At 67.7% G+C, this 57,671-nt stretch carries 48 protein-coding genes and 1 pseudogene (2 of these 49 cut by a window edge); 21 read left to right on the top strand and 28 right to left on the bottom strand.

The annotated features are described in order from the left end of the window. A protein-coding gene (locus AC5Y7D_RS06780) for a heme o synthase (protein WP_499922539.1) crosses the window boundary here: on the bottom strand, nt 1-32 show its start. 904 nt of this gene lie to the left of the window's left edge; the window shows 32 of its 936 coding nt (coding positions 1-32); its start codon is at nt 30-32; its stop codon lies beyond the left edge, outside the window. A 271-nt stretch (nt 33-303) separates the two neighbouring features. Between AC5Y7D_RS06780 and tkt the strand changes: the two genes are divergently transcribed. From tkt to AC5Y7D_RS06820, 8 genes are all read left to right on the top strand, one after another. Beyond that, nucleotides 304-2,397: a transketolase gene (gene tkt, locus AC5Y7D_RS06785; protein ID WP_499922540.1), complete on the top strand. Its 2,094-nt coding sequence runs from the start codon at nt 304-306 to the stop codon at nt 2,395-2,397. Nucleotides 2,398-2,411: 14 nt separating this feature from the next. Next, a complete protein-coding gene (tal, locus tag AC5Y7D_RS06790; RefSeq protein WP_499922541.1) occupies nt 2,412-3,530 on the top strand; it encodes a transaldolase in 1,119 nt (372 codons plus the stop codon). Beyond that, nucleotides 3,527-5,068: a glucose-6-phosphate dehydrogenase gene (zwf, locus tag AC5Y7D_RS06795; protein WP_499922542.1), complete on the top strand. Its 1,542-nt coding sequence runs from the start codon at nt 3,527-3,529 to the stop codon at nt 5,066-5,068. Before tal ends, zwf begins: the two co-directional genes overlap by 4 nt. A 42-nt stretch (nt 5,069-5,110) precedes the next feature. Next, nucleotides 5,111-6,022 (top strand): glucose-6-phosphate dehydrogenase assembly protein OpcA, encoded by a 912-nt coding sequence (gene opcA, locus AC5Y7D_RS06800; protein WP_499922543.1) that lies wholly within the window; start codon nt 5,111-5,113, stop codon nt 6,020-6,022. Continuing rightward, on the top strand, nt 6,019-6,756 hold the full coding sequence (pgl, locus tag AC5Y7D_RS06805) for a 6-phosphogluconolactonase (protein ID WP_499922544.1): 738 nt from the start codon (nt 6,019-6,021) through the stop codon (nt 6,754-6,756). Before opcA ends, pgl begins: the two co-directional genes overlap by 4 nt. A 51-nt stretch (nt 6,757-6,807) precedes the next feature. Further along, nucleotides 6,808-7,209 carry an ATPase gene (locus AC5Y7D_RS06810; protein WP_499922545.1) on the top strand — a complete coding sequence of 134 codons (402 nt, stop codon included), beginning with the start codon at nt 6,808-6,810 and terminating at the stop codon, nt 7,207-7,209. Nucleotides 7,210-7,213: 4 nt separating this feature from the next. Further along, nucleotides 7,214-8,509: a cytochrome P450 family protein gene (locus tag AC5Y7D_RS06815; RefSeq protein ID WP_499922546.1), complete on the top strand. Its 1,296-nt coding sequence runs from the start codon at nt 7,214-7,216 to the stop codon at nt 8,507-8,509. 138 nt (nt 8,510-8,647) lie between these two features. Beyond that, a complete protein-coding gene (locus tag AC5Y7D_RS06820) occupies nt 8,648-9,430 on the top strand; it encodes a PIG-L deacetylase family protein (protein ID WP_499922547.1) in 783 nt (260 codons plus the stop codon). Nucleotides 9,431-9,443: 13 nt separating this feature from the next. On the opposite strand, the gene AC5Y7D_RS06825 is transcribed toward AC5Y7D_RS06820, so the two are convergent. Further along, nucleotides 9,444-10,268 (bottom strand): DUF1206 domain-containing protein, encoded by an 825-nt coding sequence (locus AC5Y7D_RS06825; RefSeq protein ID WP_499922548.1) that lies wholly within the window; start codon nt 10,266-10,268, stop codon nt 9,444-9,446. Between the two features lie 30 nt (nt 10,269-10,298). Continuing rightward, complete coding sequence (ppc, locus tag AC5Y7D_RS06830; protein WP_499922549.1) at nt 10,299-13,106, bottom strand: phosphoenolpyruvate carboxylase; 2,808 nt, start codon at nt 13,104-13,106, stop codon at nt 10,299-10,301. A 65-nt stretch (nt 13,107-13,171) separates the two neighbouring features. Here ppc and secG point away from each other — a divergent pair, with 65 nt between their 5' ends. Continuing rightward, nucleotides 13,172-13,405 carry a preprotein translocase subunit SecG gene (gene secG, locus AC5Y7D_RS06835; RefSeq protein WP_459363485.1) on the top strand — a complete coding sequence of 78 codons (234 nt, stop codon included), beginning with the start codon at nt 13,172-13,174 and terminating at the stop codon, nt 13,403-13,405. A gap of 159 nt (nt 13,406-13,564) precedes the next feature. Here secG and AC5Y7D_RS06840 read toward each other — a convergent pair whose 3' ends face one another. Further along, nucleotides 13,565-15,931 carry a PE family protein gene (locus tag AC5Y7D_RS06840; RefSeq protein ID WP_499922550.1) on the bottom strand — a complete coding sequence of 789 codons (2,367 nt, stop codon included), beginning with the start codon at nt 15,929-15,931 and terminating at the stop codon, nt 13,565-13,567. Continuing rightward, entirely contained in the window at nt 15,916-16,338 is a 423-nt protein-coding gene (locus AC5Y7D_RS06845; RefSeq protein ID WP_499922551.1) for a PE domain-containing protein, read from the bottom strand. Before AC5Y7D_RS06845 ends, AC5Y7D_RS06840 begins: the two co-directional genes overlap by 16 nt. 425 nt (nt 16,339-16,763) lie before the next feature. Between AC5Y7D_RS06845 and AC5Y7D_RS06850 the strand changes: the two genes are divergently transcribed. Next, nucleotides 16,764-18,695 (top strand): PPE family protein, encoded by a 1,932-nt coding sequence (locus tag AC5Y7D_RS06850; RefSeq protein ID WP_499922552.1) that lies wholly within the window; start codon nt 16,764-16,766, stop codon nt 18,693-18,695. Nucleotides 18,696-18,896: 201 nt separating this feature from the next. Here the strand turns inward: AC5Y7D_RS06850 and tpiA are convergent, their stop codons facing one another. From tpiA to gap, 3 genes are read right to left on the bottom strand one after another with little or no spacing between them, the layout of a single operon-like run. Next, nucleotides 18,897-19,682 (bottom strand): triose-phosphate isomerase, encoded by a 786-nt coding sequence (gene tpiA, locus AC5Y7D_RS06855; RefSeq protein ID WP_499922553.1) that lies wholly within the window; start codon nt 19,680-19,682, stop codon nt 18,897-18,899. Next, a complete protein-coding gene (locus AC5Y7D_RS06860) occupies nt 19,679-20,917 on the bottom strand; it encodes a phosphoglycerate kinase (RefSeq protein ID WP_499922554.1) in 1,239 nt (412 codons plus the stop codon). The genes tpiA and AC5Y7D_RS06860 overlap by 4 nt, the downstream gene beginning before the upstream one ends. Before the next feature lie 2 nt (nt 20,918-20,919). After that, complete coding sequence (gene gap / locus AC5Y7D_RS06865) at nt 20,920-21,951, bottom strand: type I glyceraldehyde-3-phosphate dehydrogenase (RefSeq protein WP_499922555.1); 1,032 nt, start codon at nt 21,949-21,951, stop codon at nt 20,920-20,922. 290 nt (nt 21,952-22,241) lie between these two features. Here gap and AC5Y7D_RS06870 point away from each other — a divergent pair. Together AC5Y7D_RS06870 and AC5Y7D_RS06875 are read left to right on the top strand one after the other, a co-directional pair. After that, nucleotides 22,242-22,472 (top strand): annotated as a pseudogene (locus tag AC5Y7D_RS06870) (beta-xylosidase); the annotation flags it as partial. 99 nt (nt 22,473-22,571) lie between these two features. Further along, nucleotides 22,572-23,105, top strand: coding sequence for a hypothetical protein (locus AC5Y7D_RS06875; RefSeq protein WP_499922697.1), 534 nt, complete (start codon nt 22,572-22,574; stop codon nt 23,103-23,105). A gap of 75 nt (nt 23,106-23,180) precedes the next feature. On the opposite strand, the gene AC5Y7D_RS06880 is transcribed toward AC5Y7D_RS06875, so the two are convergent. From AC5Y7D_RS06880 to AC5Y7D_RS06895, 4 genes are all read right to left on the bottom strand, one after another. After that, complete coding sequence (locus AC5Y7D_RS06880) at nt 23,181-24,599, bottom strand: phytoene desaturase family protein (protein WP_499922699.1); 1,419 nt, start codon at nt 24,597-24,599, stop codon at nt 23,181-23,183. A gap of 8 nt (nt 24,600-24,607) precedes the next feature. Beyond that, entirely contained in the window at nt 24,608-26,365 is a 1,758-nt protein-coding gene (locus AC5Y7D_RS06885) for a DUF3556 domain-containing protein (RefSeq protein ID WP_499922556.1), read from the bottom strand. A gap of 114 nt (nt 26,366-26,479) precedes the next feature. After that, nucleotides 26,480-26,794 carry a hypothetical protein gene (locus tag AC5Y7D_RS06890; RefSeq protein ID WP_499922557.1) on the bottom strand — a complete coding sequence of 105 codons (315 nt, stop codon included), beginning with the start codon at nt 26,792-26,794 and terminating at the stop codon, nt 26,480-26,482. 90 nt (nt 26,795-26,884) lie between these two features. Beyond that, nucleotides 26,885-28,090 carry a PucR family transcriptional regulator gene (locus AC5Y7D_RS06895; protein ID WP_499922700.1) on the bottom strand — a complete coding sequence of 402 codons (1,206 nt, stop codon included), beginning with the start codon at nt 28,088-28,090 and terminating at the stop codon, nt 26,885-26,887. A gap of 305 nt (nt 28,091-28,395) precedes the next feature. Here AC5Y7D_RS06895 and AC5Y7D_RS06900 point away from each other — a divergent pair, with 305 nt between their 5' ends. The 4 genes from AC5Y7D_RS06900 to AC5Y7D_RS06915 all read left to right on the top strand — a co-directional run bounded on the left by AC5Y7D_RS06900 (nt 28,396) and on the right by AC5Y7D_RS06915 (nt 33,475). After that, nucleotides 28,396-29,604 carry an IS110 family RNA-guided transposase gene (locus tag AC5Y7D_RS06900; RefSeq protein ID WP_499922702.1) on the top strand — a complete coding sequence of 403 codons (1,209 nt, stop codon included), beginning with the start codon at nt 28,396-28,398 and terminating at the stop codon, nt 29,602-29,604. Between the two features lie 209 nt (nt 29,605-29,813). Beyond that, complete coding sequence (locus AC5Y7D_RS06905) at nt 29,814-30,569, top strand: 1-acyl-sn-glycerol-3-phosphate acyltransferase (RefSeq protein ID WP_499922704.1); 756 nt, start codon at nt 29,814-29,816, stop codon at nt 30,567-30,569. A 15-nt stretch (nt 30,570-30,584) separates the two neighbouring features. Next, nucleotides 30,585-32,195 (top strand): acyl-CoA ligase FadD12, encoded by a 1,611-nt coding sequence (fadD12, locus tag AC5Y7D_RS06910; protein ID WP_499922707.1) that lies wholly within the window; start codon nt 30,585-30,587, stop codon nt 32,193-32,195. Next, nucleotides 32,192-33,475 carry an alpha/beta hydrolase gene (locus AC5Y7D_RS06915; protein WP_499922558.1) on the top strand — a complete coding sequence of 428 codons (1,284 nt, stop codon included), beginning with the start codon at nt 32,192-32,194 and terminating at the stop codon, nt 33,473-33,475. Before fadD12 ends, AC5Y7D_RS06915 begins: the two co-directional genes overlap by 4 nt. A 4-nt stretch (nt 33,476-33,479) precedes the next feature. Here AC5Y7D_RS06915 and AC5Y7D_RS06920 read toward each other — a convergent pair whose 3' ends face one another. The 10 genes from AC5Y7D_RS06920 to AC5Y7D_RS06965 all read right to left on the bottom strand — a co-directional run bounded on the left by AC5Y7D_RS06920 (nt 33,480) and on the right by AC5Y7D_RS06965 (nt 43,410). Continuing rightward, a complete protein-coding gene (locus AC5Y7D_RS06920; protein WP_499922559.1) occupies nt 33,480-34,862 on the bottom strand; it encodes a WS/DGAT/MGAT family O-acyltransferase in 1,383 nt (460 codons plus the stop codon). An 86-nt stretch (nt 34,863-34,948) separates the two neighbouring features. Further along, the gene (whiA, locus tag AC5Y7D_RS06925) at nt 34,949-35,926 is read right to left on the bottom strand and encodes a DNA-binding protein WhiA (RefSeq protein ID WP_499922560.1); all 978 of its coding nucleotides are present in this window, start codon (nt 35,924-35,926) and stop codon (nt 34,949-34,951) included. Then, nucleotides 35,923-36,951 (bottom strand): uridine diphosphate-N-acetylglucosamine-binding protein YvcK, encoded by a 1,029-nt coding sequence (gene yvcK / locus AC5Y7D_RS06930; RefSeq protein ID WP_499922561.1) that lies wholly within the window; start codon nt 36,949-36,951, stop codon nt 35,923-35,925. The genes whiA and yvcK overlap by 4 nt, the downstream gene beginning before the upstream one ends. Then, nucleotides 36,948-37,832: an RNase adapter RapZ gene (gene rapZ, locus AC5Y7D_RS06935; protein WP_499922562.1), complete on the bottom strand. Its 885-nt coding sequence runs from the start codon at nt 37,830-37,832 to the stop codon at nt 36,948-36,950. The genes yvcK and rapZ overlap by 4 nt, the downstream gene beginning before the upstream one ends. Then, entirely contained in the window at nt 37,829-39,772 is a 1,944-nt protein-coding gene (uvrC, locus tag AC5Y7D_RS06940; protein ID WP_499922563.1) for an excinuclease ABC subunit UvrC, read from the bottom strand. Before uvrC ends, rapZ begins: the two co-directional genes overlap by 4 nt. 173 nt (nt 39,773-39,945) lie before the next feature. Beyond that, the gene (locus AC5Y7D_RS06945) at nt 39,946-40,437 is read right to left on the bottom strand and encodes an Rv1419 family lectin (protein ID WP_499922564.1); all 492 of its coding nucleotides are present in this window, start codon (nt 40,435-40,437) and stop codon (nt 39,946-39,948) included. 24 nt (nt 40,438-40,461) lie between these two features. Further along, nucleotides 40,462-40,944 carry a PH domain-containing protein gene (locus tag AC5Y7D_RS06950; protein WP_499922565.1) on the bottom strand — a complete coding sequence of 161 codons (483 nt, stop codon included), beginning with the start codon at nt 40,942-40,944 and terminating at the stop codon, nt 40,462-40,464. Then, nucleotides 40,941-41,423 (bottom strand): 6,7-dimethyl-8-ribityllumazine synthase, encoded by a 483-nt coding sequence (ribH, locus tag AC5Y7D_RS06955; RefSeq protein WP_499922566.1) that lies wholly within the window; start codon nt 41,421-41,423, stop codon nt 40,941-40,943. The genes AC5Y7D_RS06950 and ribH overlap by 4 nt, the downstream gene beginning before the upstream one ends. Before the next feature lie 13 nt (nt 41,424-41,436). Beyond that, nucleotides 41,437-42,714, bottom strand: a complete 1,278-nt coding sequence (locus AC5Y7D_RS06960) for a bifunctional 3,4-dihydroxy-2-butanone-4-phosphate synthase/GTP cyclohydrolase II (RefSeq protein ID WP_499922567.1) — start codon at nt 42,712-42,714, stop codon at nt 41,437-41,439. Nucleotides 42,715-42,804: 90 nt separating this feature from the next. Beyond that, the gene (locus tag AC5Y7D_RS06965) at nt 42,805-43,410 is read right to left on the bottom strand and encodes a riboflavin synthase (protein ID WP_499922568.1); all 606 of its coding nucleotides are present in this window, start codon (nt 43,408-43,410) and stop codon (nt 42,805-42,807) included. Between the two features lie 84 nt (nt 43,411-43,494). Between AC5Y7D_RS06965 and AC5Y7D_RS06970 the strand changes: the two genes are divergently transcribed. Then, nucleotides 43,495-44,196: an LppX_LprAFG lipoprotein gene (locus AC5Y7D_RS06970; protein ID WP_499922569.1), complete on the top strand. Its 702-nt coding sequence runs from the start codon at nt 43,495-43,497 to the stop codon at nt 44,194-44,196. A gap of 5 nt (nt 44,197-44,201) precedes the next feature. Further along, nucleotides 44,202-45,881: an MFS transporter gene (locus AC5Y7D_RS06975; RefSeq protein ID WP_499922570.1), complete on the top strand. Its 1,680-nt coding sequence runs from the start codon at nt 44,202-44,204 to the stop codon at nt 45,879-45,881. Here AC5Y7D_RS06975 and ribD read toward each other — a convergent pair. Genes ribD through fmt form a run of 4 tightly spaced genes read right to left on the bottom strand, consistent with a single transcriptional unit; the run spans nt 45,855 to nt 49,933 of the window. Next, nucleotides 45,855-46,886, bottom strand: coding sequence for a bifunctional diaminohydroxyphosphoribosylaminopyrimidine deaminase/5-amino-6-(5-phosphoribosylamino)uracil reductase RibD (gene ribD / locus AC5Y7D_RS06980; protein WP_499922571.1), 1,032 nt, complete (start codon nt 46,884-46,886; stop codon nt 45,855-45,857). The genes AC5Y7D_RS06975 and ribD overlap by 27 nt on opposite strands. Further along, nucleotides 46,883-47,590 (bottom strand): ribulose-phosphate 3-epimerase, encoded by a 708-nt coding sequence (rpe, locus tag AC5Y7D_RS06985; RefSeq protein ID WP_499922709.1) that lies wholly within the window; start codon nt 47,588-47,590, stop codon nt 46,883-46,885. Before rpe ends, ribD begins: the two co-directional genes overlap by 4 nt. Before the next feature lie 4 nt (nt 47,591-47,594). After that, the gene (locus AC5Y7D_RS06990) at nt 47,595-49,004 is read right to left on the bottom strand and encodes an RsmB/NOP family class I SAM-dependent RNA methyltransferase (protein WP_499922572.1); all 1,410 of its coding nucleotides are present in this window, start codon (nt 49,002-49,004) and stop codon (nt 47,595-47,597) included. Next, nucleotides 49,001-49,933, bottom strand: a complete 933-nt coding sequence (gene fmt / locus AC5Y7D_RS06995) for a methionyl-tRNA formyltransferase (protein ID WP_499922573.1) — start codon at nt 49,931-49,933, stop codon at nt 49,001-49,003. The genes AC5Y7D_RS06990 and fmt overlap by 4 nt, the downstream gene beginning before the upstream one ends. 144 nt (nt 49,934-50,077) lie before the next feature. Between fmt and AC5Y7D_RS07000 the strand changes: the two genes are divergently transcribed. Beyond that, on the top strand, nt 50,078-50,902 hold the full coding sequence (locus AC5Y7D_RS07000) for a class I SAM-dependent methyltransferase (protein WP_499922574.1): 825 nt from the start codon (nt 50,078-50,080) through the stop codon (nt 50,900-50,902). 20 nt (nt 50,903-50,922) lie between these two features. On the opposite strand, the gene AC5Y7D_RS07005 is transcribed toward AC5Y7D_RS07000, so the two are convergent. After that, a complete protein-coding gene (locus AC5Y7D_RS07005; protein WP_499922575.1) occupies nt 50,923-51,402 on the bottom strand; it encodes a MarR family transcriptional regulator in 480 nt (159 codons plus the stop codon). 145 nt (nt 51,403-51,547) lie between these two features. Between AC5Y7D_RS07005 and AC5Y7D_RS07010 the strand changes: the two genes are divergently transcribed. Both AC5Y7D_RS07010 and AC5Y7D_RS07015 read left to right on the top strand, forming a co-directional pair. Continuing rightward, nucleotides 51,548-52,360: a class I SAM-dependent methyltransferase gene (locus tag AC5Y7D_RS07010; protein ID WP_499922576.1), complete on the top strand. Its 813-nt coding sequence runs from the start codon at nt 51,548-51,550 to the stop codon at nt 52,358-52,360. A gap of 369 nt (nt 52,361-52,729) precedes the next feature. Then, the gene (locus AC5Y7D_RS07015; RefSeq protein ID WP_499922577.1) at nt 52,730-55,834 is read left to right on the top strand and encodes a PE family protein; all 3,105 of its coding nucleotides are present in this window, start codon (nt 52,730-52,732) and stop codon (nt 55,832-55,834) included. Nucleotides 55,835-55,906: 72 nt separating this feature from the next. On the opposite strand, the gene AC5Y7D_RS07020 is transcribed toward AC5Y7D_RS07015, so the two are convergent. Beyond that, nucleotides 55,907-57,671 carry the 3' portion of a primosomal protein N' gene (locus AC5Y7D_RS07020; protein ID WP_499922711.1) on the bottom strand. 179 nt of this gene lie beyond the right edge of the window, so 1,765 of the gene's 1,944 nt are visible here — the last part of the coding sequence; its start codon lies off the right edge, out of view — the gene reads right to left on this strand; the stop codon is at nt 55,907-55,909.

A 57,671-nucleotide genomic window follows, 5' to 3' on the forward strand; every position in this document is an offset into this window, starting at 1 on the left:
GCCTCAATTTCTGGGCGGCCGCGAACGCTCACGCAGATAACTCCTCGGGAAAATCGCAGCCGCGCACAGCTTCTACTACGCATGATGGTAGACCGCGTACTCACGGCCAACGGCTCGGAGGGTCGATTTGCCCGAATTTCTCGACCACATCCGCCCACCGCGGCGCTGATGCGAACCACCAACCCGCGACAGGATATTTTCACACAGGCTTCCGCGGGTACACGCAATCTGGGCCTGCAGACGCCAGCAATCCCGCACTAGGGTGGGATTGATCAGTTTGATGACCCCAGGACTGAGGACTGAATGACCACACTTGAAGAGATCTCCGCGCTCACCCAACCGCGCCACCCCGACGACTGGACCGAGATCGATTCGGCTGCGGTCGACACGGTCCGCGTTCTGGCCGCCGACGCCGTCCAAAAAGTGGGCAACGGCCACCCCGGCACGGCGATGAGTCTCGCGCCGCTCGCCTACACGCTGTTCCAACGGGCGATGCGCCACGATCCCAGCGACGTGCACTGGTTGGGACGTGACCGCTTCGTCTTGTCCGCCGGCCACAGCAGCCTGACCCTCTACCTGCAGCTCTACCTGGGTGGATTTGGTCTCGAACTCTCCGACATCGAGGCGCTGCGCACATGGAAGTCCAAGACTCCTGGGCACCCGGAGTTTCGGCACACCGACGGTGTGGAGATCACCACCGGCCCGCTCGGCCAGGGATTGGCTTCCGCGGTCGGCATGGCGATGGCGTCGCGCTATGAGCGCGGCTTGTTCGACCCGGATGCAGAACCGGGCACCAGCCCATTCGATCACTACATCTTCGTGATCGCCTCTGACGGGGACATCGAAGAGGGCGTCACCTCTGAAGCGTCGTCACTGGCCGGGGTGCAGCAGCTGGGCAACCTGATCGTGTTCTATGACCGCAATCAGATCTCCATCGAGGACGACACAAACATCGCCCTGTGTGAGGACACCGCTGAGCGCTACCGCGCTTACGGATGGCACGTCCAGGAAGTGGAGGGCGGCGAGAACGTCGTCGGAATCGAGGAGGCGATCGCCAACGCGAAAGCCGAGACCGGCCGGCCCTCGTTCATCTCGCTGCGCACCATCATCGGCTACCCGGCGCCCAACCTGATGAACACCGGAAAGGCGCACGGCGCCGCGCTCGGCGAGGAGGAAGTGGCGGCCACCAAGAAGATCCTCGGCTTCGACCCGGACAAGACGTTCGAGGTACGCGACGAGGTCATCGCTCACACCCGCAAGCTGGTGGAGCGCGGCCGGAAAGCACACCAGCAGTGGCAGACCGAGTTCGACGCCTGGGCGGAGCGCGAACCGCAGCGAAAGGCGCTGCTGGATCGGCTGACCGCCGAGGAGTTGCCCGAAGGGTGGGACGCCGACCTGCCGCACTGGGAGACCAGCGACGACGCGGTCGCCACCCGCAAAGCGTCCAACGAGGTCCTCAACGCCGTCGGACCGAAGCTGCCCGAACTGTGGGGCGGTTCGGCTGATCTGGCGGGGAGCAACAACACCACCATCAAGGGCGCCGATTCCTTCGGTCCGCCGTCGATCTCGACCAAGGACTACACCGCGCACTGGTACGGTCGCACGTTGCATTTCGGCGTTCGCGAACACGCGATGGGCGCGATCCTGTCCGGCATCGTGCTGCACGGCCCGACCCGGGCCTACGGCGGGACGTTCCTGCAGTTCTCCGACTACATGCGCCCAGCGGTGCGGCTCGCATCGTTGATGGACATCGACACCATCTACGTGTGGACGCACGACTCGGTCGGCTTGGGTGAGGACGGCCCGACGCACCAGCCGATCGAACATCTCTCGGCGCTGCGGGCCATCCCGAACCTTTCGGTGGTACGCCCGGCCGACGCCAACGAGACCGCCTATGCCTGGCGTACGGTGTTGGCCCGCGGCAACGGCAGCGGACCCGTCGGGTTGATCCTGACCCGCCAGAACGTCCCGGTGCTCGAGGGCACCGATCTGGACGGCGTAGCGCGCGGCGGCTACGTGCTCGGCGGTACCGAGGGCGACGAAGATCCGGACGTGGTGCTGATCGCCACCGGCTCGGAGGTTCAGCTCGCCGTCGAGGCGCAGAAGTTGTTGGCGGACAAGGACATTCTGGCGCGGGTCGTTTCCATGCCGTGTGTGGAGTGGTTCGAGTCGCAGCCGGACGAGTACCGCGACAGCGTGCTGCCGCCGACGGTGTCGGCGCGGGTAGCCGTGGAGGCCGGCGTCGCTCAGTCGTGGCACAAGCTGGTCGGCGACACCGGAAAGATCGTGTCGATCGAGCATTTCGGGGAATCCGCCGACTACAAGACGCTGTTCCGCGAGTACGGCTTCACCGCCGAAGCCGTCGCAGCCGCTGCGGAAGAAGCACTCGATAACTGAGAAAAGGTGATCGCATGGCCCAGAATCCCAACCTCGCCGCGCTGAGCGCGGCGGGCGTATCCGTCTGGCTCGACGATTTGTCCCGGGACCGGATCAAATCAGGCAACCTGCAGGAACTGATCGACACCAAGAGCGTCGTCGGGGTCACCACCAACCCGTCGATCTTCCAGAAGGCGCTGGCCGACAGCGACACCTACAACGACCAGATTGCCGAGCTGGCCGAGCGCGGCGCCGATGTCGACGCCACCATCCGTACCGTCACCACCGACGACGTCCGCAACGCCTGTGATGTGTTGCGGCCGCAGTGGGAGTCCTCCGACGGAGTCGACGGCCGGGTGTCAATCGAGGTCGACCCGCGCATGGCGCACGACACCGACAAGACCACTCAGCAGGCGGTCGAGTTGTGGAAGATCGTCGACCGGCCGAATCTGCTGATCAAGATCCCGGCCACCGAAGAGGGCATCCCGGCCATCGCAACGACTCTGGCCGAAGGCATTTCGGTCAATGTCACGCTGATCTTCTCCGTCGAGCGCTACCGCGCCGTGATGGGCGCCTACCTCGATGGACTCGAGAAGGCGAAGCAGGCCGGCCACGACTTGTCGAAGATCCACTCGGTGGCATCGTTTTTCGTCTCCCGGGTGGACACGGAGATCGACAAGCGGCTGGAGAAGATCGACTCCGACGAGGCGCGCGCGCTGCGGGGCCAGGCAGCGGTAGCCAACGCCCGATTGGCCTACGCGGCCTACCAGGAGGTCTTCGAGGGCGGCGAGCGCTTCCAGGCGCTGCAGTCCGACGGGGCCCGGGTGCAGCGGCCGCTGTGGGCGTCCACCGGTGTCAAGAATCCCGATTACTCCGACACGCTGTACGTCACCGAGTTGGTGGGCCCGAACACGGTGAACACCATGCCGGAGAAGACACTTGACGCGGTGGCCGACCACGGCACCATCCACGGTGATACCGTCTCCGGCACCGCATCAGAGGCCCAGGGCGTATTCGACAAGCTCGACGCGATCGGGATCGATCTGACTGATGTGTTCCTGGTACTGGAAAACGAGGGTGTGCAGAAGTTCGAGGAATCCTGGAGCGAGCTGCTCGAGGAGACGCAGGCGCAGCTCGACTCCGCCGACAAATGAACTCAGCCGCCGCCGCGGGATGGCTGAACCCGCTGCGCGACAAGCGGGACAAGCGGCTACCCAGGATTGCCGGACCTTGTGGCATGGTGATTTTCGGGGTCACCGGTGACTTGGCCCGCAAGAAGGTGATGCCGGCCATCTACGACCTGGCCAACCGCGGACTGCTGCCGCCCACGTTCTCTCTGATCGGTTTCGCCCGCCGCGAATGGGACACAGAAGATTTCGGCGAGGTGGTGCACGACGCCGTCAAGGAACACTGCCGGACTCCGTTCCGGCAGGAGAACTGGGACCGACTGGCCGAGGGATTCCGTTTCGTGCCGGGCGCTTTCGATGACGACGAGGCGTTCAACCAGCTCGCCGAGACTCTGGAGAAGCTCGACGCCGAACGCGGCACCGGGGGCAACCACGCGTTCTATCTGGCGATTCCGCCGAAGTCGTTCCCGGTGGTGTGCGAGCAGTTGCAGAAGTCGGGATTGGCGCGCCCTCGCGAGGACAGGTGGGCTCGAGTTGTTATCGAAAAACCGTTCGGCCACGATCTGACGAGCGCGCAGGACCTCAACAGGACGGTCAACTCGGTCTTCCCCGAGGAGTCGGTTTTTCGCATCGACCACTACCTCGGCAAGGAGACGGTGCAGAACATTCTGGCGCTGCGGTTTGCCAACCAGTTGTTCGACCCGATCTGGAACGCCCACTATGTCGATCACGTCCAGATCACCATGGCCGAAGACATCGGGCTGGGCGGGCGCGCCGGCTACTACGACGGCATCGGTGCGGCACGCGACGTGATCCAGAACCACTTGATGCAACTGCTGGCGCTCACGGCGATGGAAGAACCGGTCAGCTTCACCCCCAAGGCGCTGCAGACAGAGAAGATCAAGGTGCTGTCGGCGACCCGGCTCGCCGAGCCGCTCAACGAGACCACCAGCCGTGGTCAGTACACCGGAGGCTGGCAGGGCGGCGAGAAGGTGGTCGGTCTGCTCGACGAGGAAGGGTTCGCCAAGGACTCCACCACCGAGACGTTCGCCGCCATCACTTTGGAGGTCGACACCCGGCGGTGGGCCGGCGTGCCGTTCTACCTGCGCACCGGAAAACGGTTGGGCCGCAGGGTCACCGAGATCGCGCTGGTCTTCAAACGGGCACCACATCTGCCGTTCGACGCCACCATGACCGATGAGCTGGGCACCAACGCCATGGTCATTCGGGTACAGCCCGACGAAGGCATCACCCTGCGGTTCGGCTCCAAGGTGCCCGGCACCGCGATGGAGGTCCGCGACGTCAACATGGACTTCTCCTATGGCTCGGCCTTCGCCGAGGAATCACCGGAAGCCTACGAGCGGCTGATCCTCGACGTGCTGCTCGGTGAGCCCTCGCTGTTCCCGGTCAACGACGAGGTCGAATTGGCTTGGGAAATACTCGATCCCGCGCTGGACAACTGGGCCTCGCACGGCAAGCCCGACCCGTACGAGGCGGGCACCTGGGGGCCGGAGTCGGCGTTCGAGATGCTGCGGCGCACCGGCCGCGAATGGCGGCGTCCGTGATCGCGCGAATGACCCGCGCAGCGATGAGGAGGAGCGGCGCAGATGATCGTCGAATTGCCTGAGACCACCACGACCGCCGTCAACAAGAAGCTCGACGAGATGCGCGAGATGGCCGGCGTGGTCACCATGGGCCGGGTGCTGACACTGATCATTGCGCCGGACAACGAGGCCATCGTCGAGGACTCCATCCAGGCGGCCAACGACGCCAGCCACGAACATCCGAGCCGCATCATCGTGACCATGCGGGGCGACCCGTACGCCGACGAACCGCGCCTGGACGCGCAGATCCGAGTCGGCGGGGACGCCGGGGCCGGGGAGGTGGTCGTGCTGCGGTTGTCCGGCGCACTGTCGGGGCACGCCGCCAGCGTAGTGATTCCCTTCCTGCTGCCCGACATTCCGGTGGTGGCCTGGTGGCCCGACAACGCCCCGGCGGTACCCGCACAGGATCCGCTGGGCAAGTTGGCCATTCGCCGTATCACTGACGCCACCAACGCCGCCGACCCGTTGGCCGCGATCAAGAGCCGGCTGCCGGGTTACGCCGACGGCGACACCGACCTGGCCTGGAGTCGGATCACCTATTGGCGGGCGCTGCTGACCTCGGCCGTCGACCTGCCACCGCACGAACCGATCGAGTCGGCCCGGATATCGGGCCTGGAAACAGAACCGGCCCTGGACGTGCTCGCAGGCTGGCTGGCCAGCCGGATCGACGGCCCGGTTCGCCGGGAGGTCGGCGAGCTCACCGTGGAGCTGGTGCGCAAGAGCGAGACGATCGTGCTGAGCCGGCCTCAGGACGGAACCACCGCGACGCTGCGCCGCACAGCCAAACCCGAGGCGCTGGTTCCGTTGGCGCGCAGGTTAACCGGTGAATGCCTGGCCGAAGATCTGCGCCGGCTGGATGCCGACGAGATCTACCACGACGCGCTCGAGGGCATCAAGAAGGTGCAGTACCAGTGAGTCCCGACATCGAGGTCTTCCGCGACGGCGAGGCTCTGGTGCACGCCGCGGCCCAGCGACTCGCCGACACCATCGCGGCCGCCGCGACGGCGCGAGGGCGAGCGCTGATCGCATTGACCGGCGGCGGGAACGGCGTCGCGCTGCTGCGCGAACTCGCTGCACACCCGATCGACTGGTCCGCGGTACACCTGTTCTGGGGGGACGAGCGCTATGTTCCCGAGGACGACGACGAGCGCAACGAGAAACAGACGCGCGAGGCGCTGCTCGACCGCATCGCGATCCCGACCAGCCAGGTGCACCCGATGGCGGCCAGCGACGGCGACTACGGCACGGACATCGAGGCCGCGGCGCTGGCCTACGAGCAGATCCTGGCGGCCAACGCCGGACCCGGTGAACCGGCACCGGGTTTCGACGTCCACCTGCTTGGCATGGGACCGGAAGGACACGTCAACTCGCTGTTCCCCGACACCCCCGCGGTGCGCGAGTCCCGTCGCATGGTGGTGGCGGTCGAAGATTGCCCCAAGCCGCCACCACTGCGGATCACATTGACATTGCCTGCGATTCAGCGTTCCCGCGAGGTATGGCTGTTGGTGTCCGGGGCGGGCAAGGCCGAGGCCGTAGCGGCCGCGGTGAGCGGCGCCAACCCGGTGTCCCTGCCGGCCGCGGGGGCCATTGGCCGGGAGGCGACCCGGTGGCTGCTGGACGAGGCCGCCGCGGGCAAACTTCCCCGTTGACGTTGCAGGGACGCTGACGGGGCTGTATCACCCGCTGTCAAGCTGGTAAGAATGACCGTCATGGCAGACAGAAGCGGCGGCCGCCCGAACCCAGCCCGGCAAAGAATGAAGACGCTCACGCAGGCGGCATTGAATGCCGACAAGACGGTCGAGCAGGTCGAGGACGTCCTGGATGGCCTCGGCACCTCCCTGGCGGAACTGAACAGGTCACTGTCGGCGCTCAACAGCACCGTCACGCGGTTGGAGACCGGCCTGGACCATCTCGACGGAACCCTTTCCAGCCTCGACGATCTCGCCAAGCGTCTGCTCGCCGTGCTGCAGCCGGTGGAGGCCATTCTGGAGCGCATGGACAACATCGTGACGTGGGGCGAGACGATGATGGCGCCGATCAACGTCACCGAGCACATGGTGCGCGGGATGCTGGACAGGCTGCGAAACCGGGGCGTGCGCTGACTCCGTGACGCTTGCCGACCCGATTCCCGCCCCGCCCTTTGCGCAAGGGACCGGCCTGCCGTGGGACGTCGCCGTCGAAGATGCCGTCGCAACCATTGCTGCGGCCCGCGAGCGGTGGGGCGACACGTTTGTGGTGAAAAGCGGCACTGACCGCTACCTGTTCACGTTCTCCCCTGCCGGCGTCGAGTCTTTCTACAACCTGCCGGAAGAACAGGCCAGCAAGGGCGTCGCCGATTTCTTGATGCTGCGGCGCAAGCTGCCCGACGAGATCTTTGCCGGGCGTCGCACCTTGCCGGGCAACCTGTTTCGTCGCGACGATGTCGCCGGCCATTTGGCCAATCTGGACCGGGCGCTGCGACACACCACCGACGAGTTGGGCTCGGCCGGTTCGGTGGACGTCTTCCACCTCACCCGCCGACTCGGACACCGCATGGGGCTCGCCTCCTGGGCCGGCCCGGGATGCGAAGACGGCGCGGCTTTCGAACGTCTGGTGCGCGCCTTCGACACCTTGGACGGCGCGGATGCGTTCGTGCACCCCGATCGGATGGCGGCCGTGCGCGCGTCGGACAAGCGCGCCGAGCGGGCCGCGCTGGACGAGGTGACCGATACGATCGCGGCCGCGGTGCGGCGTTACGTCGCCGGCGACGACGAGGATCAGGACCTGTTCGGCAGGATCGTAAATGCCTGGACCGGGGAATCGGAGCGGACCCGACTGCGTGGCATCGCCCACGACGTGGCACTGATCCACATCGCGTCGATGTCGAATCTGGCCTCCGCATTGGGCTGGGTGCTCGTCGACCTGATCGAGCGACCCGTGCACCACCAACGAATCCTCAGCGGGGACAAGGATTTTGCTCAGCGCTGTGCGCTGGAGTCCACGCGCCTGGCGCAGCGTTCCATCATGAGTCGAGCGGTGCTGTCTCCGGTTGACCTCGACACCGGCGAGGTCACCTACCAGGTTCCGCCGGGATGGACCATCGCCACGCTGTTGCCGTTGCTCAATACCGCAGCGGCACCGGGGCTGCGCGACTGGGATCCGGATCGGTGGACGCGACACCGCCTGACGAGACCGGTTGATCTGCCGTCCCCGACGTTGGTGACGACGTTCGGGCACGGGCGGCATTCCTGTCCGGCGCAACCCTTTTCGCTCGCCGCGATGACCACGGCCAGCACCCGTCTGCTGCGCGAGTATGAGATGACCCCGGGTTGGACGTCACATCCCCAGCCGGTCCCCGCTCAGATCGGCGGGGTGGCCCGGGCCGAGGGGCCCTGTCCGGTCGACTATCTCGCCATTCGCTGACGCCCGCATACGCCGAACAAGCCGGGTCGCCGCAAGACCGATAGGATCGCGTCATGCCGGTAGTTCTCACCACACCGCCGCCTCGGCCGCGACGCCGAACGGAGTCCTGACCCCTGCGGCTGGGGTCCGTTCACCCGCATGGCCACCGTCGTCGCCTTTCACGCCCACCCGGACGATGAGGTGATCCTGACCGGCGGCACTCTGGCCAAAGCGGCCGCGGCCGGCCACCGGGTGGTAGTCGTCACGGCCACCGACGGACGGATGGACAATGCGGACGAGCGCACCCGCTTGGACGAATTGCACGCCAGCACAGCCATTCTCGGCGTGCACCGGACGGAGTGCCTGGGTTATGCCGATAGCGGGTACGGTCCGGACTTCTATCCGGACCCGCCGGGCCGGGTGCGTTTCGCCAGAGCCGACGCCGACGAGGCCGCGCGGCGCCTGGCGGCGATACTTCGCTCCGAGGACGCGCAGCTGCTGCTCAGCTACCAGGCCAACGGCGGGTACGGCCACCGCGACCATGTGCAGGTGCATCACGTCGGGACCCGGGCCGCTGAGCTGGCCGGCACGCCAAGGGTTCTCGAGGCGACCATGCCGCGCGAACTGCTGCGCCGGATCAGCGACCTGTGCGGTCTGCTGCGTCTGCCGCCACCGTATGAGCCGGACGTGCTCGGCGATGCCTACGCGCCACGGGCCACCATCACCCACCGCGTCGACGTTCGCCAGGTCGCCCGACAGAAGCGGGACGCGGTGGCCGCTCATCGCTCGCAGCTTGGCACCGGCTTGGGCGCACGCGTCTACCAGGTGCTGTTGCGGCTACCACCGCAGGCGGTGGGCGCGATCTTCCGGCACGAATGGTTCGTCGATCCCGCAGCCGGGCCCGGAGCGTTGCGCGACGACATCTTCGAGGGCAAAGGCTGAAGCGGCGGCGCGGTCACATCTTGGTTGAGCGGGCCAGCACGAAGCTGTACAGGCCGTAGGTGATAATGCCCGCGCCGGCGGCGATGAGCAGCTCCGCTCCGGAGGGCTGCGCACCGAGGGTCTTGAGCGCCCCGTCGAGTCCGGTGGCCTTGCTCGGTTCCGAGCGGGATGCGGCCACGACCACCAACACACCAGCCATGGCGATGACGACCCCTTTACCGACGTAACCTGCCACCCCGAGCCGGCGGACCAGCTTGCCCGATCTGCCGTTGAGATCATCCACGAACTTGCGACAGGCCCCTTTGTAGACGTGATATCCGCCGATCGCGACGACGGCCAGCCCGCAGGCAATCAGCGCGATGGTGCCGGCGGTGCTTTGCATCAGACGGGCGCTCATGGTCGAGCTCTGCTCACCCGACGATTTCCCAGCTCCGCGGGCGAAACCGAAGGCTGAATAGGCGAATCCGAGGTACACCAAGGCCACCCCGAACGTCTTGGCACGCTGCATCGCACCGCCCGATGAGCGCTCGCTATCGCGGTCGGCCGCGCGCCCGAGAACCGTTTCGATGAGCCGCCACAATCCCAGCGTCAGCAGCAGGGCGGCGGCGAGCCACAGGACGAAGGGGCCGCCGGGGCGGCCCGCCAGCGCCGCCAGTGCTCCGGATTGGTCGGCGGTGCCGCCGCTACCGAACGCAACCCGGATCGCCAGGAAGCCGATGATCAGATGCAGTATCCCGCTCACCACAAAACCGGCACGAGCGAACTTCTCGAAGACGCCGTTCTGGGCTACCGCAACCGCGGCGGCCACTGGCGCCCGGTCATTTGTGCGATCAGACATGGGGCCCCCTTCGCCTGAAGGGATTGCCCGTTATCCACTGTTGCGTAACGCGCTGGCAAGTCCGTTCATGGTGAGCAGGATGCCGCGCTGCATCAGCTCGTCGTCCTCGCCGGAGCGGTAGCGGCGCAGCAGCTCCACCTGGAGGTGATTCAGCGGCTCCAGATACGGGAACCGGTTGAACACCGAACGCGCCAGCGCCGGGTTGTCGGCGAGCAAGTCCTCCTGGCCGGTGATGCGCTGGTACATCGCGATGGTGCGGTGGTGCTCGTCGACGATCTTGTCGAAGACCCTGCTGCGCAACGCCTCGTCGTCCACCAGCTCGGAGTAGCGGGCCGCCAGCCCCAGATCGCTCTTGGCCATCACCTGAGCCATGTTGGACAGCACACTGCGGAAGAACGGCCACCGCTCGTACAGTTCGTGCAGTACCGCCAGCCGGTCTTCTTCGCTTTCCGGTCCCGCGGCGATCCACTGCTCGAACGCCGAGCCGGTGCCGTACCAGCCCGGCAGCATCACCCGCGACTGGCTCCACGCCAGCACCCACGGGATGGCGCGCAGGTCCGAGATCGACGAGGTGGGCTTGCGCGAGGTGGGCCTGCTGCCGATGTTGAGCGACCCGATCTCGCTGACCGGCGTGGACGCCATGAAGTACTCGACGAAACCCGGTGTGTCATGAACTAATTCGGCGTAGGCGCGCTGTGCGAGGGTGGCAATCTCGTCGAGCACGGCATAGGCCGGCTCCGCGGCATCACCGAGACCCTCCACATCGAGCAGCGTCGACTCCAGCGTCGCAGCCAGCAGGCTTTCCAGATTGCGTCGGGCCGCTTGCGGTTCGGCGTACTTGGCGGCGATCACCTCGCCCTGCTCGGTCAGCCGCAACGACCCGTTCACCGCGCCCGGCGGCTGGGCCAGGATGGCTTGGTAACTGGGGCCGCCGCCGCGCCCCACCGTGCCACCCCGACCGTGGAATAGCCGCAACCTGATTGCGTTCTTGCGCGCGGCTTCCACCAGAGCCAGCTCAGCGCGATAGACCGCCCAGTTGGCGGCCATATATCCGCCGTCCTTGTTCGAATCGGAATAACCCAGCATCACTTCCTGCATGTCACCGCGGGCTGCCACCATCGCGCGGTAGAGCGGAAGTTCCAGCATCGCTTGCAGAATCGCCGCGCCATTGTGCAGGTCGTCGATCGTCTCGAACAGCGGCGAAATCCCGACCGGACAATACGGCTCGTCTCCCGAAGCGTCCAGCAGCCCTGCCTCTTTCATCAAGATCGCCGCCTCCAGCACGTCCGACACCGACCGGCACATCGAGATGACGTAGTTGGGAACCGCTGCGGGACCGTAGGTTTGGACGGCGTGTGTAGCGGCGCCGATGATGTCGAGTTCCTTGTGCGCCAGTTCGGACAGCTTCGCCCGGTCGCCGACCAGCGGACGGCGGGTGCTGAGCTCGGTGACCAGCAACTCGACCCGTTCGTCTTCGGGTAGCGACGTATAATCCGGGTGCACGCCGGCCCAGGCCAGCAGTTCGGCGACCACCTCCTCGTGCACGTCGGAGTTCTGCCGCAGATCCAAGGCCGACAGGTGAAAACCGAAGACGTGCACGCCTTCCCGCAACAACGCCAGCCGGTCGTCGGCCAACACCGCGCTGCCGTGCGTGCGCAACGAAGCATCGATGGTGTCGAGGTCCGCGCTCAACTCACCCGGCGTGACATAGGCCGGCAGGCCCAGGTCGAGCAGGTGGTGCGGTTGCTCGTCGAGGATCTCGGCGGCTGTGGCGCTCAGCCGGGAACGGATCACCCGCAACGCCCGCCGGTAGGGCTCGTCGTCGCGCGCCTTGTCCTGGCAGCCTTCGGCCAGCTCGGCGAGCTCGGGCGTCACCTCTAGCAGGCGCGACGACATCGACAGCTCCTGCTCGAGCTGGTCGAGTTCGGCCAGGTAGTGAGCCAGCGCCGTGTAGGCGGCGCCGCCGGTGGCCAGGCGGACCACGTCGGCGGTGACGTTCGGGTTGCCGTCCCGGTCGCCACCGATCCAGGAGCCCGGTTGCAACATCGGCCCGGTCAGCAGGTCGGCGTCGGGCCAGCGGGCGCGCAGCGCCTCCCGGACTTCGGCGTTGACCTTCGGGAGGACCTCGAAGAACGAGGCCGGGTAGTACCGCAGACCCGCGGCGATCTCGTCGGTGATCTGCAGGCGGGAGAGCCGGATGATCGCGGTCTGCCACAGGGTGAGGATCTGGCGGCGCAATTCGAGTTCGATGCTGCGGCCGCTGTCGGTCTGGGTGTGCCCCTCCGCGTGCAGCCGCATGAGCTCGGTGATCCGGTGCTGGGTGACGAAGACCGTGCGGCGTCGAGTCTCGGTGGGGTGGGCGGTGATCACCGGAGCGACCAGCGCCCCCTTGAGGGCGTCGGCGACGGTCGCCGAATCCAGGTCGGCACGGTCGAGCTTGGCGTAGGTGGCGGCCAGGCTGCTGTCCTGCGGCGGCTCACCGGCAGCGACGTGGATGGCGCGGCGGCGCTCGCGGTGGATGTCCTCGGCGACGTTGGCCAACAATGCGAAATGGGTGAACGCCCTGATCACCGGGATCGCCTGGTGGATGTTGATGCCGTCGAACATGCGCGACACCTCGGCCCGGTCGATCTCCGATCGTCGCACCCGAAATGATTCCACCCGCGCGCGTTCAACGAGGTCGAAGACCTCCTCGCCGTTCTGTTCGCGCACGGTGTCACCAAGGATGGCGCCCAACATCCTGATGTCGGCACGCATCGGCTCGGTCGCCTCACGCCCCAGCTTGGTGCGATGGACGTCGCCGATGGGGTCCAGCGCGGTATCGGTCACCTCAACCATGTGTCCCAGTATCGGTGACTGACGCGGTCGGCGCCTGCCATCGCCCCTTGGGTAAGCTTCCCGTCATGGAATTGGCTCTACAGATCACCCTGGTGGTCACCAGCGTGCTGGTGGTATTGCTGGTGCTGCTGCACCGGGCCAAGGGTGGCGGCCTGTCGACACTGTTCGGCGGCGGTGTGCAGTCGAGCCTGTCCGGGTCGACGGTGGTGGAGAAGAACCTCGACCGGTTGACGCTGTTCATCGTCGGGATCTGGCTGGTCTCCGTCGTCGGCATGGCGTTGCTGATCAAATACCGGTGACTAGCCTTTAACCGGCCACTCTGTGAAACGCCGGTGTGGGCCACGGCCGGTTGACCGGCGTCACCTTCACCACCGGCTTCACTGCCAGTGGGGACTTCGGTGTCGCTCTGCAGATTGGAAACCGGTTAAATGACGGCTGACCAGATGTGGAGCACAGCGTTACAGCGCGCTTTGTCCGGGGCTGCCAATGCCGCTCCCGGTCGGGGTGATGATCGGAGATCCGCCGCCACCGCCACCACCACCGCCGGCGGCGCCGCCGTTGCCACCCACAGCAGAGCTGCCGGTGCTGGTCCCGCCTGTCCCGCCCGCGTCACCGTTGTTGCCGTTACCGCCGCTGCCGACATCGCTACCACCGCCACCGCCGCCTCCGCCGACGCCGGTGGACAAGGGGCCACCTGCCCCGCCGCTCCCGCCGACTCCTCCGCTTCCGGTGCCGCCGGTGCCGCCACCGCCGGCGTTGGGAGTTGCCGAGCTGCCGGACCCTCCGCCGCCGCCACCACCACCGCCAAACGCTTCAGCGCCGACCGTTGATACAGCGACGCCTCCGCCGCCACCACCGCCGCCACCACCGCCTTTGCCGCCAGCGCCTAGTTGAGCGGCGTCGCCGCCGCCACCGCCACCACCGCTGCCGCCGTTACCGGTAGCGAACGAACTCACGGCTGATCCGCCCTGCCCGCCGGCGCCGCCTTGACCACCCTGGCCGCCGACGCCAGCGACCCCGGCGCCGGCGCCAGCACTGCCCCCCGTTCCGCCGGCACCACCGCCGCCGCCACCGCCGCCGATGACCGCGCCGAGAATTGGTGCTTGGTTGGATCCGCCGTTACCCCCGGTACCGCCGGCGCCGCCTTGGCCGCCGCCACCGTTGATCCCGCCAGAGGGGGCACCGCCGCCGCTGCCTCCGACTCCACCTCGACCGCCGTTACCACCGGGGCCGCCCGCGCTGAGATTCCCGCCGCTGCCGATGGCGCCGACGCCTCCCGCGCCGCCGGCCCCCCCGTCGCCACCGCTGCCGCCGCTCGCGCCCGCGCCGCTCGCGAAGCCGCCGGCGCCGCCGGCTCCTCCGGCGCCTCCCGAACCGCCGGGCGTTCCGGGCGCCGCCGCGGCCGCGTTATAACCCGCACCACCTTGTCCACCTGCGCCCCCGCTACCGCCATCGTCGGCCCCACCTGCGCTACCCGGGTTGCCGCCGATACCCGCCGCCCCCGCGGTCCCCGCGTTGCCTCCGGACCCACCTGCCCCGCCGTTGCCGCCGGTGGGGGAGGTGCTGGTACCGGCTGCGCCGTTTGCCCCATCACCGCCGTCACCGCCACTCCCGGCCTTCCCGCCACTGCCGGCGGTGCCGCCGGTACCGGAGTTTCCACCCGCCCCACCGTTGCCGCCCTGGCCGCCGGCGCCCCCGGAGGTGCCGGGAATTGCCGATGGATCAGAGGACGGGTCATAGCCTGCACCGCCGTGTCCGCCGGCGCCTCCGCTGCCGCCGTTGCCGGTGGCGCCTGCCGCACCGTCGGACCCGAAGGTCCCGCCGAATCCGCCGGCCCCACCGGCGCCGGCGTTACCGCCCAACCCACCGTGACCGCCCGATCCGCCGCCCGGAACGACACCAGACCCGGCACCGCCGTCGGCACCCAGGCCGCCAGCACCACCGGCCCCACCCACTCCGCCCACTCCCCCACCGCCGAAGAACCCGATGCTGCCACCGCCGACACCCCCGGCCCCGCCAGCCCCGCCGGCGGTGCCGCTCCCACCGCTGAGGCCCGCCCCGCCCGCCGCGCTGCCGGTGCCCCCGAGACCGCCCGCCCCTCCGGCCCCTCCCGCACCACCGCTGTAGAACGCCAGCGCCCGGTTGAGACCCCCGGCCCCCCCGGCCCCGCCCGTCCCACCGGCTAACGTCGCGGTGCCGGTTCCGCCAGCACCGCCCACGCCGCCGGTCCCGCCAGAACCCCCTAGGAATCCGCCGGCGCCGCCTCGCCCGCCGGTCCCGCCAACCAGACCAGCGGCGCCTGCTCCGCCGGCCCCGCCAGTGCCCCCATTGCCGAATAGCCCGGCGTCGCCACCAGCGCCACCGGCCTGCCCCGGCGCCCCCGACCCGCCGTTACCCCCGTTGCCCACCAAGATGCCACCGGCCCCACCGGCCTGCCCGGTACCCGGCGCGCCATCGGCACCATTGCCGATCAGCGGACGCCCGAACAACAGCGTCGTGGGTGTGTTGATCGCATCCAGCACTGCCTGCAACGGCGTCGCAGCAGCCGACTCGGCACCGGCATACATCGCCGCGGTCGAACTCAACGTTTCTACGAATCGCTCATGAAACAGCGTTGCTTGTTCACTGAGCGCTTGATACTCCCGACCGTAGGCGCCGAACAACGCCGCGAGCGCGACCGACACCTCATCCGCAGCCGCGGCGCTTACCAACGTCGTCGCCGCTGATGCCGCCACGTTGGCCCCCCGCACCACGGAATGGATCTCCGCCAAGTCGGAAGCGCTGACTATCAACGCTTGGGGTGAAGCGATTACGAAAGACGACATGTGTAGGTCCCATCACTTTGAATTCGGATTAGGTTCTTCTTTGCGACGACAGAAGGCCGTGTTGCCCCGACTCGGCCGAGAGGTAACCTGGGCTCATCCATTGGAGCCGCTACTTCCGTGCCCTCCGCGAGAGCGGCTGGGCGTGCCCTATGCGCCGCCGACACTGCCGATAACCCCGCCACAGACTGCACACGAGAGGCCGCCGCTTGCGCAACCGGCTGCTGATATCGCCGCCTATTGGACACGGACAGCGCCGCCATCGCCGCTGGTACCTCAGCACCGGCCGCCGCCACTATTACCGACGTCGACTGCCCCGCCGCATAGGCCGCGCCTATCACAGGCCTGATCCGCGCCAAATCCCGCGCCGCCGCCGCTACGACATCCGGCGCCACACAAACAAACGACATGAGCCGTCTCCGCTATCAAGAGGCCACAATGGAGCACCAACTGTACAACTCGGACGCAATACGCAACAGACTTTCGCTCCCTCAAATCTAATTCGAAGAACACTTTAATTGATTGCTTAAGGCAGGAGATTCAGTCAGTACTGTCCTGTTGGCCGCGCCGAGATCGCAGCCTGATTCGCATTCTAGAACGACTGTCTGAAACGTGTCCCGAAGTCGTGCTCGCCCACCAGGCCCTCGAGGATAACCGCCTTCCACGGGCAGGCATGGGTGCAAGGTTGTCGATGAAACCCCGTGGCACCAATTGTCTGAAAACGTATGCGCGAGGAACGGGTGCCGCTTTATGGTTTCGGAGTCGACATTCGTCGCGCAGTCAGCACACTCACGTCCGCTGCGAGCGCGCAATATTACGAAAGGATGTACCGCAGGTGAATTATTTGGTTTTCGGCCCAGAGATCAACTCGTCCCTCATCTTCACCGGCGCGGGCCCGGTCCCTATGCTGGAAGCATCGGCGGCATGGGCTGGACTGGCTGACGAACTCGCGACAGCGGCCCGTTCTTTTGCTTCTGTTACCGCTGACATCTCAGGCCAGGCGTGGCAGGGGCCGGCGTCCGTGGCTATGTCGGCAACGGCAGCACCCTACGCTTCGTGGTTGAATGCGGCTGCGGTGAAGGCTGCCGAAGCGTCGGCGCAAACACGTGCCGTAATCAGTGCCTTTGAGTCCGCACAGGCGGGCATGATTCACCCGGCAGCGGTTTCGGCTAACCGCAACGCACTCGTTCGACTGGTGTTAACAAATCTGTTTGGGCAGAATGCGCCGGCGATCGCGGCTGCTGAGTTCGCCTATGAAGAGATGTGGGCACAAGACGTAGCAGCGATGGCGGGATACCATTCGGCAGCTTCTGCTGCGGCCACACAATTATCACCACTGGAGTTCCCGCTGAAAAATGTCAATGTGGGCACCGGAAACAAGGGCACCGGAAACTTGGGTAACGGGAATACTGGTGACACCAATATCGGTAGCGGAAATACCGGCAACAGAAACTTTGGCAGCGGCAACCTCGGGGACAGCAATGTCGGTGGAGGGAACAAAGGCAGTGGCAACCTGGGCGGGGGAAATAATGGCGCCGGAAACGTGGGCGGTGGGAACAGCGGCACCCAAAACGTCGGCGCCGGAAATTTCGGCAGTAACAACATCGGTTTTGGGAATTCTGGTTCAGCACTCACCGACGGCGGCAGAGGCAACCTTGGTAGTGGAAACTTCGGTGACGGAAACGTCGGCAACGGGAACACCGGGAACTTCAATCACGGTTCGGGAAATAGCGGTGACCGCAACGTTGGCTTCGGTAACACCGGTAGCAACAACTGGGGGGCCGGCAACAAGGGCAGTCATAATATTGGATTCGGAAATTCTGGCACCGGCAACATCGGCTTTGGTCTCACCGGCAACAACCAAGTCGGGTTCGGCGCGCTGAATACCGGCAACAACAACATCGGCTTATTTAACTCCGGGAATAGTAATGTTGGTTTTTTCAACTCCGGCGATGGCAGCTGGGGCATAGCCAATTCTGGAAATTTCGCGACCGGCGCCTTCAACTCCGGAGTTCTGAATACGGGTATCGGCAACTCGGGTGCGCTCAACACCGGGATGTGGAACTCCGGGGACGGTGTCGCGCTGTTTAATGGGACAAACACTGGATTCGGCAATTCGGGCAGCAACAATCTAGGTTTCGGGAACGCCGGCCTGGCCAACGCAGGCAACTTCAACTCAGGGTCGTTTGACACGGGCTCCTTCAACGCTGGAGATCGAGTGACGGGCAGCTTCAACGCCGGTAACACCAACACCGGCTTCTTCAACGCGGGCAACGTGAACACTGGTTTCGGCAATTCGGGAGACACGAATACCGGCGGATTCAACTCCGGCAACTTGAACACCGGATTCGGCAGCATGGTCAACCAGACCGCCGCCAGCTCGGGCTTCGGCAATACGGGCACGGGGAACTCAGGCTTCTTCAACGCAGGCATTCAGAACTCCGGCAGCAGCAACCACGGAGACTTCAGCACGGGCTACGGGAACAAAGGCAGCTTCGATAGTGGGTTCTTGAACTCGGGCGCCAACGCACACGTCGGAGTGATGAATTCCGGCGGCAGCGGCGGCACGGGCGGCTTCAAAGTGGGATTCCTCAACTCGGGGACGGGTCCACTGGTGTCAGGCTTCTTCAACTCGAGCGACGTGGGGTTGATCTCGGGATTCGGAAACTCCGGCGCCGGCTTCACGTCGGGCCTCAACAACAGCGGCGGCAACAGCTCAGGCGCCTTCAACAGGGGCACGCAGCAGTCGGGCTTCTTCGGCCAGTAGGCCCGGCCCTGGCACCTGCACCAACCCGGCCACGGACGAATGGGCCCGGGTTCTGTCGACACCGGTCGGCACGAGCGCGTTACTGCGACAGGATCGTCAACCCACCAGCTCGTTAACTCGACGTTCTGGGAGAACGCCTAAGGCTTGTTGCTTGAAGTGCATGCGACTGCCGGCCACCCCTCCGACTGCCAGGTATGCCTTCTAAGGCAGTGGGCCGCCGGCCGCAATCGCCGCCAGCGTCGCGAACTGCTCCCCGTCCAGCGACGCACCACCCACCAGGCCGCCGTCGATGTCGTCCTGGGCCACCAGGTCGCCGACATTCTTGGCGTTCACCGAACCGCCGTAGAGCACGCGGACCGTCTGCGCGACCTGCGGCGACGCCAGCGCGGCCAATTCCTCGCGGATCGCCGCGCACACCTCCTGAGCGTCGGCGGAGCTGGCCACCCGGCCGGTGCCGATGGCCCAGACGGGTTCGTAAGCGATCACGACCTTGTCGATCTGCTCGGCCGACAGCCCGGCCAGTGACCCACGCAGCTGTTCGACATTGTGCGACACGTGGTTTCCCGCTTCACGCACCTCGAGGTGCTCGCCGATGCAGACGATCGGGGTGATTCCGTGCTTGAGTGCGGCCGCGGCTTTGGCGGCCACCAACGCGTCGTCCTCGTTGTGGTAGGTGCGGCGCTCGGAGTGCCCGACCACGACGAAGCTGCATCCGAGCTTGGCCAGGAAGACTCCGCTGATGTCGCCGGTGTAGGCGCCGGAATCGTGCTGGGACAGGTCTTGTGCGCCGTAGGTGAGGCGCAGCTTGTCGCCGTCGACCAGGGTCTGCACGCTGCGCAGGTCGGTGAACGGCGGGATGACCGTGACGTCGACCTTATCGAAGTACTTGTCCGGCAACGCGAAAGCGATCTTCTGCACCAGCGCGATGGCCTCGAAGTGGTTGAGGTTCATCTTCCAGTTGCCGGCGATCAACGGCTTGCGGCTCACGAGTCACCTCCGGTCGGCTGGGGCTCACCGAGCACCTCGATGCCCGGAAGTGATTTGCCCTCAAGGTATTCCAGCGATGCGCCGCCGCCGGTCGAGATGTGCGAGAACGCGTCTTCGGGGATCTTGAGGGCACGAACTGCGGCTGCGGAGTCGCCGCCGCCCACGACACTGAACGCACCCTTGCCGGTCGCGGAGACGATCGCCTCGGCGACGCCCCGGGTGCCGTCGGCGTAGGTCGGGAACTCGAAGACACCCATCGGCCCATTCCAGAAGACAGTCCTGGCGTTGGACAGCAACGTGGTGAACCTCTTCACCGATCCGGGGCCGATGTCCAAACCCATCAGGTCATCGGGAATCTCGTTGGCCGCCACGGTTTGTGGCGGCGATTCGGCGGCGAACTCCTCGGTCACCACGATGTCCACCGGCAGCCGCAGCACATCGTAATAGGTGTCCAGCAGGTTGCGGCAGGTATCGACCATGTCCTCTTCGAGCAGCGACTTGCCCACCGAATACCCTTGCGCGGCAAGGAACGTGAAGCACATGCCGCCGCCGATCACAATACTGTCGGCCTTGGTGGCCAACGACTCGATCACGCCCAGTTTGTCCGACACCTTCGAACCGCCCAACACCACCGCATAGGGCCGCTCGGTGGAGCTGGTCAGCTGCTGCAGCACCTTGATCTCGTCGGCGACCAGCGTCCCCGCGTAGTGCGGCAGCAGTTTGGCGACGTCGTAAACCGACGCTTGCTTGCGGTGCACCACCCCGAAACCATCGGAGACGAAAGCGCCACCGGGCAATACCAGTTCGGCGAGCTGGCGGGCAAGGGCGAGACGTTCGGCGTCGTCCTTGCTCGTCTCGCGCTTGTCGAAGCGGATGTTCTCGAGCAGCAGGATGTCGCCGTCGGTAAGCCCCTCGGCGCGGGCCAGAGCATCGGAGCCCACGACATCCCCGGCCAACTGAACGTGCCGGCCTAATTGTTCGCCGAGCGCGGCAGCGACCGGCGACAGCGAGTACTTGGGGTCCGGCCCGTCTTTGGGCCGGCCGAGGTGGGCGGTGACGACCACCTTGGCGCCGGCGTCCACCAGCGCTTTGAGGGTCGGCACCGACGCGGTGATCCGCCCCGCATCGGTGATGTTGCCGTCATCGTCGAGGGGCACGTTCAGGTCGGAGCGCACCAGCACGCCGCGGCCCGACACGCCCTCGGCCAGCAGATCTGCGAGCGTGGGGACGGCCACGGCTAGAGCGACTTGCCGACGAGCTTGACGAGGTCGATGAGGCGGTTGGAGTAGCCCCACTCGTTGTCGTACCAAGCGACGACTTTGGCCTGGTTGCCGATCACTTTGGTCAGCCCCGAGTCGAAGATCGAGCTGTGCGGGTCGGTGACGATGTCGCTGGACACGATGGGGGCGTCGTAGTACTTCAGGATGCCCTTCATCGGGCCGTCGGCGGCGGCCTTCATCGCGGCGTTGATGTCCTCGGCGGTGGCAGACTTGGACAGCTCCGCGGTGAGGTCGGTCACCGATCCGGTCGGAATCGGCACCCGCAGCGCATACCCGTCCAGCTTGCCTTTGAGCTGGGGCATCACCAACCCGATGGCCTTGGCCGCACCGGTGGAGGTCGGCACGATGTTCAACGCCGCCGCCCGGGCCCGGCGCAGGTCCTTGTGCGGGCCGTCCTGCAGGTTCTGGTCCTGGGTGTAGGCGTGGATGGTGGTCATCAAGCCGCGCACGATGCCGAACTCGTCATCGAGCACCTTGGTGACCGGCGCCAGACAGTTCGTCGTGCACGAGGCGTTGGAGATGATGTTCTGGCTGCCGTCGTATTTGTCGTCGTTGACCCCCAGCACGATGGTGATGTCGGGGTCGGTGGCCGGGGCGGAGATGATCACCTTCTTGGCACCGGCCTCGAGGTGGCCCTTGGCCTTGGCGGCGTTGGTGAACAGGCCGGTGGACTCCACCACCACGTCCACACCCAGATCGCCCCATGGCATGGCCGCCGGGCCTTCACGCACCTCCAGCGCCTTGATCTTGGCCGGGCCCACCACAATCGTGTCCTCGCCCTCCAGGCTCACGTCATAGGGCAGCCGGCCCAGGATCGAGTCGAATTTCAGCAGATGCGCCAACGTGTGGTTGTCGGTGATGTCGTTGACGGCCACCACCTCGATGTCGGCCCCAGAACTTGCTGAGCGCTGCTCCTGCTGAGCCAGCAGGGCCCGGTAGAAGTTGCGTCCGATTCGACCAAAGCCGTTGATGCCAACTCGGACCGTCACGTGTCTCTCCTCTTCCTCGTGTCCGCTTCTCACAGCGCTCTTGGTCAGCCTAGATCAGTGCCCTAACGGTCGCTTTGCCGGTAAGACCGCCGGACTCGGCGACGTGCGCGGACCCCACACCGCGTCACGCCGCGGCCCGACGTGAAGGGCGGAAACTCCGGTGAACGTCACCATTTGGAAACGGCACGGTGCGGCGCCGTTGGTGTCTTGGATCCGCGTCTAACAATCGTGGCGGCCGTGCAGGAAGGCCAGACGGTTCTGCTGGAGCGCGACTTAAGGAGTTGACGTTGATGACGATCGCTGATCGATTCAACCTCAAGATGATTGCTGCCGCCGCGGGGGTGTGCGGGGCCGCACTGGCACTGAGCCCGAGTGCGGCGGCCGTGCCGCTGAAAACGGGCGGCACCGCGTGCATCCAGGGAATGTCAGGCACGGCGGGCGTTGCCGAAGGCGCACCCGCCGGAGCAGCGGCCGGCGCACCGGCGTGCTGCGCTTACGGCGGACCTGCAGCCGGCGGTGCAGCGGCCGGCGCGGGCGGAGCACCGGCGGGTGGAGGACCGGCAGGCGCCGGTGGAGCTCCGGCCGGTGGTGGAGCCGCACCCGCGGCCGGTGCAGCGCCCGTGGAGGTGTGCGGCGGTCCGGCCAGCGCTCCCATCACCGGCATGTCCGGAGTGCCGGTGGTCGTACCCGGCCCGGTCGGGGCGGCGGTGCCGGCCGCGGCCCCGCTGGTGGTGCCCGGGCCGGTCGCGGCTCCGGTACCCATCGGCGCACCCGTCCCCATCGGCGCACCCGTCCCCATCGGCGCACCCGTACCGATCGGCGCACCCGTCCCCATCGGCGCACCGGTCCCCATCGGCGCACCGGTCCCCATCGGCGCACCGGTCCCCATCGGCGCACCCATCCCTATTGGCGCACCCGTCCCCATCGGCGCACCCGTCCCGGTCGGGGCGCCGGTGCCGGTCGGCGCACCCGTCCCCATCGGCGCGCCCGTACCGGTCGGCGCTCCCCTGCCCGCTGGCGTCCCGGCGCCGGTAGGCGCCCCCATCACCACCATGTCCGGAACCGGGAAAGGCGACCCGACCGGACCGGCGCCGACGGGTGGACCCGTGCCCGGCCAGCCGGTTATGCCCGGCCCCACCGGGGCCGCGGGCTGAATCGCTGGTCACAGCCGCGGGCAGGACTGCCCCGGAGTTGAAGAATGCACGTCCGGGCGCAGTAGTGCCGCCGAATTATTTCGAGCGCAACCAGCGCAACGCTGATTCCGCGGCGTGATACCCGCATAATCCGTGAATTCCCGCACCCGGCGGCGCAGACTGCGAGCACAGGTAGACGCCCGGCACGCCGATCCGATAGGGATCGATCGCGATGCGCGGCCGGAACAGGATCTGCAGCCTGTCGTTGGCGCCGCCGATGATGTCGCCGCCGATGTGGTTGGCATTGCGGGCTTCCAGTTCGGCGGTGCTGGTGCTCACCGTGGCGATGATGCGGTCGCGGAATCCCGGTGCGAACCGCTCGATCTGGTCGATGATCGCGGCGGTCGCGTCGCCGGTGTAGCCGAACGGAACGTGCGCGTAGGCGTAGATCGGATTGACACTGCCCGCCGAGCGCGACGGATCGGCCACGTACTGCTGTCCGAGCAGTACAAACGGGCGCCGCACCATAGTGCCCTGCGCCCGTCGCCGTTCGGTGTCCGCGATCTCCTCGAAGCTGCCCCCGAGATGCACGGTCCCCGCTCGGGCGCAGTCCGGATTCGTCCAGGGGATGTCGCCTTCGATGGCGAAGTCCACCTTGAAAGCCGACGATCCCTCGCGGTAGCGGCGGTAGGACCGCTTGATCCGGGTGGGCATCGCATAGCCATAGATGGCCAGCACTTGAGCCGGGTTGAGGTCGAGCATGACGATGTCCGCGGTCGGGATATCGCGGCGACTCGTGACCTTGACGCCGGTGGTGACCTGTCCGCCTTCGGCACGCAGCGCCGCACCCAGGGCCCGGGTGATCGCACCGGACCCGCCTTCGGCGACCGGCCAGCCGTAGCGGTGCCCGCTGGCCAGAATCATCAATCCCAGGGATGCGGTCAGCGGCCGGTCCAGTCGCGTGTAAGCGTGCGCCGCCGCGCCGCCGTAAAGGGCGCGTGCCTGTTCGGTGCGGAAGTAGCCGGCCACCGTGGTGGCGGGCAGCACCGCGCGCGGACCGAACAGCGCGAGCCGCACCGGGTGGCGTGGAACGTTGATGACCGGGCGTAACAGGTCCTCGGCCAGGTCGTCGAAGCCTTTGGCCAGGCCACCCACTGCCGCTTTCCACCGCCGGCGGTCGGCGCCCAGCCCCTTGGCCGTCTTGGTGACCGATTGGTAGAGCATGGCGGCGGTGCCGTCGTCAAGGGGGTGGGCGCAGTCGGCCTGCGGCCACTTCCAGGAAAGTCCGTAGCTCTCGAGGTCGATCTCCTTCCAGAACGGTGATCCGACCCCCAGTGGATGAAACGCCGAGCAGTAGTCGTGGATGACCCCGGGCACCGTCAACTCACCCGAGCGCACTCCCCCACCGATGGTGTCCTGGGCCTCCAGGACATGCACCTCGATGCCCTGCCTGGCGAGGTGGATCGCCGCGGCCAGGCCGTTGGGCCCGGCGCCGACGACAACCGCCTTGTTCAGGATCTTGGTCATGCGGTTCCGTGCACCACTGGCTGCGTTGTGACATGAACCGGAAACTCGTCGCCCGGCTCCGGCCACGGTTGGCGGGTCAGCATGTCGCTGACGTTGACGTAGCCGGATTCGATCAGACCCGTCTTGGCGTCGACGATGCGGTACCACTGCTTCTGGATGTGGATCGGCTGACCCTCGAGAACGATGACCCGCACATCGCCTTCCTCGAAGTTGCAGCGCCGTTGCACCGCCTCCAGCAGCTGCTCGTTGTGCAGATGGCCTTCACCGAAGTTCCACCCGACCAGCGGGCCGGCCACCACTTCGCCGTCTCGCATGCGGTAATCGGCCTCGTTGCCCACTGCGCGCGCCACCAGACCGTTGAGCGCCCGCCCATGGGTGTGCATGGCGCGGAACGCCCCCACCTTGTCCGACATCACCTCGGCGGTGTCGGCGCCGTACAGCTTGGTGAGCTGATTGACTACCAGCGCAGAGCTTTTCACCACGTTGCCTTCGATCTTGTCCTCCGTGCCCGCGCGGAAACACCAGATACTGGTGGCCCAGTTTCCGGCGTAGTAGCGCATCGCGGGCAGGAACGAAATCTTCTCGGGAAACATGTTTCCCGCGATCACGATGACCACCGCGACCGCGATGAGGGCCAGCAGCAACGGAGATCTCAGGTCGGTGGCACGTATCGAGCCGTAGTGGCCGAACAGGTAGAACAGCGAGAAGATGAAGAACACGTTCCACTCCAACGGAACTCCCATCGGCAGATTGGACAGGATGTTGAAGTGGAATAGGACCATGAACCCGATCAGGAACCACCGCCACGGGTGATCGCCGGCGAAGAACACCAGCACCGTGGGCACAATGAATTCCGCTGTGGTGCCGCCGACGTGGGCCATCAGCTTCGGTAACCAGGTCGGGCGCAGATCGTTGACGTGATCACGGTAGAGCAGGCGCTTGACCGGAAGGAAAAGCCGGCTGCGCAGCAGTGCGTTGTTGCTCGTCATCACGGCCACCACATAGGGAAAATGGTGGTTGAGTTTGGAAGTCGCGGCGCCCCACCAGAGGCAGAGCATGATGATCTTGAACGCCGCCACCTGGTCGGTGAACGGGAAGAAGAACACGAACAGCTTCAGCCAGTAGTGCTCACCGCGGGCGGCAAGGAAGATCGTCTTGTCGCGCAAGCCCAGCAACGTCAGCGCGACGATCGTTGGGACCACCAGTAGCGGATCGATCAGACCGACGTCCCCGGCGCCCGTGACCGGCCCGCCGTGCCCTGGTGCGAGCAACGCCCACACGGCGCTGCCCAACACGACGACGTAGAGCGCGACGTCGACTATGCCGCGCGAATCGCCGCGGGTGAAGGGCACCTTGCCGGGCCAGGCCGGAAGGCGAATCGTCTTGGGCCGCAACCAATAAAGGATCCCACCGATCGGTGGCATGAAGCGGCCGGTGAGTGGGCCTGATCCACAGCCCAGGCCGAGGACCTCGAACAGCAGGCTGAAGATGACTGCCTTCTGGTACACGATCGGTTGCGTCCACCACTCGCCGATGTGGCCCAGACCGCCCAGCCCAGGAGTCAGCGAGATGATCGCCGCGGGGACCGCAACGTACAAGCCGATCTTGATCAGATAGAGCAGGTACACCGCATAGGGAGTGCCGAAGCCGTTCTCGGCCCAGTGCCGGGTGACGACCTGAAGTCTCGTTGCTCTCGACTGCGTCGGCCAGGCGGCGTGATCGACGTCGGGAAGGTCAGGTGAGATGAATCCCATGGCGGCCTCATTCCAGGCGGGAATTTCAGTGGCCAGTCCAATCTATCGGGGACCTGCGACCGACCTGTCTCCCCACCGGAGCACTTGCCCGAAGTTATTGCGGTGAAAGGTGATTCAATCTCGTCCGGTTCCGGACCCGGCCCGCCGGCAACGCCATCCACGCGACCCCTCATCACGCACGGATGGCTTGCCCGCCGGCTGCCCCGTCGACTGGGAACGGTCGATCAGTTCGCACAGGAGTTTTCGGTCCTGGCGGTGCAGCCCCAGAAACCGCCGCAGAGCAGGAACCTGCTCAGTACGGCCCTCGGCTTCAGCGAGGTCGATCGCCCGTTGATAGACGTCCATCTGCAAATTGGTCCGCTTGCAGATCTGGCTGACCAGCCGCAGCACCCAATCGGCCTGGCTGCCGGCGCTGCTGGGCCGAACCATGTCCACCTCTTCCCATTCGACGAATGACGTGGGCAAACGCTAAGCCACCGGAAGCCGCGCGACCATATGCGCAGACACCGAACCTGCAGATCAGACTTGTGCCCGCAGCACAGCCGGCGCCATCCACCGGCAGGCCTCCAACGCGGTCTGCACCTTGAACACCGCGTCGGGGTCATCGAGGTTCTGCGCGCACAATTCCATCGCCTGACCGACACGGTACTGAATCGTGTTGCGGTGCAACATCATCGCTTCCGCCGTCGCCAGGTAACTTCGGTTGCGGAGCAGGAATTCGCGCAGCGTCTCACGCAGCCATTCGTTGCGCTCGCCGGTACCGGCGAGGTCACCGAGCACCTCGTCGACGAAACACCGCAACTCGTCGAGGTCGCCGGCCATCAACGCCACCGGCGCCACGTCGTCGTAGCCGACGACCGGTGCGCCGTGGCGGTCCCCGCCGGCCAGTACCACCGCCTTCACCGACTCGGCCTGTCGCATCGACATCCGAAAGCCGCGCAATCCGTCGCATGACCGGCCATAGGCCACCCGCGCCCCCACACCCGCCGACTCGAAGGCGGTGCGCAGAGCGGCCGGATCGGGGGCAGCGGCGACCGAAAACCAAAGCCGGGCCTCGCGTTCGTCGGTCGGCACCAGCAGCGATCGGGCCGTCGCGCCCAGCTCGGCGGCCATCAGGCAGCGCACCTCGTCGAACCTCGCCACCACCTCGTCGATGGTCACCGCGGTATCCACCCACACCACGGCCCCGACGTGGTGGCCGTCGAGTCCGTAGCGCAGCACCTTCTCAGCCCGCTGCACGTCCACCGGTGACCCGGTCAGCAACTCGCTGACCCAATGCTGCTGCAGTCCGCTGCGCCGGCTGAGCCACCTGTCGTGCTCGTCTTCGTAGGCCAGGATGAGCTGATCGGCGACCAGATCGATGATGCGGGACGAGCGGTTGACCAGGTCGATGATGGTCGGCACCTGCTGTTCCGGCGCCAACAGCGATGCGTACTGCATCGCCACCTCCAAGAAGCGCGCATGACCCAGCCGGTGCGCCCGCACCAGCGGCGCCAACGGAATGTCGCGCTGCGCGGATGCCCGCGCATAGGCCAGGGCGGCAGCGGGAGCCTCGAGCAACGCCGTGGGCGCGTCGCGTTCGAGATAGTGAACGGCGGCGACGTAGTTCTCGGTGATGCTGGCACGCCACATGTCCATCAGCCGGGGGTCGTGCTTGAGCCCCTGTATCTCGTCCTTCATCATGTCGAAAAGTTCAGCGATGAATCTGTCGCGAATCGCGTCCATCTGTCGGGCGATGACCGAGATGCACCCGGAACCGACCCCAGCACCTGTCTCGGCCACCCATGCCGTCCTTAAGTTCGTAGGTGCAGTTACTTCGTGTTGTTACGTTGTGCTGTGACCCGGGTGGGCCGGGTGGGGCTGTCATATCGTTGCCGGCCCGCGGGTGCGGCTTGAAGGGACTGGCCGCCCGGCCTGCCTGGACTTCTCTGGCCACTGATTGAGATCTGCGATGTGATCGCTTGTTTAAGGAAATGCTGGCGGAGTTGTCCATGGGGATCATGTTGGGCAACAAGCGAAGAGGAGGTTCGATGGCGGCGGGCCAGTTGTGGGCTGGTGTGGATGTCGGCAAGGAACACCACTGGGTGTGCGTGGTCGACGACAAGGGCGCTGTGGCGCTCTCGCGCAAGCTCGCCAATGATGAGCAACCGATCCGCGACCTGATCGGCGAGATCGAAGGGTTGGCCGGACAGGTCACCTGGACGGTGGATTTGACCACGGTGTACGCCAGCCTGCTGTTGACGGTGCTGGCCGACGCCGGTAAGTCGGTGCGCTACTTGGCCGGCCGACAGGTCTGGCAGGCCTCGGTGACCTACCGCGGCGGTGAAGCCAAGACCGACGCCAAGGACGCCCGGGTGATCGCCGACCAGTCCCGCATGCGTGGCGCGGATCTGCCGGTGCTGCATGCTGACGATGGCTTGATCACCGAGTTGCGGATGCTCACCGCCCATCGCGCGGATCTGGTGGCCGATCGCACCCGCACCATCAACCGGCTGCGCCAGCAACTCATCGCGGTGTGCCCGGCGCTGGAGCGGGCCGCCCGGCTGGCCCAGGATCGCGGTTGGGTGGTGCTGCTCTCGCGCTATCAAAGACCGAAAGTGATTCGTCACAAGGGGCTTTCGCGGCTGACGCGGATACTGGCCGATGCCGGGGTGCGCAACGCAGCCACGATCGCTGCGGCGGCGGTGGCGGCCGCCAAGACCCAAACGGTGCGCCTGCCCGGCGAAGAAGTCGCCGCCAAACTGGTGGCCGAATTGGCGCAGGGGGTGATCGCCCTCGATGACCGCATCAAGAACACCGATGCCGATATCGAGGGTCGATTTCGCCGCCATCCGCTCGCTGAGGTGATCACCAGCCTGCCCGGCATGGGCTTCCGGCTCGGCGCAGAATTCCTCGCCGCCGTAGGCGATCCCGCGCTGATCGGATCGGCTGACCAACTCGCCGCCTGGGCCGGACTGGCCCCGGTATCCAAGGACTCCGGAAAACGCACCGGCCGACTGCACACGCCCAAGCGCTACAGCCGTCGACTGCGCCGAGTGATGTACATGTCCGCACTGACCGCGATCCGCTGTGACCCGCATTCCAAGGCCTACTACCGGCGCAAAAGAGACCAAGGCAAACGAGCGATCCCAGCCACGATCTGCCTGGCCCGACGCCGCACCAACGTCCTCTACGCACTCATCCGAGACAACCGCACCTGGCAAGCCGACTCACCCCCAATCACCGAATCGGCGGCTTGACTTCTTCATTGAGAGTCCCTTCTGAAGCGGTATCGAGCACTGCTCACTGTGCCCGCTCGAAGGCGTCGACGCACCGATTTCGTCAGCTATGCCCACACAGCCCCAGCCCGGTGGTCGCTACGATCTAGGGACTCGACGGCAAGGGAGCCTCAGTGAGCAACGTGAACGACAAACCGGGCCGGGGCGACATCGCGAAGTTCGACCCGGGAATGACCAGGCGCATGGTCAGTGTCATGCGCCCGATAGTGAAGACCTACTTCCGGTCCGAGGTTCGCGGCCTCGATGAATTCCCGCCCGGCGGAGCCCTCGTGGTCGGCAATCACTCCGGTGGCCAGTTCCCGATGGACGTCCCGATCCTCAGTGTCGACTTCTACGACAAGTTCGGCTACGACCGCCCGGTGCTGACGCTCAGCCACGACATCCTGTTCATGGGCCCGACGGCGGACTTCTTCCGCAAGACCGGCTACATCCGGGCCAACCGGAAGAACGCCGCCGAGGCGCTGCGATCCGGCGGGGTGGTGGTGGTCTTTCCCGGCGGCGATTACGACGCGTACCGCCCCACCGCCGCCGAGAACGTCATCGACTTCAACGGTCGCAAGGGCTACGTCCGCACCGCGATCGAAGCCGGAGTGCCCATCGTGCCCATGGTCGGCATCGGTGGTCAGGAGACCCAGCTGTACCTCACTCGCGGCACCTGGCTGGCCCGAAATCTGGGCATCAAAAGGTTGCTGCGCAGCGACATCCTGCCGCTGTCGTTCGGCTTCCCGTTCGGGTTCAGCGCCGCCATCCCGCCCAACCTGCCGCTGCCCGCCAAGATCGTCATGCAGGTACTGAAACCTATCGATATCGCAGCGCATTTCGGCGACGACCCCGACGTCGACGAAGTCGACGAGTATGTGCGGTCGGTGATGCAACAGGGGCTCGACGAGCTCGCCGCCAAACGTCGATTCCCGATTGTGGGCTGAGCCGTGGCGTCTCGTCTGCAAGAGGTACGCGGTCTGATCACCACCCTGCGGCGCGCGGGCATGATCGCGCCGATGCGACCCGACCGCTATGTGCGGATGGGAGCCGCCATGCGCCGTGAGGGCATCGGTTTCACCTCCGGGTTCGCCGGCGCCGCGCAACGATGTCCGGACCGGCCCGGCCTGATCGACGAACTCGGCACCCTCACCTGGCGCCAAATCGATGAGCGCGGCCACGCATTCGCCGCAGCGCTGCAGGCACTGCCGGGCGGCACGCCCAAGGTGGTCGGCATCATGTGCCGCAACCATCGCGGATTCGTCGATGCGTTGTTGGCCGCCAACAGGGTCGGCGCGGACATCCTGTTGCTCAACACGTCCTTCGCCGGCCCCGCGCTGGCCGAGGTGGTCAGCCGAGAAGGCCTGGACGCCATCGTCTACGACGAAGAGTTCACCGCGACTGTGGACCGTGCGCTGGCCGACGCACCGAATGCCACCCGCATCGTGGCCTGGGTCGACCAACCGCACGACAACACCGTCGAGAAGCTCATCCGGGCCCACATCGGACAGCGGCCCGAACGCACCGGCAAGAAAAGCAAAGTGATCCTGTTGACTTCCGGCACCACCGGAACTCCCAAAGGCGCCAAGCATTCTGGTGGTAGTGGCGGAATCAAGACGCTCAAAGGCGTGCTGGACCGCACCCCGTGGCGGGCCGAGGAGCCGATCGTGATCGTGGCGCCGATGTTCCACGCGTGGGGGTTCTCCCAGTTGGTGCTGGCCTCCTCGTTGGCCTGCACGGTGATCACCCGGCGCAAGTTCGATCCCGAGGCGACGCTTGCTCTGATCGACCGTCATCAGGCGACGGGCCTGGCGGTGGTTCCGGTGATGTTCGACCGCATCATGGAGCTGCCTGACGAGGTCCGAAACCTATACAGCGCCAAGTCGTTACGCTTCGCCGCGGCATCCGGTTCGCGGATGCGCCCCGACGTCGTCGTCGCGTTCATGGACCAGTTCGGCGACGTCATCTACAACAACTACAACGCCACCGAGGCCGGCATGATCGCCACCGCCACGCCGGCGGACCTGCGCGCGGCGCCCGACACCGCCGGAAAGCCGGCCGAGGGCACCCAGATCCGGATCCTGGACTCCGACTTCAATGAAGTGCCGACCGGTGAGGTCGGTACCATCTACGTGCACAACGAAAGTCAGTTCGACGGCTACACATCCGGCAAGACGAAAAACTTTCACGCCGGCTACATGTCGTCGGGAGACGTCGGATACCTGGATGCGAACGGACGTCTGTTCGTGGTGGGCCGGGACGACGAGATGATCGTCTCCGGCGGGGAGAACGTCTACCCGATCGAGGTGGAGAAGACGCTCGCGGCTCATCCTGAGGTGGCCGAGGCGTCTGTGATCGGCGTGGACGACGAGCAGTACGGCCAGCGGTTGGCGGCGTTCGTGGTCCTGGAGCCGGGCGCCGCGGCAACGGTCGAGACGCTCAAACAGCACGTGCGGGACAACCTCGCCAATTACAAGGTGCCGCGCGAGATCACGGTGCTCGACGAGCTGCCGCGGGGCAGCACCGGCAAGATCCTGCGCAACGAACTGCAGGCCAAGGTGAGTGGCTCATGAACGTGCGACGGGCGCTTCGACAACTGCGCCGCCCGCGACCGCTGACCCGGGCAACGGTGGAATTTGTCAACGCGGTCAACGGATTACGCCCCATCACCCGCAATCCCTACGCCTCGCCGACGGTTTTCTGGTTCGGCTGGCCCACTTCGGAGGTGCCGGGGCTCTACGCCTCGGTGTCCGCGCTGGACGCGGTACGCCGGGGCCGGCGCGGCGACTTCGCAGGGGCGAAAGGCAAAGTGGCGCTGGCGTTGACGGCGGGGTCGTGGGCGATCCTGGCCGTGATCCGCTATCGCGGGATCACGACTCCCGGCCCGGTGTTGGAGGCGGGACTGACCGAACAGCTCGGAGCCGACTACGCCGAGCAGCTCAAGGCACTGCCCACCGAGCCGACCCGGCGCGGACGACGCAATCTGCCGCTGCGGACCACGGTGGCGCGGCGCCGCTTCGTCGACAAGCAGAACATCGTGTCCTACGGGCCGCACGGACGGGCCAACCTGGCCGACATCTGGCGGCGACGGGATCTCCCGCTGGACGGCAAAGCCCCGGTGCTGCTACAGATTCCGGGCGGGGCCTGGATGATCGGGTGGCGCCGCCCGCAGGCCTATCCCCTGATGACTCACCTGGTTTCGCGCGGCTGGGTGTGCGTGTCGATGAACTACCGCGTGTCTCCGCGACACACCTGGCCCGCCCACATCGTCGACGTCAAACGCGCGCTGGCCTGGGTCAAGGAGAACATCGCAGCCTATGGTGGAGATCCGAACTTCGTTGCGCTCAGCGGCGGTTCGGCCGGCGGTCACCTGACCGCCCTGGCCGCCCTGACGCCCAACGACCCCAAATTCCAGCCCGGCTTCGAAGACGCCGACACATCGGTGATGGCCGCCGTCCCGTTCTACGGTCGCTACGACTGGTATTCCACCGAGGAGCCGGGGCGCGCGCAGTTCGTCCAGGTGCTGGAAAGGTTGGTGGTCAAGCACAAATTCGACACGCACCGCGAGATCTACCTCGAGGCCTCCCCGCGGCGGTACGTGCACGTCGACGCGCCACCGTTTTTCGTGCTGCACGGAACCGACGACTCGCTCATCCCGGTGTCCGAGGCACGGGAGTTCGTCGAAGAGCTGCGATCGGTGTCCAAGGCCCCGGTCGCCTATGCCGAACTCCCCAATGCCCAGCACGCATTCGACATCTTCGGGTCACCCAGGGCCAACAAGGCCGCCGAGGCGGTCGCCCGGTTCCTGTCCTGGGTGTATGTGACGAACTACTCGACCGACCGCGAGTTCTGACCGCCTACAGGCCGGCGGCGCGTTCCAGCTCGGCCAAAGCCGGCTCGATGGCGTCGGCCATCTCGTCGATGTCGTTGGCCACCTCCGGCGTCGTCACGAAACCGAAGTCGAGGTGCTTCTGGTAGGAGAAGCAGGTGATGTTGAGCGCCACGTCCATGACCGGTGGCCCGAGCGGAACCAGCGAATCCAGTCTGGCACCGGCCATGTACAGCGGGACGGGCGGCCCCGGCACGTTGGAGACGACCAGGTTGATCGGCGCCAGGTTGTGCGACAGCCCGCTGGCGGTGTAGGCGCGCGCGGCGAGCTGCAGCAACCCGGGCGGCGTGGTCTCGGTGAGCCCCATAATCTGATGTGCGGAAAGCGCTTTGGCCATTTCCTTGGCGTTCTGCGTGCTCTCGTGGATGGCCTTGAGCCGTTCGGCCGGATCGTCGATGTCGGTGGCCAGGGACGCCGTCATCGAGCTGATCTGGTTGCCCACGTCGGACTTGTTTTCTTCGGTACGGGTCGACACCGGAATCTGCGCGATCAACGGCTTGTAGGGCAGCTCGTCACGCTTTTGCAGGTATTCGCGTGCCGCACCGGACACCAGGGCGAGCACCACATCGTTGAGCTTGACGCCGAACGCATCTTTGACCGCCTTGACCCGCTCCAGCTCCACCCGGCAGCCGGTGATGCGCCGGTGCGGCGACACAGTCGCATTGAACCGGGTCTTGGGGGCGTCGAAGTAGCGCGGCGGCCGGGTGCCCACACCCAGGGCGGCGATCTGCTGACGCACGGTCTGCTCCAGCAGCCGGGCGATGCGGAACGGCGTCATGATGCCGACGTTGATCAGCGCGCCCAGCGCACGTCGCTCCAGGCCCGGGATGGTGAAGCCGACGAATCCCACCGTTTCCTTCTGCGCGGGCCGCGGTTCGACGGTGACGTCCAAAAGGATCTCACCGAGCCCGGCGCCCGAGACACCGTCGACGATGGCGTGGTGCATCTTGGTCAACGTGGCGATGCGGCCGCCTTCGACACCTTCGATCACCCAGAGTTCCCACAGCGGCCGGCTGCGGTCCAGCTTGTAGGACATCAGTCTGCCGACGAGTTCCTCGAGCTCGCGGCGCCCGCCGGGTGCCGGAACACCGATGCGCCGGATGTGAAAGTCGATGTCGAGTTCCTCATCCTCGACGAACCAGGGACGGTCCAGGCCGAGCGGGGCACCGGTTACGCGCCAGCGTAACTGCGGGATCTCGGGCAGCCGCTCGATCAGCAGTTCGCGGAGTCGCTGAAAGCTGTAGTCGGGCGCCTTCCTGGGGTCACAAATCGCCAGCGCACCGACATGCATGTGCCAGCCTGCGGTTTCGGCAGACCAGAACGCCGCGTCAACACTCGAGAGCCGTTTCATCCCACGACCGTAGCCCGCGGCCACCCGCCGAAGCCAGCGATCTCCAACAATGTCACACGGGCGCGAGGCGCGCGAGCGTATGCGGCTCAGGCGTCTTCGAGCAGGTCCGGGGTCACCGCGGACTCGGTGTCGGGAATGCCGTCCACTTTCGCTTTTCGGTCGGCCATCGATAGCAAGCGCCGGATACGTCCTGCCACAGCATCTTTCGTCATCGGCGGATCGGCGAGCCGACCAAGTTCCTCCAGCGAAGCCTGCCGGTGCTCGACTCGCAGCCTGCCTGCGGTGGCCAGGTGGTCGGGCACCGTGTCGCCGAGTATCTCCAGCGCGCGTTCCACCCGGGCGGCCGCTGCCACCGCGGCGCGTGCCGAGCGGCGCAGATTGGCGTCGTCGAAATTCGCGAGCCGGTTGGCCGTGGCGCGGACCTCGCGACGCAGCCGGCGCTCCTCCCAGACCAGCCGGGTGTCCTGGGCGCCCATCCGGGTCAGCAACGCTCCGATCGCCTCGCCGTCGCGCACCACCACCCGGTCGGCGCCACGCACCTCACGCGCCTTGGCACTGACCCCGAGCCGACGTGCCGCACCGACCAGAGCGAGCGCCGCCTCCGGCCCGGGGCAGCTCACTTCCAGCGCCGAGGACCGGCCCGGCTCGGTTAACGAGCCGTGCGCCAGGAAGGCTCCCCGCCACGCCGCTTCGGCGTCGGCGATGCTGCCACCCACCACCTGCGCCGGCAGGCCGCGGACGGGACGTCCGCGCATGTCGAGCAACCCGGTCTGACGGGCCAGTGCTTCACCGTCGGTGGCCACCCGCAGCACGTAGCGGGTGTTCTTGCGGATTCCGCTGGCCGACAATACGTGCACCACCGCGTTGTAGCCGTAGAGGTCGAAGATGTCCTTGCGCAGCCGGCGCGCGATACTACCCAGATCGACCTCGGCCTCGACGACCACCCGGCCCGCGACGATGTGCAACCCGCCGGCAAACCGCAGCAGGGACGTGACCTCCGCGCGCCGCGCGCTGACCGACTTCACTACCAGACGGCTCAGCTCGTCCTTGACTTCGGTCGTCATCGCCACGCGTCGTCACCCCTCGGTCGTACACCTTCGATCGGTACCTCTTCTGTGGCCTTCACCGCAGGCGCCGCCGGATCCCTGTCTCGCACGCGCACCCCGTCCAGCACGGCCGCCAGCTTGCCCGGGTCATGTAAAGGTGTACCAGGTCGGGCCACGTCGGCGAAGTGGACCTCGGCCTGCAGCAGTGTCGCAGTGCGGCGCAAGTGATCACGTTCCCGGTCGCTGGGCACCCGGTCGGTGTCGATGATGACCTCGTCGACCGTGAAACCGGGCGCATGCTGGGCCAGCACGTGCAGATGGCGTTCCACCGAGAAGCCTGCCGTTTCGCCCGGCTCGGCGACCAGGTTGAGCACCAACGCCTTGCGGGCCCGGGTGGCCTGCAGCGCCTCGAGCAGCCCCGGCACCAGGACGTGCGGGATCACGCTGGTGAACCACGAGCCGGGTCCCAGCACCACCAGCTCGGCCGACATGATGGCGTCGACGGCCTGCCGGGTCGCAGGCGGGTCGGCGGGCAGCAATCGCACCCGGCGCACCTTGCCGGGCGTCGATGCGATCCCCACCTGACCCCGGATCACCCGGAACATGCGGGGATCGGACTCCAGGCCCGACACGTCCGCCTCGATCTGCAGGGCGATCGGGCACATCGGCAGCACCCTGCCCTTGACCCCGAGGATGCGACCGATCTCGTCGAGGGCCGCGACGGGGTCGGCCAGTAGCTCGGAGACCCCGGCCAGCAGCAGGTTCCCGATCGGGTGCCCGGCCAGCGCGCCGCTGCCGCCGAACCGGTGCTGCAGGATGGTCGCCCACAACCGGCCGTGCGGACTGTCGGATGCCAACGCCGCCAACGCCATTCGCAAGTCACCCGGCGGGACCACGTCCAGTTCGCTGCGCAGCCGGCCCGACGAGCCGCCGTCGTCGGCCACCGTGACGATGGCGGTGACGTGCGGGGTGAGCCGGCGCGCCGCGGACAGCGTGGCGTACAGGCCGTGGCCGCCGCCGAGCGCGACGATGTTGTCGGTCATTCGCGGCCCAGATCCCGGTGCAGCGCCCGAACCGTCAGTTGCGGATCGGATCGCAACAGACCCATCAGCGCCTCGGCGATCGCCACGCTGCGGTGCTTGCCGCCGGTGCAGCCGATGGCGACCGTCATGTAGCGCTTCCCCTCCCGCCGGTAGCCCTCGACCACCAGCGACAGCAGCCGATGGTAGGTCTCGAGGAATTCGGCCGCGCCCGGTTGGCTCAACACGTAGTCGCGTACCGGCTCGTGTTGACCGGTCAGCGGGCGCAGCTCGTCCACCCAGTGTGGGTTGGGCAGGAACCGGACGTCCATCACCATGTCGGCGTCCATCGGCAGGCCGTACTTGAAGCCGAAGGACTCGAGCGTGACGCTGGTGGTCGCGCCGGCGTTGCCACCGAAGGCGCGCTCGATGCTTTCCCGCAGGCCGCGCACCGACAATGTCGAGGTGTCGATGATCAGGTCCGCGGTGGCCCGCACCGGGGCCAGCATCCGGCGCTCGGCGGCGATGCCTTCGGCCAGTGTCTGCTGGCCCTGCAGCGGGTGACTGCGGCGGTTGTTCTCGTAGCGGCGCACCAGCATGTCGTCGGAGGCCTCCATGAACACCACCCGTGGCCTGATGTTGCGGGTGGCCAGTTCGTTGCGAACCTCGTCCAAGTCCCCGGTGAACCCGCGCGAGCGCACGTCCATCACCACGGCGAGCTGGGTGATCCGCGATCCGGCGGCCAGTCCGAAATCCACCATGCGGGTGATCAACTGGGGCGGGAGGTTGTCGGCCACGTACCAGCCGAGGTCCTCGAGCACCTTGGCGGCCGTGCCGCGGCCGGCACCCGACAACCCGGTCACCAGAACGACATCGATGCCGGCGGAGGTGTCGCTGTCGGTCATTCCGAAGCTCCCGTCGCGTCGGGCCGTAGTGCCTCGAGGACGGCCGTGGCGGTGGCCACACCGATACCCGGCACGGCGGTGATCTGGTCGACGGTGGCCTCCTTGAGGCGGGCTATCGATCCGAAGTGCGTGACCAGCGCCTTGCGCCGGTGCTCACCCAATCCGGGTACGGAATCCAGCGCCGAGGCCGTCATCCGCTTGGATCGCTTGCTGCGATGGTAGGCGATGGCAAACCGGTGCGCCTCGTCGCGCACCCGCTGCAGCAGATACAGCCCTTCGCTGTTACGCGGCATGATGATCGGTTCGGGCTCTGCGGGCACCCAGATCTCTTCCAGCCGCTTGGCCAGGCCGATCACGGCGACGTCAGTGATGCCGAGCTCGTCCAGCACCGCGCCGGCCGCGTTGACCTGCGGCGCGCCGCCGTCGACGACGAACAGGTTGGGCGGGTAGGCGAACCGGCGTGTCTTGCCCTCCGGGGAAAGCAGATTCGGATCCTGCTGATCGTTGAGGTGCCGCCAGAACCGGCGCCGGGTGACCTCGGCGATGGAGGCCACGTCGTCGGAGCGCCCCTCCCCCGCGGCCTCCCGGATCCCGAAGTGCCGGTAATCCGATTTGCGCGGCAAGCCGTCCTCGAAGACCACCAGCGAGCCCACCACGTCGGTACCCTGCACGTGGCTGATGTCGACACACTCGATGCGCAGCGGCGCGTCGGCCAGGCCCAGGGCTTCCTGAATATTCTGCAGCGCAACGGATCTGGCATTGAAATCGCCGGCCCGCTTCAATTTATGTTGCTGCAGTGCGTCTTTCGCGTTTCGCTGAACGGTCTCGGCGAGGGCCCGCTTGTCGCCGCGCCGCGGCACCCGCAGCCGGACCTTGCCGCCACGCAGCCCGGAGAGCCAGCTGGCCAGCTCGTCGTGGTTGGACGGCAGACAGGGCACCAGCACCTCGCGCGGCACCGGGTTCACGGATTCGTCAGCGGCCCCACCCAATTCGGCCTGTTCGCCGTAGAACTGCGTCAGGAACTGCTCGACGATCTGCTCGGCTCCGGTGTCGCCGGGGTCTGCCGACTTCTCCACAATCCAGCCGCGCTGACCACGGACCCGACCGCCGCGCACGTGGAAGACCTGTACCGCCGCCTCGAGATCGTCGTCGGCGAAGGCCATCACGTCGGCGTCGGTGCCGTCGCCGAATACCACCGCCTGCTTCTCCATGGCCCGCTTCAGTGCGCCCAGGTCGTCGCGCAGCCGCGCGGCACGTTCGAAATCCAGCTCGGCGGATGCCCCGTGCATCTGTTGTTCCAGCTCACGGGCGAATCGCTCGGTCTTGCCGGACAGGAAGTCGCAGAAGTCCCCCACGATCTGGCGGTGCTGCTCGGCACTGACCCGGCCGACGCACGGGGCCGAGCATTTGTCGATGTAGCCGAGCAGGCACGGGCGGTCGATCTGGTTGTGTCGCTTGAAGACTCCGTTGGAGCAGGTTCTGGCCGGGAAAACCCGGGTGAGCAGGTCCAGCGTCTCGCGGATCGCCCACGCGTGCGAGTACGGCCCGAAATACCGCACCCCTTTGCGCCGCGGGCCCCGGTAGACCATCAGCCGGGGGAACTCCTCGTTGAGGGTGACGGCCAGCACCGGGTAGGACTTGTCGTCGCGGTAGCGGACGTTGAAGCGCGGATCGAACTCCTTGATCCAGTTGTATTCCAGCTGCAGCGCCTCGACCTCGGTATTGACCACCGTCCACTCGACCTTGGCCGCGGTGGTCACCATCTGGCGGGTCCGGGGGTGCAGTCCGGCGATGTCGGCGAAGTACGACGTCAGCCGGCTGCGCAGGCTCTTGGCCTTGCCGACGTAGATGACACGGCCGTGGGCATCCCGGAACCGGTAGACGCCCGGCTCGACCGGGATGGACCCGGGCGCGGGACGGTACGAGGCGGGATCTGGCACGTCTCTAGGCTAGTGGTCGCCTACCAAGCGCCCAGAACGACAGGGCCCGGCGGCTCGGGTGGGCTACCCAGGAGGCGCCCAGCAGGTGGCGTCACTTACGTCGAGAAAGCGGTCCGACCGCTGTCCCAGCCGCGATGATGTGCGCCGGGCGCGACATAGAACGGCGGGACCGGTCACGGTACCTGGTCCCACTCTTGGCCGGGGCCATCGAGGCCGCAATTGAGGCGGTTCACCGCAGTCCCCGGATTCGGGTTGCCGAAGCCGGCGCTGAGGCACGGGCCGATACCGTTCGCGAGCTGACCGTTGGGCTGAAGAGTCCAACGCTGACTGATCCAGCCGGTGCAAGGGACCAACGTCACCAACCACTGGTTCACGACGCCCAGTGCCAGACAGGTCCCTGGGAAGGCCGCACTCCCGATCGTTCCGTCCGAGTTGAAGTTCCAGCGCTGGGTTTCCGACTCGTCGCACGGGTTGAGGACCGTCGCAGCGTTGAAGTCCCCGCTCGGGCCGTCCAGACACAAGTTGGCCAACCGGTTCTTCAACCGGACCGGGTCGTCGGCGCTCGCCTCACCGGCGCCGAGCAGCGCGACACCGAACGTCGCGCCAACTAGGACAAGGGTCCGTCGCACACCGCCCGCAAACCGCGGGCCCTTCAGAGTCGGCATTCCGCCATCGTATGGGCAGCGCCCTCAGCGGGCGTGCAGGTCCGGCCGGTAGCGGGCCAGCTGCTCGCGGACGGCGTCCATCGCGTGCACGGCACGCTCCTTGTCCACCGCCTGAATCGCCATCACCGGGATGTACTCGTCGTCGGGCAGGTCGATGCGCGCCCAGCGACTGCCCGCCGGAAACGACACACCGACGATATCCGGCCAGCGGATCAGCTTGTCGCTGAAGACATTACGCACCGAGAGGCCGGCCGATCCGACGCGTAGCCGCGGTCGGGTGAACAACAGCGCCAGGCCCGCCAGGATCACACCCAGCACTACCATCGCCACCTGGTCAGCTGTCTGAAAAACCACACCGGTGGCGCCGGCCTTGAGTACCAGGCCGACCGCGATGTGCGCCACCAGGATCAGAACCGCCGCGCCGTAGGCGAATATCGGTGTCAAGTGGGGACGGCACACCAGGTCCCACCGCGGGTCGCGGTCCCCGCGCCGGGTCGGCTGCGTCACGACTGGGCGCGCAGGTCGCGCAAGGTCAGCGCGGTGGTCAGGGCCGCCGCGGCCGCCTGAGCACCCTTGTCTTCGGCCGACGACGGCAAGCCCGCCCGGTCCAGCGCCTGTTCCTCGGTGTTCGTGGTCAGCACGCCGTTGGCCACCGGGGTCGACGCGTCCAGCGAAACCCTGGTCAGCCCCTGGGTCACCGCATCGCAGACATAGTCGAAATGCGGTGTCTGGCCACGGATCACCACACCGAGCGCAACGACGGCGTCGTGGTTGCTAGCCAACTCCTGGGCCACCACCGGAATCTCGATCGCGCCGAGCACCCGCACGACCGTGGGACTGTCGATCCCGGACGCGGTTGCCACCCTGCGGGCACCGGCGAGCAGCGCATCGCAGATGGTGCCGTGCCAGGTGCTGGCGACGATTCCCAGCCGCACATCCGACGCGTCCACCGCCGGCATGTCCGGTATGCCGGCGCCACCGCTCACCAGGCACCACCGCTCACAGGGCACCACCGAATTCGCCTGGCAAGTGCACAGATTCGTGAAAATCGTCCAGGCCGACCAGATCGTGGCCCATCTTGTCGCGCTTGGTCATCAGGTAGCGGATGTTCTCCGCGTTGGCGCGTACCGGCAACGGCACCCTTTCGATGATGTGCAGTCCATAGCCGTCCAGGCCGACCCGTTTGGCGGGATTGTTGGTCAGCAGCCGCATCGAGCGCACCCCGAGGTCGACGAGGATCTGGGCGCCGATCCCGTAATCCCGTGCGTCAGCCGGCAGTCCGAGTTTGAGGTTGGCGTCCACGGTGTCTTCGCCGGCGTCCTGTAGCTGATAGGCCTGCAGTTTGTGCATCAGCCCGATGCCCCGGCCCTCGTGTCCGCGCATGTACAGCACGACACCGCGTCCCTCGCGGGCGACCATGGCCATCGCGGCGTCCAGTTGAGGGCCGCAGTCGCAGCGACGGGAGCCGAACACATCGCCGGTCAGGCACTCCGAGTGCACCCGCACCAGCACGTCGTCGCCCTCGCCGCTGGGCCCGACGATGTCACCACGAACCAGCGCGACGTGCTCGACATCCTCGTAGATGCTGGCGTAGCCGATCGCGCGGAACTCGCCGTGCCGGGTGGGAATCCGGGCCTCGGCGATCCGCTCGATGTGTTTCTCGTGCTTACGGCGCCACTCGATCAGGTCGGCGATGGTGATCAGGGCGAGCCCGTGCTCGTCGGCGAACACGCGCAACTCGTCGGTCTGGGCCATCGAGCCCTCGTCTTTTTGGCTGACGATCTCGCAGATCGCGCCCGCCGGTTGCAGCCCCGCCATCCGGGCCAGGTCGACGGCGGCCTCGGTGTGCCCGGGACGGCGCAACACCCCACCGTCCTTCGCGCGCAAGGGGACGACGTGACCGGGCCGGGTGAAATCTGTGGAGACACTGGCCGGGTCGGCCAGCAGGCGCATCGTGGTAGCCCGGTCGGAGGCCGAGATCCCGGTTCCCACACCGATTCTCGCGTCGACGGTGACGGTGTACGCGGTGCCGTGCTTGTCCTGGTTCACCGCGTACATCGGCAACAGGCCCAACCGGTCGCAGATCTCGCCATCCAGCGGAACGCACAGATATCCCGAGGTGTAGCGAACCATGAACGCGACCAGTTCGGGGGTGGCCTTTTCGGCCGCGAAGATCAGGTCGCCTTCGTTCTCGCGTTCCTCGTCATCGATGACGACCACGGCCTTGCCCGCCGCAATGTCGGCAACCGCCCGTTCGACGGAGTCCAACCTCGTCATCTTGCTTCCTTACCTGGCCGTTGTTGCTAATCAGTATGAACCACGTGGCCCCGTGGTCATTGCGCCTTCTCCCGGAGTCGACCCGTACCGTCAGCCCCGCGCCTGCAGCAGCCGTTCCACGTACTTGGCGATGACGTCCACCTCGAGGTTCACCTGCGTGCCCACCGGGGCCGTGCCCAGCGTGGTCAGCTCACGGGTGGTCGGGATCAGCGAGACCTCGAACCAGTCCCGGGATTCGGCGCCCAGAGCGGAGACGGTGAGAGAGATGCCGTCGACGGTGATCGAGCCCTTCTCCACCACGTAGCGCGCCACCGAGGCGGGCATCTCGACGCGCACCACCTCCCAGTGCTCGGAGGGGGTACGGGCCACGATTTCACCGGTGCCGTCGACGTGGCCCTGCACGATGTGCCCACCGAGGCGACTGTTGAGCGCCGCGGCGCGCTCGAGGTTCACCCGGCTGCCGGGACGCAGGTGACCCAGGTTGGAGCGGTTGAGCGTCTCGGCCATGACGTCGGCACTGAACTGGCCGTCGGGCAGCACGTCCACCACCGTCAGGCACACGCCGTTGACCGCGATCGAGTCCCCATGGCCGGCGTCGGAGGCGACCGTCGGCCCGCGGATGATCAGACGCGCGGCGTCGGCCAGCGCGTCGCGGCCGGTCACCTCTCCGAGTTCCTCGACAATTCCGGTGAACATCGCACCAGGTTAATGAGTGTTCCCGCGCCTTGGCACCCGCCTGGTTTCCCGGCCGGGTCGGGGCCACCCTCTACGATGCTGGGTATGCAAAAGACCCGCCGTCTTCTGGCTGTCCTCGCTGCGCTCAGCGTCGCGATCACGCTCGTGGCAGGATGCACGATCACCAAAAAGGCCAAAGGCGGTCCCCTGCCCGACGCGAACACTTTGCTCAAGCAGGCCACCGAAACCACCAAGGCCGTCAAGAGTGCGCACATCATCCTGACGGTGAACGGCAAGATCCCGGGCTTGTCGATCAAGTCGCTGAGCGGTGATCTGAACACCGAGCCCACCGCCGCCAAGGGAAACGTCAAGCTCACATTCGCCGGATCTGACATCGATGCCGACTTCGTGGTGTTAGACGGGATCCTGTACGCCGCCCTGAGCCCGAACAACTGGACCCCATTCGGCAAGGCCGCCGACGTCTATGACCCGTCGCAGATTTTGAGCCAGGACAAGGGCTTGGCCAACGTGCTGGCGAATTTCACCGAACCCAAAGCCGAAGGGCGGGACAACATCAACGGCCAACCTGCCATCCGCATCAGCGGAAAAGTCACCGCCCAGGCGGTGAACGCGATTGCGCCACCTTTCAGCGCCAGCGAACCGGTCCCGGCCACCATCTGGGTACAGGAGAACGGTGATCACCATCTGGTGCAGGCCAAGTTGGAACGCGGCACGGGCAATTGGGTGCAGATGACCCTGTCGAACTGGGGCCAACAGGTCCAGGTCACCAAGCCGACGGAGAACTGATAATCATGCGAGCAGGACGCAAAGTCGCGATAAGCGCGGGCAGCCTGGCGGTACTACTGGGTGCCCTGGACACGTATGTCGTCATCACCATCATGCGCGACATCATGAACGGTGTCGGTATCCCACTGAACCAGCTGCAGCGGATCACCTGGATCGTCACGATGTACCTTCTGGGTTACATCGCCGCCATGCCGCTGCTGGGCCGGGCATCGGACCGGTTCGGCCGCAAGTTCATACTGCAATGCAGTCTGGCCATGTTCATCGTCGGCTCGGTGGTCACCGCGCTGTCCATGGCCATCGGCAAATGGACCTTCGATGTCGGCGACTACACCGTCTCGTTCGAGGATCCGAACCGGGCGTTCCAGGTCCTGATCGTCGGCCGCACCATTCAGGGCATCGCCAGCGGCGCCCTGCTGCCGGTCACGCTGGCACTCGGCGCCGATCTGTGGTCGCAGCGCAACCGCGCCGGTGTGCTCGGTGGCATTGGGGCCGCGCAGGAACTCGGCAGCGTGCTGGGGCCGCTGTACGGGATCTTCATCGTCTGGTTGTTCCACGACTGGCGAGACGTGTTCTGGATCAACGTCCCGCTGACCCTGATCGCCATGGTGCTGATCCACTTCAGCCTTCCTGCGCAGGACCAGAGCGCCGTGCGCCAACGTATCGACGTGGTCGGTGGTCTGCTTCTCGCCCTGACTCTGGCTCTTGCGGTGATCGGGTTGTACAACCCGACGCCCAACAGCGAGCACGCGCTACCGAGCTATGGCTTGCCGCTGGTGATCGGGGCGGCAGGCGCCGCAGTGTTGTTCATTCTGTGGGAAGTCTTCGCCCGCACGCGACTGATCGAACCGAGAGGGGTGCGTTTCCTGCCCTTCCTGGCCGCGCTGGGTTCGTCGGTCTGCGCCGGTGCGGCACTGATGGTGACGCTGGTCAACGTGGAGCTGTTCGGCCAGGGCGTCCTGGGCAAGGACCAGGTCCAAGCGGCCGGCATGCTGCTGTGGTTCCTCATCGCGTTGCCGATCGGGGCGCTGGCGGGCGGATGGATCGCCACCCGGGTGGGCGACCGGATCGTGGTGTTCGTCGGTCTGTTGATTGCCGCCGGTGGTTACCTGCTGATCTCCCACTGGCGTGAAGACCTGCTCACCGACCAGCACAGCATCTTCGGACTGTTCTCACTGCCCGCCATGCACTTCGACCTCGTGGTCGCCGGGGTGGGGCTGGGCCTGGTGATCGGCCCGTTGTCGTCGGCCACCTTGCGCGTCGTCCCAGCGGCGCAGCACGGCATCGCCTCGGCGTTGGTGGTGGTGGCGCGGATGACCGGCATGTTGATCGGTATGGCTGCGCTGAGCGCCTGGGGCTGGCACCGGCTCCAACAGATCAAGGAATCGATGCCCAAGACCCCTAATGGTGCAGACGCGATCGAGGCCGGGGCCGCGGAGGGAGCCCGATCCATCCGGGCCTTTGCTCAGATGTACGGCGGAATCTTTACGATCACCGTGGTCATCTGCGTGGTGGGAGCACTCCTGGGTCTGCTGCTGGCCGGCCGGAACGTTCACGTCGACGAACCCGAAGAAGTCCCTGCCGAACCGGCGCTCGCTGCTCACCAGGCACCCCAGCAGGTGACCCATCCGGAGCCGGCGCCCGGGAAGGCCGCCCCGGCGCTACCGAGCTACCAGGCTGAGCAATAGGTCCGGTCCGACCTGCTCGACGCTGTCGAACTGCCAGCGCAGGGCGTGCGCCATGCTGGACACCCCCACGTCGTCCACCGCGGTCACCGGGCCCCCCAGCAAGATCGGCGCGACGTAGGCCAGGATCCGGTTGATCGCCCCGGCCCTCAGGAAGGCACCGGCCAGGGTGGGGCCGCCTTCCAACAGCACATCGGTGCGGTCGGCCAGCGCCCTGAGCACCTCGACGGGCTCATGGGTGCGGATCACCATGGTGCGTGCATCGTCGTTGAGGACTTTGGCTTCCGACGGGATCTCGCGTTTTCCCACCACCACCCGCAGCGGCTGCTGGGGCGACAGCGAACCGTCCGGAAGCCGCGCGGTCAGGGCCGGATCGTCGGCCAGGACGGTACCGGTGCCGACCACGATCGCGTCCGCGATGGCGCGACGACGGTGCAGGTCGGCCCGGGAGGCATCACTGGAGATCCACTGACTGGATCCGTCCGCGGCGGCGCTGCGGCCGTCGATGCTGGTCGCATACTTCCACGTCACGTGGGGAAAGCCGGTGCGCTGCTTGTGCAGCCATTCCCGCAGCGGACCGGCCGCCACCTGGTCTGCCATGATGCCCGAGCGCACCTGCAATCCCGCCGCCGTGAGTCGTCCGGCGCCACCACCGGCGATGCCGTTCGGGTCGTTGAGCGCGTAGATGACCGTCCCCACCCTGGCTTCGATGAGCGCGTTCACGCACGGCGGCGTCTTGCCGTAGTGGTTGCACGGCTCCATGGTGATCACCGCGATGCCGCCCGCGGCCAGACCGCCCGCCCGGCGCAAGGCGATGACCTCGGCGTGGTCACCACCGGCCGGCTGGGTGGCACCGACACCGACCACCCGCCCTTCCTGGTCCACGATCACCGCCCCGACCGGCGGGTTCGGGTAAGTGGTGCCTTTGACCTGATACGAGTGCTCGATGGCCAGGCGCATCGCCTCTTCGATGCTCTTGACCTGCTCGGGAGTGTTCGGGCCGGTCACGAAGCGCTCCCCCGCCCAAGGTGGTGTGACGCCGCGCTGGCCTGCCGACGCAGCGCCTGGACCGCGGCGGCCGGATCCTGCGCCCCGTAGACCGAGGATCCGGCGACGAAACAGTCGACTCCGGCTTCGGCGGCCTGCTCGATGGTGTCCTCGTTGATGCCGCCGTCGATCTCGACCAAGATGGTCAACTCTCCGGCGTCGATCAGCTTGCGGGCCGTTCGCACCTTGCTCAGCACGTCAGGTATGAAGCTCTGGCCGCCGAAGCCGGGTTCGACGGACATGATCAGCAACGTGTCGAACTGCGGCAGGATCTCCAGGTAAGGCTCCAGCGGAGTACCGGGCTTGACGCTGATTCCGGCTTTCGCGCCCGCGGCCCGGATATCGCGGGCCACCCCGACCGGATTGTCGGTGGCTTCCGCGTGGAAGGTGACGTTGTAAGCGCCGGCCTCTGCGTACGGTGGCGCCCAGCGGTCCGGGTCTTCGATCATCAGGTGGCAGTCCATCGGGATGCTACTGGCCGCCAGCAAACTCTCCACCACCGGTAGACCGATCGTCAGGTTCGGCACGAAGTGCCCGTCCATCACGTCGACGTGCAGCCAGTCGGCGCCGTGCACCGCGGCCGCTTCGTCGGCGAGCCGAGCGAAGTCGGCCGCCAGAATGGACGGCGCTATCAGCGGACCCCCCTTATCAGGCATGAGCGACAGACTACTAATCCTCGGGAAGCCTGCGCAGGGCAGCCGCGAACATGGCATCGGTGCCGTGCCGGTGCGGCCACAACTGCACATGGGGACCGGCGCCCAGTCCCGCGTCCACCGGCTCGAACAGCGGGCGGGCGTCCAGAACCGCTACCGGGTGTCGGCGCAGCGCATCGGCTACCACTCCCACCGTTTCGGCGAGGTGCGGCGAACAGGTCGCGTACAGCACCACCCCGCCCGGCCGGGTGAGCGCGATCGCGGCGGCCAGCAGTTCGCGTTGCAGCCGGGTGAGCACCGGCACGTCGGACGGCTGCCGTCGCCAGCGCGCTTCCGGCCGGCGGCGCAGTGCGCCCAACCCGGTACAGGGCACGTCGACCAAGACGCGGTCGAAGCCCGGTTCCAGACCCGTCTGGCGACCGTCCACCCGAAGCACCTCGACGGGCAACCCGCGGGTGTTCGCCACGACCAGGTCTGCCCGATGCTCGGCCGGTTCCACCGCGGTGACCGTCGCTCCCGATTGCGCGGCCAGGGCACCCAGCAGGGCGGTCTTGCCGCCCGGCCCGGCGCACAGGTCCAGCCATCGGCCGGTGTCGCCGTCGACCGCCGCCAGGGTCAGCGCCCGGGCCACCAATTGGCTCCCCTCGTCCTGGACCAGCGCCCGGGCGTCGCGTACCGGCGCCAGCTGGCCCGGGTCACCGCCGGGCAGGTACACCGCGTAGGGCGAATACCGCCCGACCGTGCCATGTACCGCCTCGGACAGCTCGGCAGCCGTCAGCACTCCGGGACGGGCCGCCAGATGCACCTTGGGCCGCTCGTCGTCGCTGGCCAGCATGGACTCCAGCTCGCCCGCGGCCGCACCCAGGGCGTCGGCGAAGGCCTGGGCGATCCAGCGCGGGTGGGCGTGCACGAATGCCGCATAGCCGACCGGGTCGTCGCGCGGCGCCAGCTCCTGCACCCAGGATTGTTCGTCGCGCCCCGAGATGGTCCGCAGCACGCCGTTGACGAAACCGGCTCGCGCCGAGTCGAATTCGATGCCGGCCTGGTCGACGGTGGTGGATACCGCGGCGTGTGCATCCACCCGCATGCGCAGCAGTTGATAGGCGCCCAGCCGCAGCAGGTCGAGCAGGACCGGATCGATGGTGTCGGGAGCGCGGCCGGCGGCGGCGCCGATGACGGCATCGAGCAGTCCGCGGCTGCGGCATGTTCCGTAGGTCAGCTCGGTGGCGAAAGCGGCGTCGCGGCCGGTGATCTCGCGCTCACGCAGCAATGCGGGCAGCACCAGGTTCGCATAGGCGTTGCGCTCGCTGACCGCCCGCAGCGCGTCGAATGCGGCACGACGCGCGGGATCCAGCGGTTTGCGGCGCGGCCGGTGCTGCGACTGCTTTGCTCTGCTGTCCGGACGCTTGCGATACGGCCGGGTCATGACGCCCGGATCTCGGGATCGAGCCGGGCGCCGCGTGCCCAGTCGGCGGCGTCCATCGGCTTCTTTCCCGGCGGCTGTACCTGTCCCAGCCGCACCGGTTGCGTCCCGGTGCCGACCCACACGTTCTTGCGGTCGATGTGCATCCGTCCCGGCGGCAGTGCTGCCGGCGCGCCCGGATCGGGCTGTACCGGACCGACTTTCACCCGCATGTCGCCGATGAGTGTCCAGGCGCCCGGGTTCGGCGTGACGGCACGGATCCGCCGCTCGACCACCTCGGCCGGCAGGTCCCAGCGCACCCGGGCCCGCTCGACGGTGATCTTCGGCGCCAGGCTGACCCCTTCGGCCGGTTGCGGCCGCGGGGTGAGCGCCGCGTCGGCGATGCCGTCCAAGGTGGCCGATAGCAGCTCGGCACCCGAGACGGCAAGTCGCTGCAGCAGGTCACCTGCCGTGTCGGTGGGCCGGATGGTCTCGGTGACGACGCCGTAGACCGGCCCGGAGTCCAGGCTCGGTTCGATCTGGAACGTGGTCGCTCCGGTGATGGTGTCTCCCGCGGCGATGGCGGCCTGCACCGGTGCCGCCCCGCGCCAGGCCGGCAGCAACGAGAAGTGCAGGTTGACCCAGCCGTGCGGCGGAACCGCCAGCAGCCCGGCGCCCAGCAGCGCCCCGTAGGCCACCACCGGGCAGCATTGCGGCGCCAATTCCGCCAGCTCGGCCACGAACTCCGGCGAATTCGGCCGCGCCGGCCGCAACACCGGTACGCCGCGGTCGAGCGCCTCTCGGGCCACCGGCGACGGTTCCGGTTTGCCCCGCCGGCCCGACGCCGCATCGGGGCGGGTCAGCACGGCGATGACGTCATGCCGGGGCGAGTCGAGGAGGCGACGCAGAGCGGGCAACGCGGGTTCGGGGGTACCGGCGAAGACGAGGCGCACCGGCACAGTCTATGAACCGCCGTGCGCCTGCCACGCGCGCCGCAGGGCCGCAGCGAAATTCACAGGCACTTACAATGTTACCTATGCATACTGTGTCTGTACAACACTAAAAGCAGATCTGCACTCCCTCGAAGGAGATCGACCATGACCATCGACCTACCCGTACGCGCCGACGAGACACTCGCGGCCACCCATCGGGCCATGTGGGCGCTCGGCGATTACGCCCTGATGGCCGAGGAGGTGATGGCCCCCCTGGGTCCCGTGCTGGTGACCGCCGCGGGTCTCGGACCGGGCGTGCGGGTGCTCGACGTCGCCGCCGGATCGGGCAACATCTCCCTGCCCGCCGCCCGCGCCGGTGCCACTGTCACGTCGACCGACCTCACGCCGGAACTGCTGCAGCGCTCGCAGCAACGGGCGGCCACGGAGAGCCTGAAGCTGCACTACCAGGAAGCCAACGCGCAGGCACTTCCTTTCGACGACAACACATTTGACGCGGTGATCTCCGCGATCGGGGTGATGTTCGCCCCAGACCACCAATGCGCCGCGGACGAACTCGTCCGGGTGTGCCGGCCGGGCGGCACGATCGGCCTGATCAGCTGGACGCACGAGGGATTCTTCGGCCGGATGCTGGCCACCATCCGGCCGTACCGGCCGAGCCTGTCGTCGGCCCTGCCACCGTCGGCGCTGTGGGGCCGTGAGGCCTACATCACCGGCCTGCTCGGTGATCGCGTCACCGGCGTCGACACGCGGCGCGGCCTGCTCGAGGTGACCCGGTTCGACACCGCCCAGGCTGTGCACGATTACTTCAAGAACAACTACGGCCCGACCATCGAGGCCTACGAGAACATCGGTGACAACCGGGTGCTGGCCGCCGAACTCGACACCCAACTGGTCGAGCTGGCCGCCGAATACCTGGCCGACGGCGTCATGCAGTGGGAGTACCTGCTGCTCACCGCCAACAAGAGCTGAAAGCGGGGGCGGCCCGGCGCTTACAGCTCGTGATAATCGACGTGAGCGTCGGGTTCGCCACCGGCGGCGGTGAAGGCGGTGAGTGCACGGACCAGCCCGTGGCGTTCCGCCGCCGGCATCTTCTCGACGATGCGGGCGATCTCGGCGCGCCGGTTCGCCGTCACCTTGGCGACGACTTCGCGACCGCGCTTGGTGAGCGAGGCCAGCAGTTCCCGACGGGAGGTGGGGTGCGGCAGGCGGTCGATCAGACCGGCGCTGACCAGCCTGTCGACCATTCGGCCGGTGGCCGACGGTTGCACGCCCAGCAGGGTCGCCAGGGTCGCCAGGTTCACCGGACCGCGATTGGAGAGGATGACCAGCGTGCGGAACTGCGGGATGGTGATGGTGTCGTCCACCGCCGCAATGGAATTGGCCGAAAGGCCGACCAGCACCCGAGACGCGGTCAGCAATGCGTCGGTGATCATGTCGAGCGACTCTGCCGTCGCGTTCTCTGTTGCCATCGAAGGCGCCTTCCCCTCTTTCGGGCTGGAGCAGAGAAATTGTAACAGCCCTCTACAATCGAATGCATGAATTGTTGCAATATTGAATAGTTGCTGACGGATTCTTTCCGGGTGGTCCGGACCGCCGAACCTCAGGAGATCAAGGATGACCAGCTACGTCTGCGAGGCCCCGGCGACGACGCACCGGGCCATGTGGCAACTGGGCGACTACCCAGCCTACGCCACCGAGGTGTTGGCGCCGTTGGGACCAATCCTCGTGTCCGCCACTGGAATTTGTGCCGGGGATCGGGTGCTGGACGTTGCGGCCGGCACCGGCAACGTGTCGATCCCCGCCGCGGCGACCGGTGCCCATGTGACAGCAGCCGACCTGACACCGGAGCTGCTGCGGCACGCCCAGCTGCGAGCGGCGGAGCGGGGCCTGCAGCTGCGCTGGCGGGAAGCCAACGCCGAAGCCCTGCCCTTCCGGGCCGGTGAGTTCGATGTCGTGCTCTCGTCGATCGGGGCCATGTTCGCCCCGCGCCAGCAGCGCACCGCCGACGAGTTGGCCCGGGTGTGTCGCCGGGACGGCAAGATCAGCGTGCTGAGCTGGACCCCCGACGGGTTCTACGGCCGGTTGCTCTCGGCCGTGCGGCCGTTCCGCCCCACGATGCCGCCCAGGGCACCCCACGAGGCGTGGTGGGGATGTGCGGAATACGTCAGCGTCCTGTTCGGTGACCACGTCGGCGACATCCGCACGCAAACCGGTGCACTGCGGGTCGACCGTTTCGCCGACCCCGAAGCATGTCGCGACTACTTCAAAGTGCATTACGGCCCCGTCGTCAACGCCTACCGGAACATCACCGGGGACCGGGTGCGCGTGCTGGCGCTCGATGCGGAACTTGCCGAGCTTTGTGCCGAATATCTGCAGGACGGCGTAATGAGCTGGGAATACCTGATCTTCACCGCGCGGAGGTGCTAAAGCGGGTCAATTTGCCCCGACCCGACCGGTGGACCGGCCGCCGCTCCGGCCCGCCGCTATCGCGCGCGGCTTATCCGCCCGGCGATCAGGGCCGAGCAGATCTGTCGGCCGCTGAAAATCGGGGAGGCACAGGTGATTTGGCTGCGCCGAGCCGTTAGTGGTCCTCGGTCGAATTGATTGGTCGGTGGCCCAGCTGACGGGCTTCGGGATCGGAAGTTCGATAGTGGAATCTCATTCGAGAACCCGCCGGAATACGGGAATTTAGGCGAATCGGTTTTCGCTCACCGTTTACAGCGGCGCCATTCGAGGCGTTTAGTGTGCAGAGCGCGATCTGCGGAATGGCTGTGCGTCGAGTGTGCGGAGGCTCAAATGTCGATGTTTGTGATTGCGGCGCCTGAGGTAATGGTGGCAGCGGCCAACGACATGACGGGGATCGCAGAGGCGTTGAGGGCGGCCACCGCGGCAGCGGTTCCGGCCATGACGGGGGTTGGGCCGTTGGCCGGTGATGAGGTGTCGGCGGCGGTGGCCCGGTTGTTCGGCGCGTATGCGGATGACTTTCAGGCGCTCAGCGCACGAGCGGCTGTGTTTCATGCGGGATTCGTGCAGGCGTTGGGTGCTGGTGGGTGGGCGTATGCGGAGGCTGAAGCGGCCGGCGCCGCGCCGCTTGAAGCGCTGTGGCAGGGCCGCCAGACGTTGGCGGAGCTGTCGCCGGTGAAAGCGTTGACGGGGCGCCCACTGTTCGGCGATGGCGCTAACGGGGCGCCTGGCACTGGGCAAAGTGGTGGGGACGGTGGCTGGATTGTGGGCAACGGCGGCAACGGCGGTTCCGGTGCGCCTGGACAGGCCGGCGGGCGTGGCGGGTCGGCCGGGCTGTGGGGTGCCGGCGGGGCCGGCGGGGCCGGCGGCAACGCCGTCATCGCCGGCGGGATGGGTGGGACCGGCGGGGCCGGCGGGGCCAATGGGTGGATCGGTGGCGGTTCCGGAGGGGTCGGCGGGGCCGGCGGAGTGGGTGCGCCCGGGACGCTCGGGCAGCCGGGTGGGACGGGCGGAGCCGGTGGAGCCGGCGGGGTGAACCGGCAGCTGGTGTTTGGCAACGGTGGCGCCGGTGGAGTCGGAGGTGCCGGTGGGGTGGGTGTAGCTGGCGAGGTGGGGCCCGCCGGCCTGGCCGGCGGGGGTGGCGGGACCGGTGGAGCCGGCGGGGTCGGCGGAATCGGCGGAGCCAGCCTGGCGCTGCTCGGCGGGGCCGGGGGAACTGGCGGGGCCGGCGGCTGGGGCGGGGCCGGCGGGGTCGGTGGGGAAGGCGGCTCAGCCGCGGGTCTCGGCACGGCCGGCGGCGACGGCGGGGGTGGCGGTATCGGCGGTTCCGCGGGAGCTGGTGGGGCCGGCGGCCTGGTCACCGCTCCCTTCAATTATCTGGGCAGCGCCGGAGCCGCCGGCGCCAACGGTATCGGTGGGGTCGGTGGGTCTGGAGGTACCGGCGGAGCCGGCGGCACCGGCTCAAACGGGTTGACCAGCGGAATACCGACCTCCGGCGGCCAGGGTGGCCAAGGCGGGGCCGGCGGCACCGGCGGCACCGGCGGAGCCGGCATCAACGGCATTGGCGGCGGCAACGGCGGCCAGGGCGGGGTTGGGGGGGTCGGCGGCACCGGCGGCCAAGGCGGCGCCAACAACGGCGACGTTGGGAGCGGTGTGTTGTTCGGCGGTCCCGGTGCCAAAGGTGGCATTGGCGGCACCGGCGGCGCCGCGGGGGCCGGCGGCACCGGCACTGATGGTGGTTCTGCCGGCGGGATCGGCACCGGCGGCGCCGGCGGTCAGGGCGGCGACGGCGGAGCCGGCGGCTTGGGCCGCCCGGGCTTTGCCGACCCGCTGAACCCAATTGCGGGTGACCAGGGCGGCCAGGGCGGAGCCGGCGGCACCGGCGGCACCGGCGGAGCCGGCATCAACGGCATCGGCGGCGGCCAAGGCGGCCAAGGCGGCAACGGCGGCGGCGGCGGCACCGGCGGCACCGGCGGCACCAACACCGGCAACACCGGCGGAGCCGGCGCCGACGGCGGCCAGGGCGGCACCGGCGGCACCGCCGGAGCCGCAGGCATGGGCGTCGACGGCGGCAAAGCCGGCAGCGTCGGCACCGGCGGCACCGGCGGTCTCGGCGGCAACGGCGGCGGCGGCGCCACCGCCCGCAGCGGCATCTCCGGCACCGCGCCCGTCGCAGGCGACCAGGGCGGCCAGGGCGGGGCCGGCGGCGCCGGCGGCACCGGCGGCGCCGGCATCAACGGCATCGGCGGCGGCAACGGCGGCCAAGGCGGCAATGGCGGCGGCGGCGGCACCGGCGGCAACGGCGGCACCAACACCGGCAACACCGGCGGAGCCGGCGCCGACGGCGGCCAGGGCGGCACCGGCGGCACCGCCGGAGCCGCAGGCATCGGTGTCGACGGCGGCAAAGCCGGCAGCGTCGGCACCGGCGGCACCGGCGGCCAGGGCGGCAACGGCGGCGGCGGCGCCACCGCTCTCAGCGGAATCTCCGGCACCGCGCCCGTCGCAGGCGACCAAGGCGGCCAAGGCGGGGCCGGCGGCACCGGCGGCACCGGCGGAGCCGGCATCAACGGCATCGGCGGCGGCAACGGCGGCCAAGGCGGCAACGGCGGCGGCGGCGGCAACGGCGGCACCGGCGGCGTCAACACCAGTAGCACATCCGTCAGCGCCGTCGGGGGCCAAGGCGGCAACGGCGGGGCCGGCGGTGTCGGCGGAGCACCCGGCGCCGGCAGCACCCAGGGCGGCCAAGGCGGTGACGGCGGTAACGGCGGCAACGGCGGCGCCGGAGGCCCCAACGCGTCTGGGAACGCCGCTTTGCCCGGACACTCCGGCGGCGGCGGAGGAGGAGGCGCAGGCGGCGACGGTGGCGCCGGCGGCGGCGGCGATGCCACCGGCGGCCAAGGCGGTACCGGCGGAGCCGGGGGCTTCGGTGGGATTGCCTTCACTACCAACCCCGGCGACACGGCTAGCGGCGGCTTCGGCGGTGGAGGCGGCGGCGGCGGTTTCGCAATCGGCGCAGCCGGCGGCACCGGCGGCGGAGGCGGCGGAGGCGGCGGAGGTGCGACCGGGGCACTGGGAGCCACGATCGGCGGGGGTGGAGGGGGCGGCGGCGCCGCGGGCGGCCCCGGTGGCGTGGCAGGAACCGGCGGTGATGGCGGCGACGCCTTCGCCTCAGGCTTGACCGGTAGCGGCGGAAACGGCGGCACCGGCCAGGCCGGTGGCACCGGAGGCGGCGGGGGCGGCGGCGGCAGGGTCACCGGTGCCTTCGTCAGCAATGGCGGTAACGGGTCCAGCGGCGCCGCCGGCGGCGCCGGCGGACTGGGCGGCGGGATCCCCGATAACTACAACGGCGGCAATGGCGGAAGCACGGTCGGTGCAGGCGGCAAAGGCGGCGAGTCCTTTAGAGTCTTTGCCCCGGGCAGCGACGGCGAGTCGGGGTGAACGGCTGACTGGCGTCGGCTCTTTTGAGACGGTGCCCTGCGATGATGTTCGGCGCCGGGCGCTGAAGCGACCTCAGCCGATGTGCAGGGGGTCGATCTGCACCCGAACCGGCTCATGGGCTTGCCGGGCGCTTATCACCCCCACCGCGCCGCGCAGCGCCGCCGCCAGTCGCAGGCCGTCTCCCCGACGGACCCGGATCAACATCCTGGTGACGGCGGCGTCGGCGGGGGTGCCCGGCGGGCGGCGGGCACCCGCCGGCAGATCCACCGGACCCAGCAGTTCCGCGTGGTCGGGTAATCGCGCCTCGTTGAGCAGCGCGGCCACCGCCGCGGCCGTGCCGTCCAGCGCGGCGATGTGCACGCTCGGCGGCAGGCCGACCTCGGCGCGCGCCGCCAGTTCCGCGTCGGCATGACCCACCGGATCCCAGCGGATCAATGACTGCACCGTGGCAAGCGCCGACTCGGCCACCACAGTGACCACCCCGCCGTCACCGCGGGCCCGGACCAGCGCAGCGGCGCTCATCCAGCGCCACAACGCGTGCTCGGCCGCGCGCAGATCCTGCCGGCCCAGCAGCGCCCAGGTATCCAACAGCAGGGCGGCGCCATAGCCACCGGCGGCGAACGGTTCGGCCCCGGGGGTGGCGACCACCAGCGCGGGCCTCGCCGGCACCTCCGACACGACCGTGTCGCCCGCCGAGGTCACCACCGCCGTGCCCGGAAAGGACCGGCCGAGTTCCTCTGCCGTGCGGCGGGCCCCGACCACCACCGCTCGTACGGCATCCGAACCGCACCGCGCGCAGCGCAGCGCCGGGTCGACCCGACCGCACCAACGGCACAGTGCGCCGCCGCCACGGTCGCGTACCGACAGCGGGCCGGTGCAATGGCGGCAGCGCGCGATCACGCGGCAGCGTCCGCAGGCCAGCGACGGCACATATCCTCGCCGCGGCACCTGAACCAGCACCGGCGCCCCGGCCTGCAGCGCGGACCGGGCGGCCCGCAGCGCGATCGACGGCAGCCGCGCGGTACGGGCCGCCGGGTCGCGTTCGTCGGCATATCCGCTGTCGTCGAGCGCAACGACCCGGGGCGTGCGGGCACGCACCACCGGCCGCGCGGCGACGATGTCGTGGGCCCACCCGCTGCGCACCAACGCCTGAGCTTCGGCGGTACGCGAGTAACCGCCGATCAGCGCCGCGCAGCGGGCCTGGTGCGCACGGAGCATCGCGACCTCGCGGGCATGAGGGTAGGGCGCCCGCGGCTCGGCCAGGCTGTCGTCGGCGTCGGACCACACCATCACCAGCCCCAGGTCGTTCACCGGCGCAAACACCGCGCTGCGGGTGCCGATCACGACGCGGGCGCTGCCCCGCAGCGCGGCCAGCCACCGCCGGTACCGTGCGGCAGGTCCGAGCCCTGCCGACAGCGCCACCACCGAGGCCTCGTCGACGCGCGCAATTGCCGCACGCCACAACGTGTCGATGTCGCGCTGGTCCGGAACGATCGCCAGCGCCGAGTGACCGGCCGCGACGGTCTTGGCGGCCGCTTCGGCGAAACGGTCCGCCCACTGCTCGCCCGGCAGCGCCTGCCACACCGCCCGGGCCGACCGCGATTGTGCCAGCGCGTCCAGGAATTGACCGCCGCGGCCGTAGGTCTGCCAGCCTGCCGGGTCCACCGGTTGGACCACCGGCAGGACCGGGATCGCGGTGAGCTCCTTTTCCACCCGGGCGTGCCTGGGCGGCACTGCCAGGCGCAGCACGTCCGGCCTGGTGCCGGCATATCGTGCGGCAACCGCTTCGGCCAACCGGCGGATCTCCGGAGTCAGTACTGGTTCGGCGGACACCACG

The sequence above is a fragment of the Mycobacterium sp. NGS49 genome (genome assembly GCF_059812565.1).

Excerpts from the sequence above, each read along its gene's own strand:
- tkt (WP_499922540.1), top strand. The coding sequence starts at position 304 with ATGACCACACTTGAAGAGATCTCCGCGCTCACCCAACCGCGCCACCCC.
- tal (WP_499922541.1), top strand. The coding sequence starts at position 2,412 with ATGGCCCAGAATCCCAACCTCGCCGCGCTGAGCGCGGCGGGCGTATCC.
- zwf (WP_499922542.1), top strand. The coding sequence starts at position 3,527 with ATGAACTCAGCCGCCGCCGCGGGATGGCTGAACCCGCTGCGCGACAAG.
- opcA (WP_499922543.1), top strand. The coding sequence starts at position 5,111 with ATGATCGTCGAATTGCCTGAGACCACCACGACCGCCGTCAACAAGAAG.
- AC5Y7D_RS06810 (WP_499922545.1), top strand. The coding sequence starts at position 6,808 with ATGACCGTCATGGCAGACAGAAGCGGCGGCCGCCCGAACCCAGCCCGG.
- AC5Y7D_RS06820 (WP_499922547.1), top strand. The coding sequence starts at position 8,648 with ATGGCCACCGTCGTCGCCTTTCACGCCCACCCGGACGATGAGGTGATC.
- AC5Y7D_RS06825 (WP_499922548.1), bottom strand. The coding sequence starts at position 10,268 with ATGTCTGATCGCACAAATGACCGGGCGCCAGTGGCCGCCGCGGTTGCG.
- ppc (WP_499922549.1), bottom strand. The coding sequence starts at position 13,106 with ATGGTTGAGGTGACCGATACCGCGCTGGACCCCATCGGCGACGTCCAT.
- secG (WP_459363485.1), top strand. The coding sequence starts at position 13,172 with ATGGAATTGGCTCTACAGATCACCCTGGTGGTCACCAGCGTGCTGGTG.
- AC5Y7D_RS06840 (WP_499922550.1), bottom strand. The coding sequence starts at position 15,931 with ATGTCGTCTTTCGTAATCGCTTCACCCCAAGCGTTGATAGTCAGCGCT.
- AC5Y7D_RS06845 (WP_499922551.1), bottom strand. The coding sequence starts at position 16,338 with ATGTCGTTTGTTTGTGTGGCGCCGGATGTCGTAGCGGCGGCGGCGCGG.
- AC5Y7D_RS06885 (WP_499922556.1), bottom strand. The coding sequence starts at position 26,365 with ATGGGATTCATCTCACCTGACCTTCCCGACGTCGATCACGCCGCCTGG.
- AC5Y7D_RS06890 (WP_499922557.1), bottom strand. The coding sequence starts at position 26,794 with ATGGTTCGGCCCAGCAGCGCCGGCAGCCAGGCCGATTGGGTGCTGCGG.
- AC5Y7D_RS06895 (WP_499922700.1), bottom strand. The coding sequence starts at position 28,090 with ATGGACGCGATTCGCGACAGATTCATCGCTGAACTTTTCGACATGATG.
- AC5Y7D_RS06900 (WP_499922702.1), top strand. The coding sequence starts at position 28,396 with ATGGCGGCGGGCCAGTTGTGGGCTGGTGTGGATGTCGGCAAGGAACAC.
- AC5Y7D_RS06905 (WP_499922704.1), top strand. The coding sequence starts at position 29,814 with ATGACCAGGCGCATGGTCAGTGTCATGCGCCCGATAGTGAAGACCTAC.
- AC5Y7D_RS06915 (WP_499922558.1), top strand. The coding sequence starts at position 32,192 with ATGAACGTGCGACGGGCGCTTCGACAACTGCGCCGCCCGCGACCGCTG.
- AC5Y7D_RS06920 (WP_499922559.1), bottom strand. The coding sequence starts at position 34,862 with ATGAAACGGCTCTCGAGTGTTGACGCGGCGTTCTGGTCTGCCGAAACC.
- whiA (WP_499922560.1), bottom strand. The coding sequence starts at position 35,926 with ATGACGACCGAAGTCAAGGACGAGCTGAGCCGTCTGGTAGTGAAGTCG.
- yvcK (WP_499922561.1), bottom strand. The coding sequence starts at position 36,951 with ATGACCGACAACATCGTCGCGCTCGGCGGCGGCCACGGCCTGTACGCC.
- rapZ (WP_499922562.1), bottom strand. The coding sequence starts at position 37,832 with ATGACCGACAGCGACACCTCCGCCGGCATCGATGTCGTTCTGGTGACC.
- AC5Y7D_RS06945 (WP_499922564.1), bottom strand. The coding sequence starts at position 40,437 with ATGCCGACTCTGAAGGGCCCGCGGTTTGCGGGCGGTGTGCGACGGACC.
- AC5Y7D_RS06960 (WP_499922567.1), bottom strand. The coding sequence starts at position 42,714 with ATGACGAGGTTGGACTCCGTCGAACGGGCGGTTGCCGACATTGCGGCG.
- AC5Y7D_RS06965 (WP_499922568.1), bottom strand. The coding sequence starts at position 43,410 with ATGTTCACCGGAATTGTCGAGGAACTCGGAGAGGTGACCGGCCGCGAC.
- AC5Y7D_RS06970 (WP_499922569.1), top strand. The coding sequence starts at position 43,495 with ATGCAAAAGACCCGCCGTCTTCTGGCTGTCCTCGCTGCGCTCAGCGTC.
- AC5Y7D_RS06975 (WP_499922570.1), top strand. The coding sequence starts at position 44,202 with ATGCGAGCAGGACGCAAAGTCGCGATAAGCGCGGGCAGCCTGGCGGTA.
- AC5Y7D_RS06990 (WP_499922572.1), bottom strand. The coding sequence starts at position 49,004 with ATGACCCGGCCGTATCGCAAGCGTCCGGACAGCAGAGCAAAGCAGTCG.
- AC5Y7D_RS07000 (WP_499922574.1), top strand. The coding sequence starts at position 50,078 with ATGACCATCGACCTACCCGTACGCGCCGACGAGACACTCGCGGCCACC.
- AC5Y7D_RS07005 (WP_499922575.1), bottom strand. The coding sequence starts at position 51,402 with ATGGCAACAGAGAACGCGACGGCAGAGTCGCTCGACATGATCACCGAC.
- AC5Y7D_RS07010 (WP_499922576.1), top strand. The coding sequence starts at position 51,548 with ATGACCAGCTACGTCTGCGAGGCCCCGGCGACGACGCACCGGGCCATG.
- AC5Y7D_RS07015 (WP_499922577.1), top strand. The coding sequence starts at position 52,730 with ATGTCGATGTTTGTGATTGCGGCGCCTGAGGTAATGGTGGCAGCGGCC.